Below are 57,671 nucleotides of genomic sequence, written 5' to 3'. Positions count from 1 at the left end.
ATGATCCAGTAGTTGCTGAATCAATCGAAGGATACAATCATTTATTTATGCGTCCTCAAGAAGCAGCATTTATTTCAATCGATAAACCTGAATCAATTGAAACAACTTTGAAAAATGCAGCTGATGGTCGTGACATTCGCTTAATTGTAGTTACTGATGCTGAAGGAATTTTAGGTATTGGTGACTGGGGTGTTGATGGTGTTGATATTGCTATTGGTAAATTAATGGTTTACACAGCTGCAGCAGGTATTAACCCAGCACAAGTTTTACCAGTTTCTATTGATGCAGGTACTAATAACAAAGAATTATTGAATGATCCATTGTACTTAGGTAACAAACATGAACGTGTTTATGGTGAAAAGTACTATGAATTAATTGATAAATTTGTAGCTGCAGTTCAAAAATTATTCCCAGAATCAATGCTACATTTTGAAGACTTTGGTCGTTCTAATGCTGATGTTATTTTAAACAAGTATAAAGATAAGATTTTAACATTCAACGATGATATTCAAGGTACAGGTATTGTTTGTTTAGCAGGTGTCTTAGGTGCTTTAAACATTTCAAAACAAAAATTCACAGATCAAAAATTCTTAACTTTTGGTGCTGGAACAGCTGGAATTGGTATTGCTCGTTTAATGTTTGATGAAATGAAACGTCAAGGTTTGAGTGAAGAAGAAGCTAAGAAACACTTCTATCTTGTTGATAAACAAGGATTGTTATTTGACGATACAGAAGGATTAACTGAAGGTCAAAAAGCATTTGTTCGTTCACGCGATGAATTTGAAAATGCTGATGAATTAACAAACTTAGAAGCTGTTGTAAAAGCAGTTCATCCTACAGTTATGATTGGTACTTCAACTCAACCAGGTGCGTTTACTAAAAGTGTAATCAAAGAAATGGCTGCACATACAGAACGTCCAATCATTTTCCCAATTTCTAACCCAACTAAGTTGATTGAAGCACATGCAGATGACTTGATTAAGTGGACTGAAGGTCGTGCTTTAGTTGCAACAGGTATTCCATCAGATGATGTTGAATATAATGGGGTAACTTATAAGATTGGTCAAGCTAACAACGCTTTGATTTATCCAGGTGTATGTTTTGGTGCAATGGCAGCAAGTTCTAAAGTATTGAATGAAGAAATGATTTCCCAAGCAAGTCATGCTTTAGGCGGAATTGTTGATCCTGATGAACCAGGTGCACCAGTTTTACCACCAATTGATAAGTTACAAGAATTTACAACAACAGTTGCTGAAACTGTAGCTCAATCAGTCATTGATCAGGGATTATCTAAAGAAAATGTGACAGATGCTAAAAAAGCTGTAGCTAATATGAAATGGGAACCACGCTATTAATATTTATTTTAAGAAAGACAAAGAGATAGAGAGAATGAGAATAGATTAGGAGGAGATAGAGTGGCAGCATTTTTAACTTCAGTATCTAGTGTAGTTGTTATCGTTTTGATGATGGCATTAGGATATATTTTACGAAAGAATGGATGGTTTGACGATTCATTTTCAAGTAATATTTCCAAATTAATCACACAAATTGCTTTACCAGCTTCAATTTTTATTTCAGTTCAAGATCATTTGACAAGAGATGGTTTAGGCAATTTATTCCAAGGATTACTATTTCCAGCTTTAGGAGTAGTAATAGGTTATATCATTGCTTGGTTAACAGTTAAGATTTTTAAAATTCGTCCAGGTCGACGAGGCATCTTTATGAACACAGTAGTAAATGCCAATACAATTTTTATTGGTATGCCATTAAACAATGCTTTGTTTGGTTCAAAAGGACTATCTTACTTTTTGATTTACTATATTATTAATACAGTTTCAACCTGGGCATTTGGTGTTTATTTAATTTACAATGATAATCCAGTTGCTAAAAACAAAAATGCAGCTAAAAAGATTAATTGGCGTAAATTATTACCAATGCCATTGGTAGGTTTCATTGTTGCAATTTTATGGTTATTGACTGGTATCAAAGTTCCAGCATTTGCAGCTCAAACATTGACATATGTTGGTGGTTTGGTAACACCACTATCATTAATTTATATTGGTATTGTACTTTGTGATGCGGGATTGAAGAATTTTAAAGTTGAAAGAGATACAATTTTAGGTTTAATAGGAAGATTTATTCTTTCCCCACTTGTATTAATTTTACTTATAAAATTTGTTGCTCCAGCAGCAGGAATTCACATGGTAAGTTTAATGAGAGAAACATTTATCGTGCAAGCTGCAACACCAGCATTGGCAGTCTTACCAATCTTAGCAAATGAAGCACATGGTGATGTAAAATATGCCACTGATATTGTCGTCATGAGTACAGTATTATTTATTGTAGTAGTACCAATCTTAATGACAATTATCCAATATATTTAGTTTTTAAAGCATAAGAGAGAAACTAATCATATTATGACAATTAGACTTTCATAATATGATTAGTTTTATTTTTATAATTTTTATTTTTAATAATGTGATATAATCTAAGCTAATGAATTATCTAAGAAGGGATTTTACATTTTGGAGAGTAAGGATAAGATTTTTAGACAGGTACTAATTGCTTTATTTAGTGCAATTATTATCATTCAAAATTTCATACCATTTTTAGGTTATATTCCAATGGGGCCACTAAATTTAACAATTATCCACATAACAGTAATTGTTACGGCCTTAGTTTTTGGTACTAAATATGGATCGATCATAGGTGGAATATGGGGTGTCATTACTTTTATTAGAGCTTTTGTTTGGCCAACTAGTCCCTTAGCAGCAATTGTTTTTGTTAATCCTTTAATTTCAATATTACCTAGAATTTTAATTGGGACAGTCGCTGGCTGGTTATTCAAGTTCTTAACACTTAGGACTGGGAAAAAATATTTAAGTATGACAGTTGCAGCTGTTGCAGGATCATTAGTTAATACTATCCTGGTCCTAGGTCAAATCTATCTATTTTACCGTGGACATTCGATGGCTTTATATCATATCGACATTCAAGCATTATTACCTTATTTATTAGGGGTAATCGCAACAAATGGAATTCCTGAAGCTATCTTAGCAGGAATATTAGCCCCAATGATTGCAAAGCCTTTAAGAAAGATGATGATTGATCGTATCAAATAATAAATAAACTAGTAATAGAAGGGAAGTTACAGAGTTTGGCGCGAAAAAGAACACAAAACAAGAAAACAGTCAAAAAAAGACGAAAAAAAGCAAAATTTAAGTTCTTATACGTAAATGGCAAACTTCGATTATCGGACTTATTATTAGTAGTTATTTTGTTAAGTTTATTATTTGTACAATTTATAAAATGGTCTGGTGTAAATAACAATACACAAATGACCAAAATTGAAGATGTAAAAAAGGAAGAATTTGTAGAGAAAATTGCTCCAATTGCGCAAGATGAACAGCGAAAATATCATATTTTTGCTAGTATTACTATTGCTCAAGCAGCATTAGAATCAAATTGGGGTCAAAGTGAATTAGCCACACAATATTACAATTTATTTGGGGTAAAGAGTGATACTGGAGGCTTAATGACAACTAAAGAGTATGTAAATGGACAATGGATTGTTGTAAGGGCACGATTTGCTATCTATCAAAGTTGGAGAGAATCTATTGAGCAACATACAGCACTTTTTGTAGATGGAACAAGTTGGGATAGTAGCCATTATCAAGCTGTGTTGTCAGCAGATAATTATGTGGAAGCTGCTCAAGCTTTACAACAAAGAGGATATGCGACAGATCCTAATTATGCTCAAAAGTTGATTTCATTGATAAAAACATATAATTTAGATGAATATGATAATAATTGAGAGTTGAAATCCGAATTATAATGGTTGTTAAAGTTGTTATTGTATGTTATCTTTAAATATATACTTATATATCGTCATAATATGGGTGACAGTTTCTACCCAGGACCTTAAATCTTGGACTATAAGTAATTAAGCATAGTATATTTTAGTATGGGCTTTTTTACTTATGGTAAAAGAGCTTTTATTATTTTATGGAGGAATTAAGAGTTATGAAGCTATTAGAAGAGAGAATCAAGAAAGATGGAGTTATTTTACCAGGAAATGTGTTGAAGGTAAATCGATTTTTAAATCATCAGATTGATCCTGAATTGATGTACAAAATGGGGGAAGAATTTGCAAGATTATTCAAAGATGAGGAAATAACAAAGATCATTACAGTTGAATCATCAGGAATTGCACCTGCTGTAATGACTGGATTAGTTATGAAGTTACCAGTTGTTTTTGCTCGTAAACATAAGAGTTTAACATTGGTAGATAATCTATATACTTCAGATGTTTATTCTTATACAAAGAAAGTTACTAATACAATTTCTGTTGATAAGAAATTTTTAACATCAGATGATAAAGTGTTGATTATTGATGATTTCTTAGCTAATGGCCAAGCCGTTCAAGGAATATTCAATATTTGCGATGCTGCTGGTGCTGAAATTAAAGGTGTAGGAATTGTCATTGAGAAATCTTTCCAAGAAGGTGCAAAGATTATTCATGATAGAGGAGTTAGATTAGAATCTCTAGCTGTTATTAGTTCATTTGATGATAACCAAGTACATTTTGAAGGGGAAGAATAATCATGCAAGAAAAAAATGTAAATCATGGTAGAGCTGCGATTTTAGGTTTACAACATTTATTGGCGATGTATTCAGGAGCAGTTGCCGTACCATTATTAATTGGTACAGCATTAAGATTTAATAGCGAGCAAATGACATATTTGGTCTCAATTGATATTTTTATGTGTGGTTTAGCTACTTTTATTCAATTAGCTCGTAATAAGTATTTTGGAATTGGACTACCAGTTGTTTTAGGATGTGCGATTCAAGCGGTAGAACCTTTGAAGATGATAGGTAAACAATTTACAATTGGAACGATGTATGGTGCAATTATTGTCGCCGGAATTTTTGTGTTTTTGATTTCAGGTTATTTTTCTAAGATTAAGAAATTATTCCCACCAGTTGTAACTGGAACATTGATTACAGTTATCGGTTTAACATTAATTCCAATTGCTCTACAAAATATCGGTGGTGGCGATGCAACTGCTGCTGATTTTGGTAATTGGAAGAATTTAGTTACTGGTTTTGTAACGATTTTGATTATCTTGATTATTCAGATTTGGGGTAAAGGTTTTTTGAGTTCCATAGCTGTATTAATTGGTTTAATTTTAGGAACATTACTAGCAGCTACAATGGGAATGGTATCCTTACAACCAATTGTCGAAGCTGCATGGTTCCACGTGCCACAACCATTTTATTTTGGAGCTCCACACTTTGAATGGTCATCTTCTGTAACAATGATAATCATTTCCTTAGTATCAATGGTTGAATCTACAGGTGTATTCTTCGCTTTAGGTAATTTATTAAACAAAGATATTACTGAAGATGATTTGAAGCATGGTTATCGTGCAGAAGGTTTAGCAGTAGTTTTAGGTGGTATTTTTAATACTTTCCCATACACAACTTTCTCACAAAATGTAGGTTTATTACAATTAACAGGAATTAAGACTAAGCGTCCAATTTATTGGTCAGCAGTTTTATTGATGGTTTTAGGATTACTTCCAAAAATTGGAGCATTAGCAACTATTATCCCAACTCCAGTTTTAGGTGGGGCTATGTTGGTAATGTTTGCAATGATTAGTGTCCAAGGAATTAGAATGTTGATTGACGTTGATTTCAAAGATGAACGTAATATTTTGATTGTAGCAGTGTCAATTGGGTTGGGATTAGGAGTATCTATTTATCCTACAATTTTCCAAAACTTGCCTCGCACAATTCAATTGTTCTTAGGTAATGGTATCGTTGTTGCAAGTATTTGTTCAGTTGGCTTAAATGTTTGTTTCAAAGGTAAAGAAGGATTAGATCAGGAACAAATTACTCAAAAAGATGAACGTCCAATGACGGTTGAAACTAAATAAAAAGAAAAAATTCACGAGATGTAAAAACATATCGTGAATTTTTTTATGGTTTATCATCAATGTTGATTTTACGAATAACTCTGGCTGGATTTCCAACAGCCACTGAATTAGCTGGAATATCTCCTGTAACAACGCTGCCAGCACCGATAATAGAGTTTTTACCAACTGTTACTCCAGCACCAATTACAGCATGTCCTCCAATCCATACGCCATCTTCAATGTTAATGGGAGCAGCTGAAAGATAATGTTGTTTCCTCAATTTGAGATCATTAGGATAAATAGTAGTATAGATGCCAACCTTTGGAGCAATATTGACATTATTTCCAATCTTAACTGGTGCATAATCTACAATAGTTGCATCATGATTTAGAAAAGAGTTATTTCCAAATGAAATATTAGTACCTAGTTCACAATAAAAATTAGATTCAATGTAAGGATTATCTCCTAAATTTTTAAATAAGGATGACAGTAATGAGTAATCATACTTATTTTCGAAATTTATCTTATTATTATATTTACGACAGATATTTTGAGCTTGAGCTTTTAATGCCGTAATTTTATCGGTTTGACTATTAAACAATCTTACAATTCCTTTTCTTCAATATAGTGTATAATTTTATTGTATCAAGAATGTAAAAGAATGGAAGATTTTTAATGAAGAAATTAATTTTAGCAGAAAAGCCAAGTGTCGCTCGTGACATTGGAAGAATTTTAAATGCTAATGAAAAGAAGAAAAACTATCTTGAAGGTAAAAATTATGTTATAACTTGGGCTTTAGGACATTTACTAGGTTTAAAAATGCCAGAAGATTTAAACAAAAAGTGGGAGAAGTGGCAATTAGAGACATTACCAATGCTACCTAAATTCATTGGAACAAAGCCATTGCCAAAGACCAGAAGCCAATTAAAGACAATAGAAAGTTTAGTCAAAAGAAAAGACATAAATGAAATTGTAATAGCTACTGATGCTGGTCGTGAAGGAGAATTGGTAGCGCGTTGGATATTACAGTATGTACATGCAAATAAAAAAGTTACGCGTCTTTGGATTTCTTCACAGACAGATAAAGCTGTTAAGCAGGGATTTAAAGAATTAAAACCAGCAGAAAAATATGATAACTTATATGAATCAGCATTAGCTCGTGCCACAGCAGACTGGTTAGTCGGTTTAAATGTTACACGTGCATTAACTGTTAAATATCAAGACAATTTATCAGCTGGACGTGTTCAAACTCCTACATTAGCTTTAGTGAGAAGACAAGAAGAAAAAATTGAAAAATTCATGCCTCAAAAGTATTATCGGATAGCATTACGCCTTGGTAATCAAACTGCATACATGAAACAAAAAAATATTTATGCGATTAAAGAACGTGATGAAGCTGAAAAGAAAAAGCGTCATCTGGATAATTTTAAGGGTCAAATAAGGAATATTAATTCAAAGGTAAAAAGAGAAGCAGCACCTTTACTGTACGATTTGACGGAATTACAAAGAGAAGCAAATAAGAGATACGGTTATTCAGCTAAGAAGACATTGAGCTTGGTTCAAAGTTTATACGAAATTCATAAAGTGGTATCTTATCCAAGAACTGATAGTAGATACTTGTCTAATGATATTAAGTCTACTTTAATGGAAAGGTTACAAGCGATTAGAAAATATGATAGTAGGGCTGAAGAATCTATAAAAAACAAAGCTAAGGTTATCTTGAAAAAAGTTTTCAATGATAGTAAAGTTACAGATCACCATGCTCTAATTCCGACTGAACAAGTACCAAACTACAGTAAATTTTCTGCTGATGAACAGAAAATATATAACTTAATTGTTTCACGTTTCTTAGGGATTTTTGCACAACCTTATACAGTTGAAGAATTAAGAGTAGTTGTAACTTTTGATAAAGATGAATTTATTTTCGTAGGAAAGAAAGTTCTAGATTATGGTTGGAAGAATAAAGATGCATCTGAAGAAGTTGCTTTAAATCTGAAAAAAGATACTGTAGTAAGTCCAAACTTTACAGTTGAAGAAAAATTAACAACACCACCATCACCGTTAACCGAAGCTGGATTATTAGCGCAAATGGAAAAATTTGGTTTGGGTACTCCAGCAACCAGAGCTGAAATTATTGAGAAATTAGTAAAATCGGAGCTGATGGAAAGAACTGGTCATGCACTAAGAGTAACACCTAAAGGAAAACAATTGTTGAATCTTGTAAATAAAGAACTTGTTAGTCCTAAATTGACTGCTAAATGGGAAAAACAATTGGAAGATATTGCTCATGGAAAAATGAAATCACAAAAATTTATTGGAGATATAAAAAATGATACTAAACGTTTAGTAAGTGAAGTAAAGAATAGTAAAGAAGATTATAAAGACTTTTCATTGACTAAGAAACGTTGTCCAGAATGTAATAGTTTCCTAAAAGTTCGAAAAACAAGAGATGGAGAAATGTATGTATGTTCTAATCCAGAATGCAATTATCGTCGTCGAAAAGATGCTAAAGTTTCCAACCATCGCTGTCCACAATGTCACCACAAGATGTTAATTGTTGAAGGAAAAAACGGTAAATATTTCAGATGTAAGTATGACGGTACTACTGAAAAGATGACAGTTGGTAAGAAAAGTAAAAAGATGACTAAGCATGAGGAAAGAAGATTGCTAAAGAAAATTAACCAAGATGATGAGCCACAAGAGAGTCCTTTAGCATTAGCTTTAAAAGCAGCAATGGGTAAAAACGAATAAAATTGAAAATTTTTGAAAAATAAAAGTATCTATTTCCAACAACAAACGCTAATATGTTAAACTAATAAGCGAAAGTATTTAGAATTGGAAGGTAAGTACGATGGATTGGCAATTATTTTTGAATCCCTACGAACAAACCGTAAATGAATTAAAATTAAAATTAAGAGAAATGAGAAAGCAGTATCGTCAAACTGATAATCATGCACCAATAGAATTTGTAACTGGACGAATTAAATCAGTAGATAGTATTAAAGAAAAAATGGTAAGACGACAGTTAACAGAAGATAGATTAGATGAGATGGAAGACATCGCTGGTGTAAGAATAATGTGTCAGTTCGTTGAAGATATTTATCAAGTTGTATCAGATTTACGTAAACGAAAAGATATGACAATTATTGAAGAACGAGATTACATTACAAATAACAAGTCTAGTGGATATCGTTCTTATCACATCGTAATTAATTATCCTCTACAACAAATTGATGGTGAAAAGATTATCAAGGCTGAAATTCAAATCAGAACTTTGGCGATGAACTTTTGGGCAACAATTGAGCATTCACTTAATTACAAGTATCAAGGAAAATTTCCTGATGAGATAGCAGCTAGACTGCGTAGAGCAGCTGAGGCGGCTTTTCAATTAGATACAGAAATGTCTAGTATTAATGGTGATATTAAAGAAGCTCAACAGATTTTTTCACAAAAAAAAGGTTATACAGATAGTTCGCTGGATGATATAGACAACTAAATTGAGGTGTAAAGTTAAACATGAGAGTCGGAATCTTTTCAAATAATGTTCGTCGTTCTTTAGAAGTAAAAGCTGCCTTGACTAGACGCTTTTTGGAAAGGCATTTTATAATTGATGATGAAAATCCAGAAGTGGTAGTTACGATTGGTGGCGATGGTACACTTTTGTCAGCCTTTCATAAATACATTGATATGTTAGATAAGATAAGATTTGTAGGTGTACATACTGGACATTTGGGATTTTATACAGATTGGCGTGACGATGAAATAGATGACTTAGTTATCAGTCTACAGTCTGATAATGGACAGTCAGTTAGTTATCCTCTCCTAGATGTGTTTGTTACTTATAAGGATTCAAATAAACGAGATGTATTTACTGCTTTAAATGAAGCTACTATTCGTCGTATTAGTAGTACTATGGTAACTGATATTTTTATTGGTGGCGAATTTTTTGAACGTTTTCGTGGCGATGGTTTGTGTGTATCAACTCCAACTGGTTCTACTGCTTATAATAAATCTTTAGGTGGTGCGGTAGTGCATCCAACTTTAGATGTATTACAATTAACTGAAGTAAGTTCGATTAATAATCGTGTCTTTAGAACATTAAGTTCACCAATGATTATTGCCCCTAAAGATTGGATAACAATTGAACCTGAAGGAGCTGCAGATTTTATTTTAACTGTAGATTCCGATAGTTATCATAAATTGAAAATAAAAGAAATCAAATTTAAGATTTCGAAGAAGAAAATTCATTTCGCCAAATATCGCCACACACATTTCTGGCATCGTGTTCAAACTGCGTTCATTGGTGATGAAGATGCAGATTAATTGGATTTATTCAGAAGATGTTAGTTGTAAGTTGAAAACTTTCTTAAAAAAACAAGGAATATCTAGAAGATTATTAGCTAAGGTCAGATATTCTGATGGAAAGATTTTGATAAATGGTAAATCTGGGCGTAAGATAGATAAAATAAAAAAGAACGATAAAATAACTTTAGTTGTCCCAGATGAAGAATTTAGGCGGAGCGTTCCACCATCATTTGTACCAATTAAAATTTTGTATGAAGATGATAATTATCTTTTAGTAGACAAACCGGCTTTTGTAGCGTCAATTCCTTCACCTTTGCATCCTAATGATTCTTTAGTTAATCGAGTTGTAGGTTATTATCAAATTCGAGGATATCGTGGAATTATCCCACATATTGTGACTAGACTAGATAGGGATACGTCAGGGATTGTTATTTTCGCCAAACATCGCTATGCTCATGCTTTACTAGATAGTCAATTAAAAGAGCATAAGATTAGCAAGACATATACAGCAATATTAAGTGGAATTTTGCATAATAATCATTATATAATTGATTTACCTATTGGTAGAGATAGTACAAGTTTAATTAAACGAAAAGTACTATTCTCTGAAAAAGCTAAGCGAAGTAAAACTGAGATTTTCGTAAAAGAGAGAATAAGAGATAATACACTTTGTAAAATAAAGTTGCATACAGGTAGAACCCATCAAATAAGAGTACATTGCTCCTATTTAGGATATCCTTTGGTTAGTGATACTTTATATGGTGGGGCTATTTCTATGCCACTGCAACGTCAAGCTTTGCATTGTAGCGAGGTTGTATTTTGGGATCAATTTAGTTCTCAGTATATAAAAGTAAAGAGCAATATTTCCCAAGATATGATGAATTATTTAAAGTGAAAGGAGGATGATTAGCAATGGTAGAGAAACAAATTGAGAGCGAAGAAGAAGTCAATGCTATTTTAAATTTATTAAATCAACAGAAGGCGCATGATTTTAGAGAGCAATACTTAGACTTACACGTCTATGAGCAAGCACAGATTTTTGCTGAAATGGACTATATTCAACGTTCTAGATTGTATCGCTATCTTACTCCTGAAGAAGTTGGGGAAATTTTTAATGTTAGTGAAGAAGAACCAGTGGTATTAGCAAATTACTTTGAAGAAATGACCCCGCGTTATGCAGCCCAAGTTATTAATTCAATGTATACAGATAATGCGGTTGATATTTTGGCGTATGCTAAGAAGAAAAACTTAGTAAAATATATGAAGTTACTGCCAGAAGAATCGGCAACTGAGATTAGAGAAATGTTACATTATGAAGATAAAACTGCTGGAGCGATCATGTCTACAGAATATGTTGACATTGTGGGTAACCAAACTGTTAGATCGGCGATGCACGTTATCAAGAGTGAAGCTTTAGAAGCAGAAACTATTTATTATGTTTACGTAATTGACGATGAAGAAAAGTTAATCGGAGTTTTAACTCTACGTGATTTATTAACTAATGATGATGATACAATGATTAGCGACATTATGAATACTCCAGTAATGTCAGTTGAAGTTTCTGAAGACCAAGAAGAAGTTGCTCAAACAATCAGAGATTATAATTTCCTAGCAATTCCAGTAACCGACTACGATGATAAGTTAATAGGAATCATTAACGTCGATGATATTATTGACGTTATCGATGAAGAATCGTCTGAAGATTACTCAGGTTTGGCTGGTGTTGATACAGAGCAAGTTACGATAAATCCTTTTGAAAATGCTAAAAAACGTCTACCAAGTTTAACAGTAATGTTGTTGTTGGGATTATTGACAGTTTTATTAGTTTCACATTTCGAATACCTATTAAATCAAGCTACAATTTTAGCAGTATTTATTTCAACTATTACCGGTGCTTCTGGTAATGCGGGTACCCAGAGTTTAGCTGTGGCGATTAAACGTATTGCTAATAATGATGATGATGAGTCTAGGTTAAAAATTATGGTAAATGAAATTTTGACTGGTATCTTGATTGGTGGAGTTACTGGTATTATTATTTGGATTTTGGTTGGGGCATGGAAGGCAAACTTTGTTTTGGGATTTGTAGTTGGAATAGCTATGTTCTTTGCAATTATTATAGCTAATTTAGTGGGTTGTTTAATTCCAATGATAATGGAAAAATTTAATGTTGATCCTTCTGTTGCTTCAGGTGCTCTTATTTCAACTTTAAGTGACGTGACTTCACTATTAATATATTTCCTTTTTGCACAAATGTTTTTACAATTTTTTATTGGACAGTAACAAATGTGGTAGTTTCTGAACAGTTTATGCTGATTAGAAACTACCACATTTTATTATCTAAACATATTTACTACGTAATTTAATACTCGAAAAAATAGATAGATTGAACTACTGACAATAAAATAGTATAAGAGAAGCAAAATCAAAGGTAAGTACCAAAGATTAAGAGAAAGTAAAACTGATACGAAGGCTAACTTTCCTTTTAAATATAGGTGAATCACATAAACGAGGGTAATAATAAAGCCTAGAAAAATACTACTCTTAAATTGCTTCTTATTAATCATAGAAAAAACTCCTAACAAATTAGCTACCTCTATTATAGTATGAATATCAAGGAATTTAAACCAAATATAGATTAAATTAAAAAAGTTAGATAAAAATATCAAAAACTTATTGACACCGCTTACAGATAGAAGTATTATTATGGAGTAAGGTATTTAATAAATTTACCTTCTAATCAATTCTCTTTCTCTCTTATGCCAAGGAGTTGGGATAAAGTCATTCGGCTATATCTCAGCTCCTTTTGCTATGGTTGAAAAATATTATTTGAGTTAAAATAGATATTGCATAATAGTTGGGAAAGGAAAAGTAAAATGGCAAGAAAAAGTAATGAAACATTGACTTTGATTGAAGAAATAACACGTAATGATGGCAGTAAATATTATGAAATTTCAAATATGGTTCAAAATGGACGTGCAGAATTAGCCGCAATTCGTGGAATGATAAAAGAAGTTAGAATTATTCAATTAAATATTCCACATTCTACTAACGTAATTAAATATGAAAATTATGTTAATGAGAATTTTGAAATGCCACCTGAAAACTTTACTGAATTTGAAGAATGGAAGAAAACCCCTGAAATGGAAGAAATAGTTGAAAAAATTTTAAAAGAAAATCATATTGGATAACCTGAAAGGAAGAGATTATGGAATTTAAAAAGGTATGTCCAGAAGAAATAGATGCGATAGTTAGAATTGAACAAAGCGGTTTTACCCCGGAAGAAGCGGGAAGTAAAGCTACTTTTATTGAAAGAATTAAGAATTTTTCCGAGACGTTTTTGGTAGCAGTTGAAGATGATAAAATTAGAGGATTTATTTGTGCAATTAGGACTGACGCTCGTTATGTAGAAGATTGGATGTATGAAGCACAAGCTAAGCCAGATGATAGTGGTAAGTATTTAAATGTTTTATCTGTTGCTGTCGCACCTGAGTATCGTGGAAATCATATTGGCAGTGACTTATTGATAAATTTGGAGAAAATTGCTAAAAAGTTAGGAATAGATGGTATTTCTTTGACTTGCTTAGAAAGTAAAGTGGGATTTTATGAGAAAAATGGTTATTCAAACAAAGGAAAATCATCTTCTGAACATGCTGGGGAAATTTGGTATAACATGGAAAAGGAATTATAATTGAATACGAAGAAAACTAGTAAATAAGCAAGTGATAATAAGTTTTTTTCACAAGATAAAGCTTAATTTAAAAGCATTTGTTAGAATATTTTGTGAAAAATCAAAGCAAAATACTTGCTTATTTTTTATAATAGCATTATTATGTAAGCGTACTCGAAATTAGAAAGAGGTGCTTTTTATGGCATATAAAACAATTAATCCATATACAAATGAAGTAGAAAAAGAATTTCCTAATGCAACTGATGAAGAGTTGGAAGCTGTTTTAGCCAAAGCACACCAATTATATTTAGATTGGCGAAATGATTCTGAAAGCTTAGAAGATAGAAAAGCTATTTTACATAGGGTAGCTGATATTTTACGTGAAAGAAGAACAGAATATGCAACAATTATGTCTCATGATATGGGAAAATTAATTGGTGAAGCAGAAGGAGAAGTAGATCTTTGTGCAGATATTTGTGATTACTATGCAGACAAGGCGAACGAATTCTTAAAGCCCCGTACTTTAGAAACAGATGCTGGAAAGGCATATTATATTAAGCAATCAACTGGAGTTTTGGTAGCTGTTGAACCATGGAATTTCCCATTTTACCAAATTGCACGGGTATTTGCACCAAACTTTATTATCGGTAATCCTATGATTTTAAAGGATGCCTCTAATTGTCCTGCTTCAGCTCAAGCCTTTGCAGATGCTGTTCTAGAAGCAGGAGCTCCAGAGGGAAGTTTGAATAATATGTTTATTAGCTATGATCAGGTAGCAAAAGCAATTGCAGATAAGCGTGTTAGCGGTGTTTGCCTAACTGGTTCTGAACGTGGTGGAATGAGTGTTGCTGCCGAAGCTGGTAAAAACTTAAAGAAAACCACGATGGAATTAGGTGGTAATGATGCATTTATCATTTTAGATGATGCTGATTGGGAGCTAGTTAGAGAAGTAGCACCACAAGCTCGTTTATACAATGCTGGTCAAGTATGTACTTCATCTAAGAGATTTATTGTAATGGCTGATAAGTATGACGAATTTTTAGAAGTACTGAAAGATGCATTTTCAGCTGTTCGCATGGGAGATCCTACTGATAGAACTACAACATTGGCTCCATTAAATTCTAAGAGTGCTAAAGAAAAACTAGAGAAACAGGTTGAACTAGCAGTTGAAAATGGTGCAAAAATTTACTATGGAAATGAAAAAGTTGATTTACCAGGTCAATTCTTTATGCCAACTATCTTAACTGATATTACTCCTGATAATCCTATTTTTAATCAAGAAATGTTTGGACCAGTTGCATCTGTTTATAAAGTAAACTCTGAAGAAGAAGCAATTGCATTAGCAAATAACTCAAGCTATGGTTTAGGAAATACAGTTTTCGGTGAACCAGAACACGCTGCTCGAGTAGCTGCTAAGATTGAAACAGGAATGTCTTGGATTAATTCAGGCTGGGCATCACTTCCAGAATTACCATTTGGTGGAGTTAAGAATTCAGGATATGGTAGAGAATTAAGTGAATTAGGATTCAATGCTTTTGTAAATGAACACTTAGTATTTGAACCAAAGAGATAATCAATAATTATTAATATCGACGAGTTTGTAAGGCTTGTCGATATTTTTTATTAAATAAATATGGCCTTAGGTTTAATTTTAGATTAAGTAAATCTAATTTATTTTTAAAAAATATGAGAAAATGGTTGATTTTAAATAGATATATTAGATATAATTAGATTAACGATAAAATTGGAGGTGCTGCTAATGAGTTATGTTGATGACGTTTATTCAAGAGTAGTAGAACAAAATCCTAGTCAGCCTGAGTTCCATCAAGCTGTTAAAGAAGTATTAGAATCATTAAGACCAGTAATCGAAAGTGATGAAGAAAAGTATCGTAAAGAAGCTTTATTGGAAAGATTGACAACTCCTGACCGTCAAATTCTATTCAGAGTAAGTTGGGTAGATGATAATGGGCAAGTTCAAGTTAATAATGGTTATCGTGTTCAATTTAATAATGCAATTGGGCCTTATAAAGGTGGGCTTCGTTTACATCCATCAGTTTACCTAGGTATTATTAAGTTCTTAGGATTTGAACAAGTATTTAAGAACGCATTAACTTCACTACCAATTGGCGGTGCTAAAGGTGGTTCGGACTTTGATCCTAAAGGTAAGTCTGACAGAGAAGTTATGGCATTCTGTCAAAGTTTCATGACTGAACTTTATAAATATGTTGGAGCTGATGTTGACGTACCAGCTGGTGATATCGGAACAGGTGCTCGCGAAGTTGGTTACTTATTTGGTCAATATAAGCGTCTAAAGTCTACATATGAAGGTGTTCTAACTGGAAAGGGCTTAACTTTTGGTGGTTCTTTAGCTCGTACTGAAGCAACTGGTTACGGATTACTATATCTAGTTGAAGAATTATTAAAAGATCATGGTAAAGACTTAAAAGATAAAGTTGTAACAGTTTCTGGTGCTGGTAACGTAGCTACCTATGCAATTGAGAAAGCACAACAATTAGGAGCTAAAGTTGTAACATGTTCTGACTCTAATGGTTGGGTATATGATCCAGAAGGAATTGATGTTGAACTGTTAAAAGATGTCAAAGAAGTTAAACGTCAACGACTAACAGAATATGCAGCACGAAGAGAAAGTGCTCAATATCATGAAGGCCGTGGGGTATGGTCAGTTAAAGCTGATGTTGCTTTACCATGTGCAACTCAAAATGAGTTAGATTTAGATGACGCTAAGAATTTGGTTGCTAATGGTGTACTTGCTGTTTGTGAAGGTGCAAATATGCCAACCACATTAGACGCAACAAAGTATCTTCAAGAAAACGGGGTACTTTTTGTTCCAGGTAAAGCAAGCAATGCAGGTGGGGTTGCAGTGTCAGCCTTGGAAATGAGTCAAAATTCAGAACGTCTAAGTTGGTCATTTGAAGAAGTAGATGGTAAGCTAAAAGATATCATGGTTAATATTTATCATAATATTGATGAAGCTGCTAAGAAATATGGCTTAGATGGAGACTATGTAGCAGGTGCAAACATTGCTGGATTCTTAAAGGTAGCAGAAGCAATGGAAGCACAAGGTGTAGTTTAGAGAATAACTAATTAATTAATTTAAGAGGCTATTAGGTTTTTCCTAATGGCTTTTTTTAGTATAATTATATCTGAAAGGAAGCGGTAACAATGTTAGGTGGATTTAGTGTTCTATTTGAAGCTCCCTTAGAGAAAGTTAAAATTGTTACAGATGATAGTGGGGGCTTACGACTTAGACCTCAAGAAAATGAAGAAACAAAACAAATAGTTATAATAAAGAAAAATGGAAAAGTTAGAGTTAAGAGATATAGCTATAGATTAGAAATTAATGGTGATCGAAAATTTTTTGATCGGACATTTAAATTTGATGAAGAAATCACTCAAAAGATTTTAGCAAGTATAAGGGATTGTTTCAATAACAGAGAGGGTAACATTATAGGTTTAGATGCTAGACCTTGGACTTTGGATGTAACTGATGAAAATGGTAGAAAGAACCAATTAGTAGGTATAGTCAATGGAGACGAATCAGTTAGCAAGATTTCAAGTTATATTCGAGAAACGTTAGATTTGGATTATTTATGGTTATTTGATGGTAAAGATACTAAGGATGAAATAAAAAAAGTTATTTTAGAAACTAGACATAATTTAAACAATACGATCAAGATAGAAAAGCTAATTATAACTGCTAAAGAAGATAAAATTGAATACAGTCAAAAAGATGACAAAGAAATGAAAATCGTTAAGACGTATGTAATTCCTAATAAGGTGAAGAAACTTTTAGAAAATTATTCTTTTACTAATTCATTCAATAGAATCTTAGGCAATCCTAAAGATGTTATTGAGCCAGAAGAAAAGCGGGATTACCAATTAATAATTGAAAATAGTCAAAATGATCGAAAGACTTATGTGGGAACTTATGATAGATATTCTCTGCCAACAGATTGGGGAGATTTTATTAAAGATATAACAAATATAATTTCACAAGAAGATGAAACAGAGATTTTTAAATCAAGTGTTTATAATAGGAGACTACGTAGAAAAGGCGAATATATTATTTGTGGTGTATTCTTTGAAGGTGGATATAAAGAATATAATTATTTGACCGATGATGAAAGTATTCAAGTTGGTGATGAAGTTGAAATCCCAGTTGGTGTTGATAATCATGTAGTAAAGGCGAAAATATCAAGTGTGGGTTACTATTACAAGGAAGAAGCACCTTATCCGGTTGAAAAGACAAAGAAAATTTTAAGAAAAGTTTGATTGGAAGTATCAAAATAGCGCAGGGGGAATTTGAGAAAAATGAATTTAGCGGCACTTTATCACAGACCAGATAGTGAAATGGCGTATTTAGTAAAAAAAGATGACTTTCAAATTAGATTAAGGACAGGGACAAATGAAGTTGAAGCTGTAATTTTATATTATGGAGATCCATATGACGTTACCATAAATGATAAAAAGAAGCAGATTTGGGAATATCAAGTTCAAAAAATGGCACTACAGGCTTCAACAAGCCTTTATGATTATTGGCAATTAAATGTGAGTGTGCCACTAAAAAGACTACAATATTTCTTTAAAATCAAATTTAAAGATGGCGAAGAATTTTTATATGATGACAGACATATTTGGAGTTATTCCAAGACTCATTTAGAGAATAGTTCTGGTTTTAGGATGCCTTATTTCCATGAAATAGATCGCATAAAAACGCCAGATTGGGTGAAAAAAACGGTTTGGTATCAGATTTTTCCTGAACGTTTTGCTAATGGAGATCATTCAATTGATCCTAAAGGAACATTGCCATGGGGAAGTGAAAAGCCTAGTAGAACAAATTTCTTTGGTGGTGATCTTCAAGGGGTAATCGATCATTTAGATTATCTGGAAGACTTAGGAATTAATGGAATCTATTTTTGTCCGATTTTTGCTGCACATTCTAACCATAAATATGATACGATAGACTATTTTAATATTGATCCTGCTTTTGGCAGTAAGGAAAAATTTAAAGAGTTAGTAGATAAAGCGCACGAACGTGGTATTAAGATAATGTTAGATGCGGTATTCAATCATATGGGGGACTTTTCCATGCAATGGCAAGATGTTATAAAGAATGGAGAAAAATCTCGTTTTGCCGAATGGTTCCACATTAATAAATTTCCAGTATCTTATGATGAAATTAGCCTGGAACAAGCAGAAAATTTAACCTATGAAGTTTTTGCTAAGACACCACATATGCCTAAATTAAATACAGCTAATCCTGAAGTACAAGATTATTTGTTAGAAATTGCTAGATATTGGATTGAACAATTTGACATTGATGCTTGGAGGTTAGATGTTGCTAATGAAATAGATCATCACTTTTGGAAGAAGTTCTATCGAGAAACTCATAAGTTGAAATCAGATTTTTATGTTGTAGGAGAGGTCTGGCATTCAGCTCAATCTTGGTTAGACAAAGCTGAATTTGATGGTGTGATGAATTATCCATTTACTGATGCAATTATTGATGGAATTATTTTGAATAAGATTAATATTACAGATATGATGGATGCACTTATAAATAATTTAATGAAATATCGGGATCAAAATAATCAAGTTATGCTAAATTTATTAGATACACATGATACAGCCAGAATTTTGACGCTAGCAAAGGGTGATAAGGATAAAGTAAGACAAGCTTTAGTCTTTATGTTTATGTTGACAGGAAGTCCATGTATTTATTATGGCACTGAAATTGGTATGACTGGAGGACCAGACCCAGATTGTAGGAGATGCATGATTTGGGATAAAAGTCAGCAAGATTTAAGAATGTTCAATTTTATGAAAGATTTAATTGCTATAAGAAAAAAATATTCAAAAGTATTAAATTATAGTAATATAACATGGAGTTTAGTAGACAAGGGTAATTATAGTGTTGAGTTAATACGAGAATTACCTGGGTGTAAAGTGCAATCAATTTTTAATTTTGGAAAGAATAATATAGATGTAAAAGTGGATGAAAATAAAATTTTAGCAAGTAATATCGAAAAAAATGAAATCGCTCCAGGTGGCTTTATAATAGCTGTTACTGACTAAGTAAACTTTAAAGAGGGGAAATAATTTTTCTCTCTTTTTTTATTGGAATAAAATTAATAAAAAATACATTTAAATGAAAATAAGATTAAAAAAATCAGTTGATTTTGATAAAATTTATGAAAGCTATTTCCTTAAATCAATATACGTTGTATTATAAAAATAGATAATTTTAAATTTATCAATTCAACATAAGGAGGGGTGTCTATGGCTGTAAATACAGAAGAACGCCACGGACAAGAATCGCTAGAAAATCATAAACATATGTTTAATCAAGGTGTGAACTATGAACTTTATAATTTTTTAGGTGTTCATAAAATTAGTACAGATGATGAAAGCGGTTATGTTTTTCGCGTTTGGGCTCCTCATGCTAAACAAGTATGGGTATGTGGAGACTTTAACAACTGGGATAAATCTCACCCAATGACGTTAGATAAAAAATCTGGCATTTGGAGTATCGAGGTAAAAGAATCCCGAGAAAATCAATATTATAAATATTTGGTCAAACAGGCAAACGGTAGAGAAGTTATGAAGACTGATCCGATGGCACAGGTATATGAAAAACGTCCTGAAACGGCAGCTGTTGTCAAAGAATTGGAACCGTTTAAATGGAATGACGGTCTATGGCGTGGCAGACAAAAACGTATGAATCATTTTAATAATCCTATCAATATTTATGAAGTACATGCACCATCATGGAAAGAACATGAAGATGGTAGTTTGTATACGTTTAAGGATTTAACAGCAGAGTTAATACCATATGTAAAGAAGATGGGTTACACTCATATCGAATTTATGCCATTGATGGAGCATCCCCTTCCAGCATCATGGGGTTATCAGTTAACGGGATACTTTGCTTTGTGTTCAAGTTACGGTACACCAGATGAGTTTAAGGATTTTGTTAATGAATGTCATCAAAATAATATTGGTGTTTTAGTTGACTGGGTTCCAGGTCATTTTAGTATTAATGATGATGCTTTAGCATATTATGATGGAACTCCAACTTATGAGTATGAAGATCCAGATAGAGCTAAAAATATAGGTTGGGGTGCCTTAAATTTTGATTTAGGTAAACCAGAAGTGCAATCATTCCTTTTATCAAGTGCTTTTTATTGGCTTAACGAATTTCATTTAGACGGTATGCGAGTAGATGCCGTATCAAACATGATTTACCTAGATTATGATGAAGGTCCATGGAAACCTAATAAATATGGAGATACTCGTAATTTAGAAGGATATGCTTTCTTACAAAAATTTAATAAAGTTGTGAAGTTTGCTCATCCTGAGTCTTTGATTATTGCTGAAGAAAGCTCATCAGGTACACAAATATCAGGAACTATTGAATCTGGAGCAATAGGATTTGATTATAAATGGAATATGGGTTGGATGAATGATGTACTAGAATTTTTCGAAATGGATCCATATTTTAGAAAAGATAATTTGAATTTAGTTACATTTTCATTTATGTACTGGCAAGCAGAAAACTTTGTATTACCTTTATCACATGATGAAGTTGTGCACGGTAAGAAGAGCTTAATGCATAAGATGTGGGGAGATAGGTATCGTCAATTTGCACAATTGAGAACGCTCTATACATTTATGATGATGCATCCAGGTAAGAAATTGCTATTCATGGGTGGCGAATGGGGACAATTCTTAGAATGGAAATTCGATCATGGATTAGAGTGGATAGATTTACAAGATGAAATGAATGCTAAAATGCAACATTTTACTTCAGTTTTGAACCACTTCTATAAGGAAGAAAGACCATTATGGGAGTTAGGTCAACAAGATGCTACATTAGAGGTTATAGATGCGGATAATTATGATGATACTGTTTTGAGTTTTATTCGTCATGGTAAACGTAAAAAAGACTTCTTAATTGTTATTTTAAACTTTACACCAGTTGAAAGAAGAAATTTCAGAATTGGTGTCCCATACGAGGGTACATATACTGAAATCTTAAATACTGAAATGAAGGAATTTGGTGGAACATGGGTTGAACATAATGCTGATAGTGTTAGCGAAGAAGTTAACTTTAAGGATTATGAACAGTCTATTACTACAACGGTTCCAGCTTTAGGTGCAATTATTTTGAAGCCTAAAAATGTTAAAGTAACTCGTCGAAGTTCTAAGAAACACTCACATAAGAAATAGTCAAAAAAGAGAGAGAGAATTTGGTTGTTTTTGTTGTTTGATGTCTAGGGTAAGAACAAAGTGAGGTGAAAGATGAAGTTGCTGTGCTTCATCGTAGTATATGAAAAATGAAATGTTAGGAGTAATCCTCGCAGGAGGTAAAGGTACGCGTTTAGGAAAATTGACACATAATCAAGCTAAACCTGCTGTACCATTTGGTGGACGTTATCGCATTATTGATTTCACTTTAAGTAATTGCGTTAACTCAGGAGTTAAAAATATCGGTGTTATTACCCAGTATCAACCCTTAAATCTAAATGCACACATTGGAAATGGTGCTAGTTGGGGATTAGATGACTTGAATGCGGGAGTAACAATATTACAACCTTATTCTAATAATGAAGGTAGCAAGTGGTTTGAAGGGACTGCCCATGCTATCTATCAAAATATTGGTTATATTGATCAAATGGATCCAGAATATATTTTAATTCTATCTGGTGATCACATTTATAAGATGGATTATGAAGCAATGCTTGATCAACATAAAGAAACGGGCGCTTCATTAACTGTTGCTGTTATTGATGTTCCTTGGAACGAAGCACCACGCTTTGGAATTATGAATACTGACGATAATAATCGTATTATTGATTTTGAAGAAAAACCGGCTGAGCCTAAGAGTAATCATGCTTCTATGGGTATTTATATCTTTAACTGGAAGAGATTACGCGAAGTTTTAGTAAATAGCTTTACTCGTAATCAAGATATGGTGGATTTCGGTAAAAATGTTATTCCATATTATTTGAAGAGTGGTGAAAGTGTATTTGCATATAACTTCAAAGGATACTGGAAAGATGTTGGTACTATCGATTCATTATGGCATGCAAATATGGAGTTCTTGGATGAAAATAACGGATTGAACTTACAAGATAGAACATGGCGCATCTATTCTAGAAATCCTATTGCACCACCACAAATCATTGCTGAAACAGCTGAAATTAAAGATGCAATGATTGTTGATGGCTCTTATATTGCAGGTAAAGTTGATCATAGTATTTTATCTGCTAATGTAAGAATTCAACCAGGTTCTGTTGTGACAGATTCTGTAATCATGCCAGGTGCAAAGATTGGTAAAAATGTAACGATTCATCGTGCAATTATTGGTGAAGGTGCTGTTATCGGCGATGATGTTGTCATTGATGGTACAGATGAAATTGCAGTTATCGGAAATAAAGAAGTAGTTGGGGTGACAAGTCATGAAAAATAATAAAATGTGTGCAATCTTAGGAAATGAACATGAATATACGGAATTACTACCATTGACCAAAAGAAGAGCATTAGCCACTCTTTACTTTGACTGCAAATATCGTATCATGGATTTTGCTTTATCAAGTATTGTAAATGCTAATATTCGTAATATTTTCTTAGTGGTAAATCAAGCTAAATTAAAATCCTATTTTGACCATTTAGGCGGAGGTAGAGAATGGGGATTAGATAGTATTGGTAGTTATCGTTACATTAACTTTTCTCAAGATTTAGTTCGTCAAAAAGTAGAAGGTCAAAAGTATTTTGATGATGTAATTGATTATTTAGAGAAATCACGCTCAACATATACAGTTTTTGTTGGTAACAAGATGTTAAATAGTGTTGATTTAAAGGCTGTTTTGAAGATTCATAAGGCACAAAAAAACGACATGACAGTTGTATTCAAACGTATGCCAAAAGATAAGATTGCTTCTGATGATCAAATTCTAGAAATTGATGATCAAACAAATCGTGTAAAGGGCAATCATAACTTTAGTGAATATCCACATAATTCTGATATTTACAACTTATCAATGAATATCTTCATCATTGAAACTCAAAACTTAATTAACCAACTTCGTAAAGGTCAAAGAATAGGAGCATCTGCTAACTTAGAAGATTTCTTCTTAAGTTTGATTAGTCGTTTAAACTGTGGTACATACGAATACACAGGATACATGTGCAATATCTTTGATGTGAAGAGTTACTATGATGCTAACATGGATATGTTGAATGTCGATCATATGAATTCATTGTTATACAGTAGCCAACACATTATTACTAGAACAAAGAATGAAGTAGCTACTCACTTTACTAAGACTTCCGATGTTAAGAATAGTCAATTTGCAACAGGATGCGTTGTTGAAGGATATGTAAGAAACAGTTTAGTATCACGTAGAACATTTATCTCTGAAAATTCTAAAGTGGAAGACTCAATAATCATGTCTAATGCTCGTATTGGAAAAGATGTAGAAATTAAATATGCAATCTTAGACAAAGATGTTGTAGTTAAATCTGGTGTAAAGATTATCGGAACTCCAGAAAACCCTGTAGTTATTGAAAAGAAGATGAAAGTAACAAGTGATGTTATTCAAGATACACCTAGGGAGGATGTTGAAGACTAATGAAACTTTTATTTGCCGGTAGTGAATGTGCACCTTTCTTTAAAACTGGTGGCTTGGGTGATGTAATGGGAGCATTACCTAAAACAATTGCTAAAACAACTGATAATGATGTGAGAGTAGTACTACCATTTTTTACAGGAATGGCAGAAGAATATAAAAATCAACTCTCATTTGTAACAAGTTTTTATGTGAAAGTTGGTTGGCGCGATCAATATTGTGGTGTTTTAAAATTAGAAATGGATAATGTTACTTACTACTTTATTGATAACTTGTACTATTTTGATAGACCAGGTTTATATGGTTACTATGATGAAGGGGAACGTTTTGCTTTCTTCCAACAAGCGATTATTGAAATGCTAGAAAAAATTGGATTTATTCCAGATATTTTACATGTAAATGATTATCATACAGCATTTATTCCATTTTTATTAAAAGAAAAATATGGTTGGATTAATGCATATCAAAACATTAAAACAGTTTTGACAATTCATAACTTACAATTTCAAGGTGAGTATGGACGTGAAGTATTAGGAGAATTATTTAATTTAGATGCTTCGTACTATGATGATGGAACTGTTCGCTTCGATACTGCTGTTAATTTCATGAAGACTGGAATTTTGTATGCTGATAAAGTAAATACAGTTAGCCCAACTTATGCAAGTGAAATTCAAACTGAAGCCTTCGGACAAGGATTAGATGAAATTTTGAGAATGCATAATTGGAAGTTAAGAGGAATTCTAAACGGTATTGACTACGAAAGAAATAATCCTGCTACAGATAAAAATCTTGTCGCAAATTATTCTGCTAAAAAGTTAAAGGGCAAAGTTAAAGATAAGCTAGCTTTGCAAAAAGAATTTGGTTTACCTCAACGTAAGGATGTTCCTGTAATTGCAATGGTTAGCCGTTTAACAGCACAAAAAGGTTTCCAATTAGTTGTTTCAGAAATGCAGAATTTAGTTCAATTTGATGTTCAAGTAATAGTTTTAGGAACTGGCGATGCTAATTTTGAACATGACTTTAGATACTTTGCAGACACTTATCCGGAAAAAGTTGGAGCTGCTATTACATTTGATGTTGGATTGGCACAAAGAATATATGCAGGTGCAGATATGTTTCTAATGCCATCAGCATTTGAGCCTTGTGGATTATCACAAATGATTTCAATGCGATATGGTACACTACCGATTGTTCATCAAATTGGTGGTCTACAAGATAGTGTTCAACCTTTTAATCCTGTAACTGGTGAAGGTACAGGGTTTGGTTTCCATGATTTTTCAGGTTTCTATATGATGCAAGAAATTCAAGAAGCACTACGTTTGTACTCAGAACCAGCAGCATGGACAAAAGTTGTAAAGCAAGCTATGTCACAAGACTTTAGTTGGGAAACAGCAAGTCAAGAATATCTAAATATGTATAATGAATTAGTTTAATAAGGATGACTAAGGAAAGAGGATTAACATGGATTTTAACAAAGAAGTTTTTAAAGAAAAATTCAAAAATCGTTTAGATGAAAAATATGCTTTAGATGTAAAGGATGCAACACCTCAAGAACTTTATTTAACATTGAGTTCAATTGTACGTTCAAGCTACAGTCGGTATTGGCGTAAAACTTGGAAGAAGTACATGGAAGATGGTAAAAAGCAAATTTACTATTTCTCTATTGAATTTTTACCAGGTCGCTTATTAATGAGTAATTTACTCAATATGGGTTGGTTAGAAACAGTTAGAGAAGCATTGAAAGATTTAGATATCGATTTAGATGAAATTGCGGAAGCGGAAAAAGACATGGCTCTTGGTAATGGTGGGCTAGGTCGTTTAGCCTCTGCTTTTATGGACTCTTTAGCTTCTGATGGTCTTCCAGGAAACGGTAATGGTATCCGTTATCGTTACGGATTATTCAAGCAAAAATTTATTAATGGTTATCAAATTGAATTACCTAATGAATGGCTTGATAGTGGTAATCCTTGGGAAATTCGTCGTGAAAGTAAATCTGTGACAGTTAGATTGGGCGGAAAGGTATATCTTGTTGACAGAGGAAGTTACCTTGAACCAGTTTATGAAGGTGCACAATTAATTAAAGCTGTACCGTATGATACTGCCATTGTGGGCTATAAAAATGGCACTGTTAATACAATGAGATTATGGGATGCTGAAATTCCATCTTCAGAAGAAGCTAAATACAGAACTATTGAACAAAGACGTGAAGTTGAAGATTTAGTATCTGTTCTATATCCAGATGACTCTAAGGAATCTGGACGAATTCTTCGATTGAAACAAGAATATTTCTTTGTATCAGCTGGTATCCAAAGTATTGTTCGTCACTTTAAGAAGTACAATAAATCAATGAATAAGATTGGTGAATATATTGGAATTCATATTAATGATACTCATCCAGCTATGAGTGTAGCTGAATTAATGCGTATTTTAGTGGACGAAGAACATATGAGTTGGGATGATGCTTGGAAACAAACTGTTGCTGTAATGAGTTATACAAACCATACAATCATGGCAGAAGCCCTTGAAAAATGGCCTGTTCATATCATGCAACAAGTTCAACCTCGTATTCTACAAATCATTCAAGAAATTGATCGTCGTTTTGTTGAAGAAAAACAAGGTAAATATGCACGTGATATGATCGAACGTACACGTATTATTAAAGATAATCAAGTGAGAATGGCTAACTTATCTATCATTGGTTCTCATAGTACTAATGGTGTAGCTAAGTTGCATACAGAATTACTTAAAGATGATGTGTTGCATGATTTCTATGTAATGTATCCTGAAAGATTTAACAATAAGACAAACGGAATTACAAACCGTCGTTGGTTACAAATTGCTAACCCAGAATTATCTAAAGTTTTAGACAAAGCAATTGGTACAGAATGGCGTCAAGATCCAACTAAGTTACAAAAGTTATTGAAGTATCAAAATGATAATAAAGTTTTGAACCAGATTGCTAATGCTAAGTTGAAGAACAAAGAAAGATTAGCTAAGTTTATCGAAAAAGAAACAGGAATTAAAGTTTCTACAGATGCTATCTTTGATGTTCAAATTAAACGACTACATGCATACAAACGTCAATTATTGAAATTGATGCATATTGTTAAGTTGTATCTAGACATTAAGCAAGGCAAGGTAGCCTCTGATTTCCAACCAAGAGTATTTATTTTTGGTGCTAAAGCAGCACCTAGTTATTACTATGCAAAAGCCATCATTAAGTGCATTAATGAAGTTGCAAACATGGTAAATAATGATCCTGAAATTGGCGATAAGTTAAAGGTAGTATTCTTGGAAGATTATCGTGTATCTTTAGCAGAAAAGATTATCCCAGCTGCTAATATTAGTGAACAAATTTCTCTTGCATCTAAAGAAGCTTCTGGAACAAGTAACATGAAGTTAATGCTTAATGGTGCTTTGACTGTAGCTACACTTGATGGTGCTAATATTGAAATTAAAGATTATGTTGGGGAAGATAATATCTTTATCTTTGGTTTGACTAAGGATGAAGTATACGATTACTACAATAATGGTAATTACCATTCATATGATTACTACAATAATCATGAAGAAATTCGTCGTGTATTAAATGCTTTTGTAGATGGAACAATTCCAAATTGCCAAGCTGAAGGTCAAGAAATTTTTGATTCACTTACAAAATACAATGATGAATATTTTGTATTAAGAGATTTCGAAAGTTATGTAAATATCCAAGAAATGGTTGATAGAACTTATGGTAATAAGCGTCATTGGAACCAAATGAGTTTGGTTAATATTGCTTACGGTGGTATGTTCTCTTCTGATGATACTATTAAGCGTTATGCTGAAGATATTTGGAACATTAGTCCATTAAAGGATGAAAAACATGGCACATATTCTTTATAATGCCTGGGATTCTTTATATAAAGAACCTTTTGGAGCTGTAAAAATAGGTCACGAAGTTGTATGGCGGATACAAATTTTTCCAGATGAGAATGAAGAAATTCATTATGTTAATTTAATTCTTACCAAGGATGGAGAAGAGGATGTACCTTATGCTTTAGAAAATTTAAATCATGATGGGGTATATCAAGTAAAGCTCCAAATTGGAACAGCTGGATTATATTTCTATCATTTTGAAATTGAAACTAGCTATGGTAGATCATACTTAGAGAAACGCCAAGGTGGAATTGCGCAACAAGTAAGTAGTCAATCAGACTTATTAAGATTTCAGTTAACTTGTTATGATAAAGAAGTTCCAAGTCCTAAATGGTATCGACAAGGGGTAGTTTATCAAATTTTTCCTGATAGATTTGCCAATGGATTACCTAATGGTGAAGTTCAAGGAAGAAAGCTAAATAGCTTTATTTATGGTACTACTGCTGATAAACCTTATTATATTCGTGATAAAAATAATGAGATTGTACGTTGGGATTTTTATGGTGGTAATTTAAAAGGAATCTTGAAGAAGTTACCATACCTAGAGGAATTAGGTGTGACTACAATTTATCTGAACCCAATCTTTTTATCTCGTAGCAATCATCATTATGATACTGCGGATTTCTTAAAGATTGATCCAATGATAGGAAACGAAGATGATCTGAAAGAATTAATCACTGAGATGCATAAGAAAAATATACACTTGATTTTAGATGGAGTTTTCAACCATGTGGGCAAAGAGAGTATCTACTTTAATGCCAGTGGGTCGTATGGGAAAAATGTTGGAGCTGCCCAAAGCAAAGAAAGTCCTTATTATTCGTGGTTTGACTTTATTCATTATCCTGATGATTATAAATCTTGGTGGGGTATTAAAGATTTACCGGTGATAGATAAAGATAATCCTGAATATCAGAAGTTTATTTATGGTGATAGTAATAGAAGTGTACTATCCAAGTGGAATAATTTTGGCATTGATGGTTGGCGTTTAGATGTTGCTGATGAGTTACCAATGAATTTCCTTAGAGGAATTAGAAAAAACTTGGACTCACATCATAAGCAAGTAATGATAGGTGAAGTTTGGGAAGACGCTTCAAATAAGGTAGCATATGATGAACGTCGACAATATACAGTTGGAGATAATTTAACGGGTGTTATGGGATATCCAACAAGAATTTTTGTGATGGATCTGTTAGAGTCTACAAAAAGCTCACAAGATATTAAGAAATATTGTAATGAATATTTACAGTTACAAGAAAATTATCCAAGAGATTTTTGGCTTAATACTTTGAATAATATTGGAACACATGATACCCAAAGAATTAAGACAGTTTTGCATAATGACGATAATAAAGTAATTCAAGCTTTCAGAATACTATTTAATTTACCTGGTGTTCCATGTATTTATTATGGGGATGAAGTAGGTGTTGAAGGTGATACTGATCCAGATAATCGTCGATTCTTCCCGTGGGGACAAGAGAAGAGTAGTAGAATTATACAAGAAGTAAAAAAACTTGTTGATAGAAGAAAGAAAAATATTTTATTACAAGAAGGTCGTTTGGGATTTGTTATTGCAAGAGGTTCACATTGTCCAGCTTTGGCAATAGTTAGATATGATGATCAAGGTAATTCTGTGTATAATTGGTTGAATTTAACTCAATATAAACAGATTATTTCACCAGAGAACTGTGAATACCTTTGTCTACCACAAAATATTCAACAGAAATTCCAACATGAGTTAACTTTGGACTCGTGGGAATATAAAGTTATATAAATAAAAATGTACCAATTTTCAAAAGTTAGTTAAGAACTAACAATGAAGGTTGGTACATTTTTTTATAAAAAAAACAGTCTTTTAAAACTAAGACTGGTGAAATAATTGCTAATTTAATTTTTCTAAAGGATAGACACGATCATCTGCTTCATCATAAACACTAATTGGAAGCTGATTAACAGCATCTATACGGAGATGATATCCATAATTATCTAGGAACAATAATTCGCGATTATCTAGACTAACGATCTTACCGGGAAGACGCTTGCCATCGATAAAGATTTCCAAATTATCCGCAACTTCTAAGCGATGACTTCGTTTACTAATTTCATCAGTAAACATCCAAACTCCAAAATAAAATGCAGGAATAGTAATTTTGTTTTTTCTATGTTTCTTCTTAGCGTGAAAAAAATTTTTTATGCCATCTTTTAAGAACCACTTAGACCTAACGAAGTGCCTACGTTCCATCACCACTATCAACTCCTCCAAACTTAAAAACACACTAAATACCTCTTATTACCGACTATTATATACTATTTTTTTGGTTGTGGAATAGAAAAAATAAATAATAACTAAAATGAAATAATTCATTATTTTTGTTACAAATCAGAAACAATAAAACGTTTACAATAAAACGTTTACGTTGTAATATAACAGTAATTTTTGGTATGATAAATGTAATAAATTATATATGGAGGAATTATTATGCTCAGACTAGGAATTATTGGAACAGGATGGATTGCTGACCAATTTGTTGAAGCTGCTCATGCAACAAAAAGATGGCAATTATCAGCTGTTTATTCAAGAAGGATGAAGAGAGCTAAAGAATTTGGAAGCAAGTATTCTGAGGATATTGTATATTTTGATCGATTATCCGATTTTTTCCAAAGTGATAGTTTTGATGTAGTATATATTGCTTCTCCAAATAGTCTTCATTTTGAACAAGCTAAAGCTGCAATAATGGCTGGAAAACATGCAATTGTAGAAAAACCAATTACATCTAATCCACAAGAAATGTCACAATTAATAAAAGTATTAAGAAGACATCCACAACAATTTTTATTTGAAGCAGCTAGACATTATCATGAAGAAAACTTCAAAGCTGTTCAACAGGCTGTACAAGGAATGGAAGAAATTCAAGGTGCAACTTTGACTTACATGAAGTATTCATCAAGATATGATGCCTTCTTGGAAGGTAAGAATCCTAATGTATTTTCACCAGATTTTGCTGGTGGTGCTTTACAAGATTTAGGGGTTTATATGGTGTATGATGCACTAGCATGGTTTGGAGTACCAGATAGTGTAAATTACTATGCTACAAAGTTAAATAATGGAATTGATGGAAAAGGTATTGCAATTTTTAATTACCCACAATTCGAAGTAACTTTGCAATTTGGTAAAACTGCAAACTCATATTTACCTGGTGAAATCTATGGTAAGAAAGAAACAATTGTTATGGATAATGCTGCAGATTTAAATGAAGTTTACATTGTCAATGGCGAAGGTGAAAAGACAATTATTTCAGAGTTAGCAGATAATAATCCAATGTTAGCAGAAGTTATAGATTTTGCTGATGTATTAGAAAATCCAGATAGTCTTGAAGCTAGAGATATTGCGGATGAATGGTTAGCTATGTCAGTTGAAGTTAATAAAGTAATGTATAAATTACGTTACTATGCGAAAATAGAATTTCCAAGTGATTATGAAGAAGAGTAGAAAGGATTAATTTTAATAATGAATCCAAAATTTGAAGAACAATTCCGTCAAGAAGGATTTACTGAACCTACGTTAATTCAAAAATATGTGTATCCAAAATTAGCTGAAGGAAAGAATGTAGTAGGTTTAGCTCCAACTGGTTCCGGTAAGACTTTAGCGTATTCATTACCATTGCTAGAAAAAATATTACCCAAAGATGGAAGTCAATTATTAATCATGGCTCCTTCTCAAGAATTGGCTGCACAGTTAACAAATACGATAAGACCATGGGCTAAATTATTAGACTTAAGTGTTATTGGTTTGTTAGGTGGTGCTAATGTAAAACGACAAATTGAAAAACTAAAGAAGCATCCAGAAGTAGTTATTGGAACTCCAGGTAGATTGTTAAATTTAATAAATCTAAAGAAACTAAAGCTTCATAAAATTGAATCTATTGTTATTGATGAAGCAGATGAGATGTTAGGTGATGAAGATAGCTTAAATGATGTACGCGAAATAGTTGGTCACTGTCCATCTGAAGCACAAATTAGCTTTTTCTCTGCTACTGAAGCACCTATTCTTTCTGAATTGCATCGTTGGTTTGGTGTTGATGTAGAAAGAATAGATGTTCGAAAAGAAGATGATACACGTGGTGAAGTAACAAACTATATGATAGAAACCCCAACACGTAAACGAACTGAAATGTTAAGAAGATTAGGATATGTTGATGATTTTTATGCTTTAGTTTTCTTTAAACAAACAGCTACTTTACGTGATGTAGCAGAAAAGTTACTTCATATGAAGGTACCAGTAGCTATTTTGTCTAGTGAACAAAGACAAGTAGATAGACAAAAATCATTAAGACAGTTACGTAAAAGAGAAATAAGATTTGTTTTGACAACTGATGTAGCTGCTAGAGGATTAGATTTACCTGATTTACCAGCAGTTGTTAATTATGATTTACCTAAGGATACTAATACTTACATTCATCGCGCAGGAAGAACTGGTCGTATGGGTGCAGATGGTATTGTTGTTAACTTGGGTAATGAACATGATTTGCGTTTATTCAAACAATTAATGTCTGGAACAGATTTTGTGATAGAAAAAGGTATATTATATGCTGGAAAATTAATTCCAGAATCTGAAAAAGCATTGATTGCAGTAGAAGATGAAAGACCTAATAAAAAAGTAATAAAGAAAAAAATTAAAGATAAGAAGCCTACTCGTAAGGAAGAAAAGGCTACAGAAAAGAAGAAGAAAAAGCGTAAGCGTAATTTGAAAAATAAGGGCAAGCGTCATGGACGTAAAAAAGATAAGTAGAGTAGGACGAAGTAAGAGTTAGAGGTGAGCGGATGAAAGCAGTAACGACTTTACATGTTTCAGCTAAATATTTATTTGAAAGAATTGCTGATAAAACGTTGTATGATATTTTTCAAACAACTGGTCAGGAACTTTCTTTGAATGAATTACAGGGGTATTCTTATTTGACTAAGATTGATATGTATAATGAAGCTCAAATTACAATTACTAGTGTCCTCCCTTACTCAAAGTTTCAGTATATTACTGATACAGCTGATAGTCATGTTACAGAAACCTATAAATTTAAGAGTTTAGCTCAAGATAAAGTAGAAGTTACATTTGAGCAAATAGAAGTTACATCTAATTTTTTGAAAGCTGTAGCTAATAAAATAACTAATATATCTTTGGGCTGGTTAAAGAAACATAACTTTAAAAAGGTTTTAAAACATCTAGAAACTGGATATTAGTAATATAAATATTTTTAATTTAATGATTATTGACTAAACCAAGTTTAATTTATTATACTATATGGTGTTGTCAATAATTAACAATGCACTCGTAGCTCAGCTGGATAGAGCAACCGCCTCCTAAGCGGTAGGTCATCGGTTCAAATCCGATTGAGTGCATTTTATCGAAGTTATATACCGAGATAGCAATTTAAACAGTCGGGGGAGCCAGTAGGTTTTCCCGGCTTTTTAAGTATTTAAAAACGATTGGAGATTGAAATGAAAGTAAAAAGAAAAATCTTTTGGGGAGCTTTAATAACTCTAGGGATAGTTTATGGTGATATTGGGACATCACCTTTGTATGTAATGAAAGCTCTAATTATGGATGCTGGAGGATTAAATGGTCTAACCGAAGATTACATAATTGGATGTCTATCACTGGTTTTTTGGACTTTAATGTTAATGACAACAATAAAGTATGTTTTAATAGCGTTGAGGGCAGATAATCACGGTGAAGGTGGAATTTTTGCCTTATATGCATTGGTACGTAATAAGAAAAAATGGCTGATATTACCGGCGTTACTAGGTGGTGCGGCTTTATTAGCAGATGGAACTTTAACACCTGCTGTTACTGTAACGAGTGCTATTGAAGGTTTAAAGGGTATTTCGATTGGTTCTCAGCCGTGGATAAATACACAGTTAGAAGTTAATCTAGTAACATTTGTAATTCTATTAGTACTATTTTTGATTCAACGATTTGGTACAAGTTTTATTGGTAAAGCTTTTGGACCATTGATGTTGTTATGGTTCTCATTTCTAGCAATTTTTGGAATTGTTAACTTAATTCATGAGCCACTGGTATTGAGGGCTTTGTCACCTCATTATGGATTAATGTTGTTGTTTTCTCCTGCTAATAAAGTAGGAATATTTATTTTAGGAAGTGTCTTCCTGGCAACAACCGGGGCAGAAGCTTTATATTCTGACATGGGTCATGTTGGTAAGAGAAGTATATATTTAACTTGGCCATTTGTTTGTGGGGCATTAGTATTAAATTATTTTGGACAGGGAGCATATTTGATTAAAAATCTTGGTAATTTTAAAACTACTGGTGATATTTTTAATCCGTTTTATGAGATGCTACCTTCCAGTGTCTATTTATTTGGCGTACTAATTTCAACGATTGCTGCAATCATAGCCTCTCAAGCTTTAATTACTGGATCATTCACATTAGTTGAAGAAGCGGTCGGATTGAAATTACTACCTAAAATGAAAGTAGAACATCCTTCTTTATCCAGAGGTCAAATTTATATTCGTACGATAAATTGGTCATTATGTATTTGTACTCTGTTAGTTTTGGTATACTTTAGAACTTCTGAAAAAATGGAAGCAGCTTATGGTTTAGCAATTACAATTACAATGCTTATGACAACTATTTTGTTATCACAATATCTTAAGGATAAAGTAAATGTAGTGTTTAATGGGATTTTCTTAGCTGTTTTCTTGTCAGTTGAATTGATATTCTTAATCTCTAGTTTAACTAAGTTTACACATGGTGGTTACGTAACTCTATTAATCACGCTTCTGATACTATTAATTATGGTAATTTGGTATTTTGGTAATAAATTACGTGATTATCTAAGTGATGAAGAAGAATGGGTATCGTTAAGTGATTATAAAGATGTATTACAGGAACTATCAAATGATGATAGGATTCCACTTTATATCAGTAATTTAGTAATGTTGACTAAAGTAGATAAAAGAACTTATAAAGTTAAAAGAGAGACTCTGTATTCAATTTTAGATAAGTCTCCTAAGAAAGCCAAAGTATATTGGTTTGTAACAGTTAATACTACTAGTGATCCATATACAAATTATTATACAGTTGATATGATGGGAACAAGAAACATTGTTAATCTACAACTTTATTTAGGATTTAAAATGGATCATCGCGTAAACCTTTATTTGAGACAAGTAGTTGAAGACTTAATCGAAAATGATATTATCGATGAACAACCTCAAAAGTATACAACTATGCCTGGAAGAAAGATAGGGGATTTCCGCTTTATTATCATTCAAGAACTACTATCTCCAAATACAAGAGTAAGAGGATGGCAACATTTACTTATTTCTGCCAGAATCTTTATTCAAAACCATAGTACTAACCCAATTCAATGGTTTGGACTTGAATTTAGTGAGGTTAAGGTTGAAAAGGTACCATTACTATTAAAGAAACGAAGAATACCAGCAATGGAACAAAGAATGATTTTGAATCCTAAAGATGTAAAACGTAGTACAAAAGAATAATATAAAAAAGATAGGTTGACAGTTAAATGTTACCTATCTTTTTTATATATGTCTTTAATACAATTTATAGTAGAAAACATAATGTTAAATATTGTATAGTAGATATGAGAATAAATTTAAGAGAAATACGAGGGATTGTATGACTACAATTAGAGATGTCGCAAAATTAGCTGGTGTTTCTCCATCAACAGCTTCAAGAGCGATGCATGACAGTAATTTAATTAGTGATAAGACAAAGGAAAAAGTAAGAAAAGCAATGGAGGAGTTGAATTTTTCTCCTAATTACGCTGCACAAAGTTTGGCCAATAGGTTTTCAAAAACAATTGGTGTTATTTTACCAATAAGAGAAGAATCTGTTGGTAATAATCCATTTTTTATTCAAATACTTCAAGGAATTTCGACTATTTGTAACGCACATGATTATATAGTTTCGTTAGCGACAGGTCAAAAAGAAGAAGAATTAATCCAAAATATCGATAATTTAATAAATAGGGGTAATGTTAAGAACTTTATTTTTCTTTATTCGAAAGAAAATGATGTAATTCTAGAATATGTTAAGAAACAAAAAGATGTGTTTTATGTGATTGTGGGTAAACCATATGACAATATTGAAAGTACATCATATGTGGATAACGATAATATTCAAGCTAGTAGCGATGCGACTAATTATCTAATCAATAAGGGACATCAAAATATATGCTATGTATATACTAATCTAGACGAAATGGTACAAGATGATAGATATGTAGGATATAGGCTAGCGATTAAAGAAAAATTATTTAATTCATATAAATTAAACTTTTCAAGTGATAATTGGGAAGAAAATAAGGAAAAGTTACTAACTTTTATCAAAGCAAATCCACAAGTAAATGGGATTGTTGCATGTGATGATATAACAGGATTAACTGTTCAACAAATATTGATAGAATCTGGGATAGATTTAGAAAAGTATGAAATTGTAACATTTAATAATTCTATCTATACTCAAATTGCTAAACCTATGATAACTGCAGTAGAAATTTTTCCAAGATTTTTAGGATCAGAAGCAGCTGTCTTAGCAATAAATAATGGGCAAAAAACATTAGATGTGGGGACTAAACACATAATTGTTCCACATAAAATTATAGAGCATTAAAAAGTCACGAAAAAAATTGTGATTTTTTAAAAATTTTTTATCGCAAACGGTTGCAAAAGAAAACGTTATCTGCTATTATATTTATTGTCGAAATGAAAGAATGCGATTTCATTTTTTGATAATTTTATTACATTTATCTAGGAGTGTGATCTTATATGAGCGAAAAGGCGCAAAGTTCACAAGCAACAAAAGGTTTGCCTGACGTTAGTAAGAGTTTAATTTGGATGATAAACTTTGGATTCTTAGGAGTTCAAACAGCATTTACGTTACAAAGTTCGCAAATGTCGCGAATTTTCCAAACACTAGGTGCGGATCCTAATAGTCTTGGTTGGTTCTTTATTTTACCACCTTTAGCTGGCTTATTAGTGCAACCGGTTGTAGGGTATTATTCAGACCGTACATGGGCACCAAAATTAGGTGGTCGTAGATTGCCATATTTACTATTAGGTACATTAATTGCCGTTATTGTAATGATTTTATTGCCTAATTCTGGTAGTTTTGGTTTTGGATATGGTTCATTAGCAGCTTTGCTATTTGGTGCTATAACTGTTGCGTTCTTAGACGTTTCATCTAACATGGCTATGCAACCATTTAAAATGATGGTTGGTGATATGGTAAATGATGATCAAAAGAGTTATGCATATGGTATTCAAAGTTTCTTATCCAACACAGGGGCTGTAATCGCAGCTGTTCTTCCTTTCTTATTTGCATATATGGGATTAAAGAATACAGCTGCTAAAGGGGTTGTTCCTCAAACTGTTGTGGTAGCATTTTATGTAGGCGCTGCATTACTTATCATTACAAGTTTGTTTACCATCTTTAAAGTAAAAGAATATGATCCTGAAACATATGCTTTATATCATGGTATTTCTACAGAAGCAAATGAAGAAAAAGTTAGTTGGATTCAATTATTGAAGACAGCACCTAAAGCATTCTGGACAGTTACTTTAGTTCAATTCTTCTGCTGGTTTGCATTCCAATACTTGTGGACATATTCAGCTGGTGCAATTGCTGAAAATGTATGGCATACAACAAACGCAACATCTCAAGGATATCAAGCAGCTGGTAACTGGTATGGAGTTTTGGCAGCGGTTCAATCTATCGCAGCTGTTGTATGGTCATATGTATTAGCTAAAGTTCCTAATAAATATCACAAAGCAGGTTACTTCTCAAGTTTATTACTAGGTGCATTAGGATTCTTATCAATTTTCTTTGTTTCTAATCAATATGTTTTGATTGTTTCTTATATTCTTGTAGGTATTGCATGGGCAGGTATTAATACATATCCATTGACAATTGTTACAAATGCATTATCAGGAAATCACATGGGAACATACTTAGGTTTATTTAATGGTTCAATTTGTTTACCACAAATCGTTGCATCTTTACTAAGTTTTGGTCTATTCCCTCTACTAGGCGGACATCAAGCAAATATGTTCTTAGCAGCCGGAATTGTTTTAGCATTAGGTGCATTTTCAGTATTACTAATTAAAGAAACACATGAGGCATAATTTATGATAGAAGAAGAACATTTTGGATATATTGGAAATAAAGAAATTTCAAAATATATTCTAAAAAATAAGCAACAAACACGAGTTGGAATTTTAAATTTGGCAGGAATAATTCAAGAATTCTCAATAGTAGTAAATTCTAAGCGGAAAAATTTGGTTGTTAATTTTGACACACCTAATGAGTATGTAGAAAATAACTTTCAAATTTGTAAGCAAATAGGAAGAGTTGCTGGAAGAATAAAAGGTGCAAGTTTTGAACTTGATAATATGCAATATACAGTAGAAGCTAATGAAGGTTCTAATGCATTGCATGGAGGCTCACATGGTTTAAGCACCCAAATCTTGGATGCCAAAATTACAGGAAACACTTTAATCTTATTTACGAGATTAAAACATGAAGTAGATGGTTATCCAGGAGATATAGACTTGGAAATAAGTTATAGTTTGGATGATGATAATTGCTTGAGTGTGGGATATAAGGCTAAAGCAATTGGAAGTACAGTTTTTGATCCAACGGTGCATGTCTATTGGAGATTACCACAAGGGTTGAAGAATTCCAAGTTGATAATTCCTACTGGTCAACATGTAGAAACAGATGTGGAAAATATTCCAACTGGTAATTTTGATACGAATGAGAAGTATAATTTACAAAAAGAAAAATATTTATCAAATGTAATAGAAGAACTAAGATCTGATGAAATTGCAGGTTTAGACGATATCTATAAAGTTGATGCTAGTGACGATAAAGTGGTTGCTAGACTTACCAATATGGAAGATAATATTAATATAGATATTTTTAGTAATAGAAATGGACTGATTGTTTTTACAGCTGATCCTATAGATGTAGCTAATCATGACAAGGGTATTTACAATGCAGTGGCAACTGAAGCTCAAACAGTTTCTGATTCGTTGCATCATCCAGATTTTGGTGATATAAGGTTGTATGATGGTCAGGAAAAAAATTACGAAATAAAATATAAAGTAAGTATAGTTTGAAAGGAAGTCTAATTATGAAGAGAATATTTGAAGTTGATCCATGGAAAGTTATTTCTCATGAACTAAAGCCTGAAGATAAACGATTACAAGAAAGTATGACAAGTATTGGTAACGAATATATGGGTATGCGTGGGATGTTTGAAGAAAAATATTCTGGCGATACACATAAAGGTATCTATTTAGGTGGAGTTTGGTTCCCTGATAAGACAGTTGTTGGTTGGTGGAAAAATGGTTACCCACATTATTTTGGTAAAGTTATAAACGCTGTGGACTTTGTATCTGTTGATATTAAAGTAAATGGTGAATCCATTGACTTAGCTAAAGATAGTTATTCTGATTATGAAGTTAGTCTTGATATGAAGAAAGGTATTTTAACTCGTAGCTATGTAGTTGATAAAGATGGAGCTAAGGTAAAGGTAACATCTACTCGTTTTGTAAGTATTGCATTTAAAGAACTATATGCTAATAAATTAACTTTTGAAAATCTGGGCTCAGAACCTGTAACTTTAGAAGTTGATTCTGTAATTGATGCAGATGTATACAATGAAGATGCGAATTATGATGAACAATTCTGGAATGTTTTGAGTAAACAAGTATCTGCTAAAGATGGAAGATTAGTTGCACAAACAATTCTAAACAATTTTGGTACACCTCAATTTACTACTGAGATGGCAATGCATCATGTTACTGACATGGAAGCTAAAGGCTTAGGTAAAGAAGAAGACAAGCAAGTTGTTAATACTTTTGCTAAAGAATTGGCAGCTAATGAAAAAGTAGCATTTGAAAAACGTGTAATTGTTACAACATCTCGTGACTATGCAGATGAGAAAGATTTAGATGAAGCAACAAGTAAATTATTAGATTCACAAGCAGAAAAGACATTTAGTGAATTATTAACTGCCCATGAAGAAGCATGGGATAAGAGATGGGAAAAAGCTGACGTTAAGATTGAAGGCAGTGACGAGGCACAACAAGGTATTCGTTTCAACTTATTCCAACTATTCTCAACATACTATGGCGATGATGCTCGACTAAATATTGGACCAAAAGGCTTTACTGGTGAAAAGTATGGTGGTGCAACTTACTGGGATACAGAAGCATTTGCTGTTCCACTTTACTTAGCATTGGCTGATAAAGAAGTTACTCATAATCTTCTTGAATACCGTCATAATCAATTACCAGGTGCATACCATAACGCACAAGAACAAGGTCTAAAAGGTGCTTTATATCCAATGGTAACGTTTAATGGTATTGAATGCCATAATGAATGGGAAATTACTTTTGAAGAAATTCATCGTAATGGTACAATTGCATATGCTATTTACAACTATACACGTTATACTGGCGATGAAGAATATGTGACACATGATGGATTTGATGTTTTGACAGGTATTGCACGTTTCTGGGCAGATAGGGTGCATTACTCACAACGTAAGGGATTATACATGATTCATGGTGTAACAGGTCCTAATGAATATGAAAACAATGTAAATAATAACTGGTATACAAACATGCTTGCTAAATGGTGCTTGAATTACACTAATGAAATTGCAGATAAGGTTTCTGATGAAAAATTAGCTGAATTAGGACTTACTGAAGAAGAACGTAACAAGTGGCATGAAATTGCAGATAATATGTATCTACCAGAAGACAAGGAATTAGGAATCTTTGTACAACATGATACATTCTTAGATAAAGATTTAACACCAGTAGCTGATATTCCTGCTGATCAATTACCATTAAACCAAAATTGGTCATGGGATAAGATTTTAAGATCACCATATATCAAGCAAGGTGATGTAATGCAAGGAATTTGGTACTTTATCGATAAATTCCCAGAAGATGTTAAGAAACGCAACTTTGAATTCTACGAACCATTAACAGTACATGAATCTAGTTTATCTCCTTCTGTACACGCAATTATTGCTGCTGATTTGCACAAAGAAGATAAAGCTGTAGAAATGTATTCTAGAACTGCACGTCTTGATTTAGATAACTACAATAATGATACTAATGATGGATTGCATATCACATCAATGACTGGTTCTTGGTTAGCTATTGTTCAAGGATTTGCTGGTATGAGAGTAATTGATGATGAACTTCAATTCTCACCATTTGTACCAAAAGATTGGGAAGGTTATAACTTCCGTATTAACTTCCGTGACAGATTACTTGAAGTTACTGTAAATAAAGAAGGTTCATCTATTAAATTGCTAAAAGGCGATGATTTAACAATCAAGTTAAATGGTGAATCCTTGACATTAACAACAGAAAAGTAGGTGAATAGTTTGAAGGGTGTAGTATTTGATTTAGATGGTGTAATTACTGATACAGCTAAATTTCACTTTAAAGCTTGGAGTCAACTTGCAAAAGAAAAATTTGATTTAACTCTACCAGCTGAATTTGAAAGTAAGTTGAAGGGAATTAGTAGAATTGAATCTTTAGAAAGAATTTTGGAATTTGGCAATTTGAGTGATAAGTATACAAGTGATCAAGTAGCTGAAATGGCAAATGAAAAAAATACTTATTACGTAGCAGCAATTGATAGTCAATTAACTGAAAATGATATCTTACCAGGAGTAAAAAGATTACTTGATGAGTTGAAAGAACATGGCATGAAACTAGCAATAGCTTCTGCTTCTAAGAATGCTCCACATATTTTAGAAAAGCTAGGAATCATTGATGAGTTTGATGCAATTGCTGATCCAGCTAAGGTAGCTAAAGGCAAGCCAGCTCCAGATATCTTTATTGCAGGTGCTGAAGCAATTAATTTAGATCCTAAAGATTGTGTAGGCGTAGAAGATGCAGTGGCTGGAGTAGCTGCTATCAAGTCTGCAGGAATGGTTGCAGTTGCAGTTGGTGATAAGGATGAATTAAGCCAAGCTGATGAAGTTGTACCAAGTACACAAGATTTTAGTTATGAATTGTTTAATCAAGTGTGGAATAAAGTGAATAAGTAAATAAGAGAATAAGATGTGATTGAGAGAAGAAGATATTAACTGATTTTGGTTAATATCTTTTTTTTGCGTATAAAAATGAGGATCAGAGAAAGAACTCTAATCCTCATTTCTTTTAAATATTTGGATTCTTACGACCTATCATAGTAATTACAATTAAGGCAATAATTGATTCAATTGCAATATATAATCCGCGCAAAGCTAAATGAGTACCACCAAGCCAGAGATTAAAAATAATAGATACAATGACGATGCCTAAAATAGCAATCCACTGACCTTTATTAAAGGCGATGCCATATTTTTCTTCGCGTCGGCGAATAGAAGGTAAGATAGCACCTAAACCAATTAAAACTACGATTGCAACAATATTAATAATTAATTCATACCACCATGTATGACTGAATTGCTTAACATCTTGAGGTGTAATTCCCAAAATAGTAGCAATAGCAGTTACAGCAAGTAACAAGAAACCAACAATATAAGCCAGTTTGTCATTTTTTATGTAAACATATTCTGATGGATATTTAGCTGAATTTTTACGAACACGCATGAAGGCATAGAAAATCCAGCAGGTAACGCCAGGAGAAATAATACCGTTTAAATTCAAAAGCCAATTAAATACATCATTCATTTCTGGTAAGAATACCCCTAATAGCATGATGAAAGCTGATAATGAGCTAGTTAAAATATAGCCATTAATAGGTAAGCCATCGCTATTAGTTTTACGTAAGAATTTAGGCATGAATTTATCACCAGTGTCTGAGATTAACATACGCGTCATAGCATCTAATAGAACTGCTAGTAAAGCACACATATAAAGAACAGAAGTCCAAGCGTAGATGTACATGAATAATTTACCTACACCAAGTTGTTGTCCTAAAGCTTGAAAAGCATAGTAAGAACCGTTCATCTTTAAATCATTTGGTAAGTGATAAGCATTAAAATAGATACCTAATGCAAATGAACCAAAAATAGTTAAGAAAGCTGTCATGATTGATAAAGCGATCATTGCCTTAGGAAAATCACGTTTAGGTTGTTTCATCTTAGTAACATAAGGAGCAATGAGTTCGCAACCATTAACTGCATAGATTAACATACCAACAGTTGACCAGTATTTAAGATCAAATTTAGGGATAATTGTTTTCCAAGTCATAGGCTGAGTTGCCATATGACCGCCATTCTTAGCTAAACCAAAAAAAGCTAAAACAACAAACAAAATTGTCATAATGAACATCATACCGCCACCGATTGTTGAAAGGAGTTCCATTGAATTTTTCAAGTGACGTTGAATAAAAATAAATACGATGAAAATTAAAAAAGTCCAAAATGTAAATTCGGCATTAGACATTGTATCTTGAAATTTATTTGATCCAGTAAATGCCCAGCCAAAACCAACTACAACAGAATTTGCAGAATCAACTACGTAAGGTACGGAAGCAGCCCAATAAGTCCAAGCAGTGAAGTAACCGAGAAATTCTCCGTTAGTTCCACGAATCCATGAACTAAGACCACCACCTTCTTTATTAAAAATACCACCAAGTTGTCCAACGATTAAAGAATAAGGAATAACATATAAAAATAGCATCAAAACCCAGGAAGTAATAACAGTCATTCCTTGGTTTTGGAAATTATACATAATATCATCAAAACCGATAACAGTAACGAAAGCCATTAAAGTTAAGATAGGCCAAGAAATATAATTTTTACTATGTAAATTATCCATAAAATTTCCTCCTTTTTATAAAATAATAAGAACGCACGAATAAAAGAATATATTAAGATATACATTTATGCAAGATAAAAAATAAAAAAAGCAATTTATTAAGATTCGAATATAGGACCAATTTTTTAATTTATAAAAAATAGTCGTTTTCAAAATTAGAAATTACAGAAATTAGAAAATTGGTCCTATGTGGAAAATAAGAAAATACTAGTAAGGGGTGATAAATTATGTAGGGTAAAGTTATATGTTTAAACAATACAAATAACGCTTGAGAAAAATTTTTCCCAAGCGCATTTTAGCAGTATTGTTTTTATGCCCAGTCACCGTTTCTAAAAATAGGAATAATAGTACCATCTTCTTTGATACCATCAATATCCATATCAGCTGAGCCCATCATGAAGTCGACATGAGTTTGACTAATATTGATGCCGTGTTCCTTTAATTCTTCGTCTGACATTTTAGTACCGCCTTGAATTGAGAAAGGATAAGCAGCACCTAAAGCCATGTGGTTGCTTGCATTTTCATCAAATAAAGTATTAAAGAAAGTAATACCGGATTGTGAAATTGGCGATGGATCTGGAACTAATGAAACTTCTCCTAATGAAGTAGCACCATCGTCAGTTTTGATAAGTTCTTCTAAGATATTTTGTCCTTTATCAGCTGTGACTTTAGTAACTTTGCCATTTTCAAATTCAAAGTGCATATTTTCAATAATATTACCAGCATAGCTCAAAGGTTTAGTTGAACCGACATAACCGTCAATGTGACGAGCATCAGGTGCTGTGAAGACTTCTTCAGTTGGCATATTTGCCATAAACTCAATTCCAGCAGCGTTATAACTGCCAGCACCTTCCCAAATATGATTCTTTGGAAGTCCAACAGTAATATCAGTAATTGGCGATGTGTAATGAAGAGCTTTAAATTGCTCTTTATTTAACCAATCAGCTTTAGTACGTAAAGCTTCATCATGTTTCTTCCAAGCAACAATAGGATCTTCTTGATCGATGCGTGTAGTTTTAAAAATTTCTTCCCACAATTTGTCAACTGCTGCATCACCCTTTAAATCAGGGAAAACTTTTTCAGCCCATTTAACACCAGCTGCACCAACAACAGTCCAGCTTAAATCGTTATTTTGAGTGGCTTTTCGTACAACATTTAAAGCTTTACCATTAGCTTTTTGGAATGTAGATACACGATTATGATCTAATCCGTTAAAAGAATCAGGATCTTCAGAGATAACAGAAATACGTGCAGCTTTATTATCAGCAATATATTCAGCTTCTTTTACAAGATAGTCAGGAATATTTTCAAGACGTTCTTGATTGGCAAATTCTAAAAATTGACGAGAAGTAAATGTATCTGACCACTTAACCATAACTTCACTTGCCCCAGCAGCATATGCTTCTTTAACAATTAAGTGAGCTAATTCTTGTTGTTCAACGTTAATGTATAATACAACTGGTTGGTTTAGTTGGACATTTACACCAATTTTAACAATTAATTCAGCATATTTTTGTAGTTTTTCTTTAAAATTTGGAATTGTCATAACGGACCTCCATTCAAAGTAGATTTGTAAATTTAATATATCATAAATACCATAAAAACTGACAATAAAAGCACTGGATTTGTTATACTTTTAATGAAAACATATTTTGAAGAGGGACGGATGTTAATGAAAAAAATAAAAGTAATGACGGTTTTTGGAACAAGGCCAGAAGCAATAAAAATGGCACCGTTAGTATTGGAATTACAAAAACAAAGTCAGCGTTTTGAAGCAATTACAACAGTATCTGCACAACATCGCGAAATGTTAGACCAAGTTTTAGATATTTTTCATATCAAGCCTGACTATGATTTAAATATTATGCATGCCAGACAAACTTTAACTGATATAACTTCTAATGTACTAATCAATCTAGATAAAATCTTAAAAGAGGCTAAGCCGGATATTGTATTAGTTCATGGGGATACAACAACTACATTTGCTGCAAGTGTAGCAGCATTTTATAATCAAATACCTATTGGACATGTGGAAGCTGGACTTAGAACATGGGAAAAATATTCCCCATATCCTGAAGAAATGAATCGCCAAATGACAGATGCGATGACAGACTTGTATTTTGCTCCTACAACTCAAAGTAAAGCTAATTTGCTTAAAGAAAACCATAAAGAAGATAATATCTATATTACAGGAAATACAGCTATAGATGCACTTAAACAAACAGTAGATAAAGGGTATCACCATGATATTCTAGATAAGGTTTCTCCTGATAATAAATTAATTTTACTAACAATGCATCGTCGCGAAAATCAGGGAGAACCTATGAGACGTGTGTTTAAAGTAATTCGTGAAGTAGTTGAATCAAGAGAAGATGTAGAAGTTATTTATCCAGTTCATTTAAGTCCGGCAGTTCAAGAAGCAGCAAAAGAAATTTTAGGAAATACAGAAAGAATACACTTGATTTCACCACTTGATGTTGTTGACTTTCATAATTTAGCAGCTAGAAGTTACTTTATTATGACAGATTCTGGTGGTGTTCAAGAAGAAGCACCTTCATTAGGTAAACCGGTATTAGTATTGAGAGATACAACTGAACGTCCAGAGGGTGTAGAAGCAGGTACTTTAAAATTAGTCGGTACAGAGTCTGAAAAAGTAAAGGAAGAAATGGAAAAGTTGCTAGATAATGATGCTGAATATCAAAGAATGGCACAAGCAAAGAATCCATATGGCGATGGAAAGGCATCGGAACGAATTTTAGATGCAATTGCGTATTATTTTGGTGTGACAGATAAAAAGCCAATAGAGTTTGAATAATAGTAATAGGACTAGTTGTTTTCTGACGACTAGTTTTATTTTTTTACAATTTGTGAAAAAGATATCAATCTGTACTATTAAAATACTTTTGTGAAAAAATACACTTGAAATTAATCAACAATTGCATTATAGTAGTTACTGTAAGGTACTACTATAAGGAGGTGAAGATCAAATGCTTGATATATCAACAATTATGAGAAAATATGGGTTCAATGAATCAGAAATAAAAGTTTATCTCACCTTAATTAATCATGAACAGATGACAGGGTATGAAGTTAGCAAATTATCTGGTGTGGCTCGTTCAAAAGTTTACAATGTCTTAGAAAATTTAATACAAAAGAATATGGTTTTAGTAAATCAAACAGAAAATAAGATGTACCGTGCAATTCCTACAGATGAATTTTTAGCAAGACTTGAGCATATTTTTAAGAATGACTTAAAAAATCTGAAGCAAGGCTTTAAAGAGATTAAAGAACCTAAACGAGATGCTGGACACCTTTGGAAGATTAATGATTACACAAGTATGATTGAAAAAATAAAATATGTTATCAGTAACGCAAAAGAAAGTATATATATTCAAATATGGACTTCTGATATTGATGATGAGCTGATTAATTTAATAAAATTGGCAGAAAAACGACTTACTAAAGTAGTTATTATTTTGTTCAAAGATAGTGAAGATAATTTTGATTTTAAAAATATGTATTACCATGGTTTTGAAAAGGATAAGTTATCAGATTTCGGTTCTCGTTGGATTAATGTTGTTGCAGATAACAAGCAAGTAGTGTACGGCACTATTAATCATTATACAACAAATGTAATTTGGACAGAAAATACAGCTATGATAAGTTTAGCTTCAGAATATGTAAAACATGATGCGTATACTTTGAAGATTTTTAGAGATTTACCGGAAGATCTAAAGAAAGAGTATGGTGTGGATTTTGAAGGAGTAAGGGAAATTTATTGAGAGGATAGTGAAAGAAAATGGTTAGGTATATATTATTAACAATGGTTGTAATTGTAAACGGATACTTTGCAACTGTATTTATCCGTGATTTATTGAAACATAAGCAGGAATTTAAGGAAGAACCAGCTGATTCCAAATGGTTAGCATTGTCATCATTTATTATATTCTTTTTATCAACATTTGGAATTTCTGATTTTGCAATTGGTACTGTTCTATATCAAAAAGCTAAATGGGTAAGCATGAAAAAATTGCCAGGAACTTTGAATACAGAATGCGTAATACCTGTAGCAGTTATGGCTTTGAGCTATATTACTGGAATATCAGTTGGTATCAAAACTTTATTGGTTTGTATCATTTGCCAAGTTATCGGTGCATATTTAGGACCACGTTTTGTAGTTAAATTGCCAGAAAAAACCATTAAAGTTTTTGTAGGGATTGGTTTAATTATCGCTTCACTTTTGATCGTTGCTGGTCAGTTAAAATTAATTCCTTCAAATGGGACTGCAACAGAATTATATGGTTGGAAACTGATTTTAGCAGGATTTTTACTTTTTGTATATGGTGCGTTGAATAACATTGGGATTGGATCATATGCGTTGACAATGGTGACAGTATATTTACTAGGATTAAATCCAATTGCAGCTTTTCCTATTATGATGGGGGCATGTACATTCTCTGTTCCGGTTGGTTCAGTTCAATTTATTAAATTGGATGACTATAGTAGAAAAATAACTCTATTCACTGCAACTTTTGGGGTGTTAGGTGTATTAGTAGCTGTATTCTTGGTAAAGCAACTAAATACATATCTTTTAAATTGGTTAGTAGTAATTGTCTTGCTATATAGTGCCTATACTATGTTATCAAAGCAAAAAGAAGAAGCTTAGGGAGGAAATATAAATGTTAATTTTAAAAAAAGATGATATAAAAAAGTGTTTTACAATGAGAGATGCGATTGAAGCAGATAAAGAAGCTTTAGAGATATATTCTGAAGGAAAAGCTAAGGTGCCATTAAGAACCAATATTGATATAGATGAAAAAAATGGACAAAATCTTTATATGCCAGCTTATGTTGGAGGAAACCAAGCTGCTGCTGGATTAAAAATCGTTTCTGTTTATCCTGATAATATTTCTAAGGGTTTACCAAGTGTGCCAGCGACAGTAATAACTTTAGATGCTGATACTGGAGAATTAGGTGCGGTAATTGAAGGTACTTATTTGACACAGTTAAGAACGGGGGCTGTTCAAGGTGCAGCCACAGAGTTATTAGCTAGAAAAGATGCTAAAGTTGGAGCTTTGATAGGGACTGGTGGACAAGCAGCAACACAACTAGAAGCAATGATAGAAGTTAGAGATTTAGAAGAAATTAGAATTTTTGATATAGATTTTAGCAGGGCTAAAAAGTTTGCTGAATTAATGGCAGATAAATTCAATAAAAATATTTATCCATGTCAAACTGCTAAAGAATGTGTTGAAAATGCCGATATTATTACAACAGTTACTACTTCAAAACGTGCAACTTTCAATGATGAATGGATTAAACCAGGAGCACATATTAATGGGATTGGAGCATATACGCCAGAAATGTGTGAAATACCATGTGAAACAATAAAAAGAGCTAAAACCATTGTTTTTGATACCCTTGATGGAGTTTGGCAAGAAGCTGGTGATTTTATTCAACCATTAAATAAAGGTGAAATTAGTAAAGATATGATTACTGGTGAGTTAGGACAATTAGTGGCAGGAAAAATAAAAGGTAGAACTAGTGATGATGAAATAACTATTTTTAAAACAGTTGGAACAGCTGTTTTAGATGTTTATATTGCAGATAAGATTGTAAAAAAAGCACAAGCTAATGGATATGGACACGAGTTTGAATTAAATTAAAGAGTTAGCAATTAAAAAAGGAAGCAAAGATCAAAAAAATCTTTGCTTCCTTTTAACATTATTTTTTCTTAAATTTAGTATATATCAAACTAATTACTAAAAGAATTAATCCAACGATTGAGGTAATCATCCCTAGTTTCAAACCTGGAATATTATAGACTAATTTAACTTTATGTGTGCCTTGAGGGAGTTTTAATCCTACAAAAGCTTGGTTAGTTCTAATAACAGGAGCTTTTTTTCCATCTACTGTGGCAGTCCAACCGGTAGAATAAGGAATTGAAGAAGTTAATATTCCAGTGCGATTAGTAGTTATTTTTCCTTCAAGACCGTGCTTATTGAATTTTAAGTTTTGAAGTGCATGTTTTTGAATTTTAGCTACTTCTTTATCGTAACTAGTATTTAATGGTTCAGCATAAACCTTTAATTTAAAACTATAAGTTCCCATTTTTGAAGGAGTAAGTTTTAAAGTTTCCGGTAAATTCTTGAAATATCCCATATTCATGGTTCCACTGTTTACGATTTTAAAGAATGAAGTTTTGCTTTGACGAGGTTGAGCAATTGTTTCAGTTCCAAGATTAGAGCTGATATTTAAAGCATAACTCATATCAGGTGATCCCTTCAAAACATGATATCTAAAGTATTTATAGTAGGCCAATTTTTCATTAGCAGCTAGGAGACCATTAGTTAGATCATCTGTTTGATTTTTTTCTTCCAGTGCAATTTGTTTCTTGAAAGAAAATGGAGTGTACTTGATATCATTTATTTCAACATGTAATTCTACATTTTGAGGAAGATTATTCTTTTCCTTCAATTTATCTAATTGTAAAACAAGTTTGTAAGTTTCATTAGCATCAAGTTTTTCTAAGTTATTAGTATCAATAACATTTCCACGACTAGAAACCAATACATAAGGAATGTCAATTACATCAGTATTGGAAATTTTAGCTTTTTTCAATCCTTTGGCATTATTACTAGATGTAAAGACTGCCTTACTTAATAAGCGTTCCTTTTGAGAGACACTGAGTTTATCGTAATTCTTAGGAGTGATAGCAGTATCTTGCCAATAAAGCAAAGGAAAATTATTTTTAGTAGCATATCTACGTGTTTGTTGGTTTTTACTAGAATTTTGGTTTACATCATAGATTAAACGAGTAGTTTTATCGAGATGATAACCATATGGAATTTTAGTATCATTTTCTTGATTCAACTGAGTAAATAAATATTTAACTCCTAAAAAGTTTAAGATCACTGAGCGGTCATCAAACTGTTGCAGAGGCACATTAGTTTCATATTGGACATTTTGCATATTTAAAGCAAACTGACCTATATATTTGTTTTGTAAGGAATAATATGAACTAAGTCCATGCAATTTTTCGTTAAGAGTGTTATACATTTTAAAGTCTTCACCTAAGTAATAGTTATTACTAATAGTAGAAACTTTAAAAGTATTATCATTATCAATATCTGAATCTAAACCAGCATAACGTTGATTTTGCAATTTATCATAAGCACCAGCTGGTAACATTTCATTAGCAAAACCTCCATTATAAGGTGTTTCAAAATAAATAGCATTTAAAATAACATTTAACAATACTAAAATATTTGTCCATCGATAAGCGTGTTTATAATCAATGAAACGTAACCAAAAAATCAAACCTAAAAATACAAATAAGAAGATGATAGGAATAAATAATTTTTCACTATTTTGGAAATAATAATTAATACCTACAATACTGATATAAATAGCAGTAGTAATTGTAATGTACTTTAACATTTTTGGAGATAGTTTCTTAACATGTTCTAGTAAAATACATACAGATAATGAAACTGGTAAGCAAAGCATTAGAGTCCAACGATTTGAAGGAGACATTAAACCATTGAATGCTGCACCAAAAGCGGGGAATAAAAGCATAATCCCACTAAGGATGAAGATAGCAGTCATAACTGGATATTTTCGATACTTAGCAAGGACATAAATTACTCCGAAAAAGGCGATGCTAGAAAAACCTAAAGCACTCCAAAAGTAAAAATCACGGTTTCCACCATTAATTAGCTGCGATGGTAAGGCTAAGTAATAGTAAAGTGGATAAAATTTTAACCCATTGGCGAAAGTACTTCCAGCTCGAGTAGAGTTTTGTACTGCAAGTAATTCAGGGATTAAAAGTACAGAGCTCAGTAACAAACTTAAAATAGTAGAACCTGCGAGCTTCCGAAATACTAAGAAGTAATTTAAAGTCTTACGATAAGTGAAAAAGACTCGAATTACTAAATAAATCATAGCTCCAATACCTAAAATAAAGGCAAAATAAAAGTTATTGATTAACATCCAAGTGAATGCAAATGTCAGCAGCCAAGCGGATTTTTCTTGCAAAACTTTTTCTAAACCTAAGATAATTAGTGGAAAAATTATGAATGCAGTTGTGAAAAAAGGTTGTGCAACGTTGGCGTATAAAAGATACGCATTAAAAATATAAACCATCGCTCCTGGAATAATAACTGACTTTTTCAAGTCGAAATGATTAGCAAAATATGTAAAAGCTAATCCAGCAAAATATAATCGTAAAATAATCATTAACTGATAAGCAAAAATTATTTTATTTGCAGGAAATAGTAGGGTTAGGTAAGCAAAGATATCTCCAACTGTATAATAAGAATAAATTTGAAAAGTATCAGCACCTAATCCGTATTTCCAAGACCAAGTCGTTATACCAGAAAAGGGATGGTGTAAAAATTCAATTAAAGCTTTGCGATAATTAATTAATAGAGGTAAATGTTGTTGAGAACCATCTATTTGCCAAATTAATGAATGGCCTGAAAAATAATAGGAGCCATAAACAAAAAAAGCGACTATCGCAAATGAAATTGAATACCAAATAAATAGTTTTTTGAAATCTTTTTTTTCAAATGAGAAATTCACGAAAGAAAACCTCCTAATATGCTCACAACATATTTTACCGTAATTAGTAAAAAGTGTGAATGATTAGGAGGTTTTTAAAAGAATATTTAATTAATCTCGTTTTTTAAAAATGAAAAATTTACTAAAAAAGTAATTCAGAACTACGATTACTACTTGGTCAATAAGTTTAGTCAAACTACTATTAGCATGCAGTAAAGAAATACCAACAAACATAATACTCGCATCAATGAAATAGGAAAGAATTCTATAGAAGAAAAAAGACCACATTTCAATGAAAAAAGCTTTAACAGTTGTATATTTTGAGCCAAAAACCCAAACTTTATTGGTGAAAAATGCAAATAAAACAGATAAGAACCAAGCAATAAAATTAGCCACTTGGTAGTTCCAATGCAAACCAGAGTCAAAAATGAAAAATACAACAAAGTTAATTAATGTTGTTAATCCTCCAAAAAATAAGTAGGCAATTACGCTTTGATATTTTTTGAAAAGCTTGAAAATCATTAATTTTCCTCCAATTTAGCAGCAAATTCACCGGCAAAGTTTTCTAAGATTTCAATATCTTCATCTGAATCAGGTGCAAGATTAATTTTTACATTTTCAGCACCCTTAGTAGCACCAGCCTTAGCTAATTGTGTTCCAAAATCGTCAACAGCTGTACAGAAGTATTCACCATAGAATGTATCGCCTGAACCTGCAACACCATAAACTTTACCTGATAGATCAACATCTGCCAAATCTTCATAGAAGTCCATTCCTTCATCAGGTAATGCCCCTTCGTCATATGTGTAAGGACATACAATAACACCATCGAACTCTTCTAGGTCAAAAGCATCAACTTGTGAAATTTCTTCAACGTCAACTGTAATTCCTTTGTTTTCTAATGCTTCTGCGATAATATCAGCAACATCTTCATTATTTCCTGTAATTGTTGCAAATACAACTTTTACACTAGCCATTTAAAAGCCCTTCTTTCGTAAAATTACAATAATTATTTCATTTCCATATTATAACAGATATTTCAGAATAGGTTGTTAAAATTTCCAATCATCACAAATTAAGCGATAAGTGCTATAATAGATTAGTCGGAAATGATTTATTGGAGGAAGAATATAATGATTACTTTAAAATCACCACGTGAAATTAAAGAAATGCAAAAATCAGGTCAAATTTTAGCTGGAATGCATATTGGCTTGAGAGATATTATCAAACCCGGAATTTCTAGTTGGGAAATTGAAAAATTTGCTAGAAAATATTTTAAAGAACACGATGCGATTGCAGAACAAATTGGTTTTGAAGGTTATAAGTATGCCACATGTGTAAGTGTTAATGATGAAATTTGCCATGGTTTTCCACGAAAGAACTTAATATTAAAGGATGGAGATTTGGTTAAGGTAGATACAGTTGTTAACTATCACGGAGCTATGAGTGACTCTTGCTGGAGTTATGTTGTAGGTAAGTCTACTCCTGAAATTGACAGACTAATGGAAGTTACAAAGAATGCTTTGTATTTAGGGATTGAACAAGCACAAGTTGGAAATAGAATTGGTGACATTGGTGCTGCTATCCAACATTATGTCGAAGATGAAAATGGATATGGCGATGTACGTGAATTTATAGGACATGGTATTGGACCCACAATGCATGAAAGTCCTAATGTCCCTCATTATGGCGAAGCTGGACAAGGTGTCCGCTTAAAAGAAGGTATGACAATTACAATCGAACCAATGGTAAATATTGGTGGTTGGGAAGCAGAAATGGATGATCCTAACGGTTGGACAGCACGTACAGCAGATGGTAGTTTATCTTGCCAATATGAACATACTATTGCAATCACTAAGGATGGTCCTAAGATTTTGACTTCTCAAGATCCTGAAAGAGATAAAAAATATCTATTGGACGATTAGTATAAAAAAGTAAGTACTTATTGTTTTTTAGCAATTAAGTACTTATTTTTTTATGAAAGCCCTTATTTTAATCTTGTAAATCTCGCTATTATTGGTATAATCAGTAAGGAGAGTATATAAACATTTATTGTTGATATACTAACTTAAATTTAAGGAGTCTACGAAAGATATGAAAGTAAGAAAAGCTGTTATTCCTGCTGCAGGTTTGGGGACACGTTTTTTACCTGCTACAAAGGCATTAGCTAAAGAAATGTTTCCTATTATTGATAAACCAACAATTCAATATATTGTTGAAGAAGCTAAAAAATCTGGCATTGAAGATATTTTAGTTGTTACCGGAAAGGGTAAGCGTCCAATTGAAGATCATTTTGATTCAGTACCAGAATTGGAACAAAATCTAACAGAAAAAGGAAAGACAGAATTACTTCGATTAGTACAGCAAACAACAGATATTAATTTGTACTTTATTCGCCAATCACATCCACGTGGCTTGGGTGATGCTGTATTAATGGCAAAAGATTTTGTAGGTAACGAACCATTCGTTGTTATGTTAGGTGATGACCTTATGGAAGATAAGGTTCCTTTGACTAGACAATTAATTGATCGTTATGAAAAAACACATGCTTCAACATTAGCTGTAATGAAAGTACCTCATGAAGAAGTAAATAAGTATGGTGTAATTGATCCAGCTGCAGAAACTCAACCAGGTTTGTTTGATGTTAAGCAATTTGTTGAAAAACCAGATGTTGACAAGGCCCCAAGTGATTTAGCAATCATTGGTCGTTACTTATTAACACCTGAAATTTTCGATATGCTTGAAACACAAAAGCCAGGTGCTGGTAATGAAATCCAATTAACTGATGCTATTGACCGTTTAAACAAGATTCAAAGAGTATTTGCACATGAATTTAAGGGTCAACGTTATGATGTAGGTTATAAGTTTGGATATTTGAAGACATCTATTCAATTCGGTTTACGTCATCCTGAAGTAAGAGATGAATTGAAAGAATATATCAAAGAACTTTCTAAGAAGATTAAATAATACTATTTATTATTTTTATAGGAGTCTGAAAAGATTTTGTTTCTTTTCAGGCTTTTTAATTTTATAATAGGTTAGGTATGTTAATTAATCTAATTAATTTTTTAGAGGTGAAAATTTTGAAAAAGATACATAAGAAAAAAAGAAGATGGATAGCTTATTCCATTATCTCAGTAATTCTTATCGCTATTTTGTTAGTGATGGTAACTCCTGTAAAGGGAATAATTGTTAAGCGAGCAATGCCAACTGCAGCGATGCAGAAAGCAGAATATGAAAGTAACAAAAAAGTTGCGCGTGAAAAATATGGAGTAAAAGTTACTAAAAAAGAATCTGAACCAAAGAAAAATAATGAAGAAGCAAGTTTTGAAACAGATACAATGAGTAGTAGTAGTTCTAAAAAATCTAAGTATATTACTTATACAGTTAAAGCAGGCGATAATTTGACAATGCTTGCGGAAGAATACAATACAACGATTGAAGAAATTATGCAGGTTAATGGATTGACTCAAAGAACTGTTTCAACAGGAACTACACTAAAAATACCAAAGAATAGTGTACGTTAAAAATATTGAAAGTAATGATGAATTTGAAAGAAAAATTACATAAATTTCGTGATTTATTTCTCTTAATTGTTGAACGTGCGAGTGAAGCGAATATAAATAGTACATCTATAACAATTGCTTACTATGCATTATTAGCGATCTTACCTACAATCATTTTGTTAGGAAATATTCTTTCGATAATTAATTTAAAAGAAGCAGATGTTTTAAGTGGATTACAAGTAATAGTTCCAAGTAATGTTTTTACGACTTTAAAACCAATTATTGAGACCATGCTAAAGAAAGGTTCAGGTGGAATTGCCTCTGTTAGTGGTATTTTAGCACTGTGGGCGGTTAGTCGAGGAATAAATGCTTTAAAAAATGGTTTAAATATGGCATATGGAGTAGGTAAGGGAACTGGAACAGGTGCAGTATTAGGAAGAATATTCTCTATTTTTATTACAGTAGTTTTAGGATTGTTAATAGTTGCGCTATTTTTAGTATTTAGTTTTGGACAGATAGCTTTGGATTATATTACACCTTTGTTGAATCTTTCTACTAATTGGATAGATTTATTTATGCGTTGGAAATGGCCAACAGCTGCAATTGGTATTTTTGTAATTATAATACTGATCTACATACTAATCCCCAACGCTAAATTACATTTTATTTTAGTATTACCGGGAGCTATTTTAGCAACAATAGGTTGGCTGGGATTATCGCAAGGCTTTTCTATTTATGTTAGATACTTTACGCGGACTTTGTTAAGTTATGAAGCCCTAGGTACATTTATAGTTCTGTTATTATGGTTAAATTATACCGGTTGGGTAATAATGCTAGGTTCGGTAGTAAATGCAGGTTTAGAATATTATTTCTTTGGCGAAGTAAAGACTAAGAGTAGTACAATAAGAAAAATTTTTCAGTAAAAGTAGCTATTAATTGATGAAATATTCAATTTTAATAGCTATTTTTAGTATCCTAAAAAAATTCAAAAAAATTTTCTGATGATTAAACCGAAGTATTTGAGTGGAAAGTAGAGTTTGTTTGTGGTTTTGAGATTAAAATGGTGATAGTGAATCAAAATGAAACTGTTTTTAAATTATAAAATACGAACTTTGTGATTTTGGATACCCGAAATACCTTGAAATAAAGGGGTTGACGAATAGTATTGAAGTCGGTATAGTAGATTATGCTGTTAGGGCAGATGAGTTGTTCTAACCAAGTATATGATCTTTGAAAACTAAACAAAGTTTCGATGAAACAAATGTGCAGGGCTTCTATAAAGAAGCAAAAACATTTGCGAAGTCAA

Annotated in this window: 47 protein-coding genes, 1 tRNA gene and 1 riboswitch (1 of these 49 running past the window's edge); of the genes, 41 read left to right on the top strand and 7 right to left on the bottom strand. The window is 32.4% G+C overall.

Going from position 1 to position 57,671, the window contains the following annotated elements; genetic code table 11:
* The 6 genes from OZJ21_RS08460 to OZJ21_RS08435 all read left to right on the top strand — a co-directional run.
* A protein-coding gene (locus tag OZJ21_RS08460; RefSeq protein ID WP_268857666.1) for a malolactic enzyme crosses the window boundary here: on the top strand, nt 1–1,355 show its 3' portion. The gene continues 271 nt to the left of window position 1, outside the view; 1,355 of the gene's 1,626 nt are visible here — the last part of the coding sequence; its start codon lies beyond the left edge, outside the window; it ends in the stop codon at nt 1,353–1,355.
* Between the two features lie 60 nt (nt 1,356–1,415).
* Nucleotides 1,416–2,384: an AEC family transporter gene (locus OZJ21_RS08455; protein ID WP_268857665.1), complete on the top strand. Its 969-nt coding sequence runs from the start codon at nt 1,416–1,418 to the stop codon at nt 2,382–2,384.
* 141 nt (nt 2,385–2,525) lie between these two features.
* Nucleotides 2,526–3,122 carry an ECF transporter S component gene (locus tag OZJ21_RS08450; protein WP_003705198.1) on the top strand — a complete coding sequence of 199 codons (597 nt, stop codon included), beginning with the start codon at nt 2,526–2,528 and terminating at the stop codon, nt 3,120–3,122.
* A 35-nt stretch (nt 3,123–3,157) separates the two neighbouring features.
* Nucleotides 3,158–3,814 (top strand): glycoside hydrolase family 73 protein, encoded by a 657-nt coding sequence (locus OZJ21_RS08445; RefSeq protein ID WP_034982853.1) that lies wholly within the window; start codon nt 3,158–3,160, stop codon nt 3,812–3,814.
* A 44-nt stretch (nt 3,815–3,858) separates the two neighbouring features.
* Nucleotides 3,859–3,956: riboswitch (purine riboswitch) on the top strand.
* A 67-nt stretch (nt 3,957–4,023) separates the two neighbouring features.
* Nucleotides 4,024–4,602 (top strand): xanthine phosphoribosyltransferase, encoded by a 579-nt coding sequence (locus OZJ21_RS08440; RefSeq protein WP_087310473.1) that lies wholly within the window; start codon nt 4,024–4,026, stop codon nt 4,600–4,602.
* A gap of 2 nt (nt 4,603–4,604) precedes the next feature.
* Complete coding sequence (locus OZJ21_RS08435; RefSeq protein ID WP_081534905.1) at nt 4,605–5,939, top strand: nucleobase:cation symporter-2 family protein; 1,335 nt, start codon at nt 4,605–4,607, stop codon at nt 5,937–5,939.
* A gap of 43 nt (nt 5,940–5,982) precedes the next feature.
* On the opposite strand, the gene OZJ21_RS08430 is transcribed toward OZJ21_RS08435, so the two are convergent.
* Nucleotides 5,983–6,519, bottom strand: a complete 537-nt coding sequence (locus OZJ21_RS08430; RefSeq protein ID WP_268857664.1) for a sugar O-acetyltransferase — start codon at nt 6,517–6,519, stop codon at nt 5,983–5,985.
* Nucleotides 6,520–6,593: 74 nt separating this feature from the next.
* Here OZJ21_RS08430 and OZJ21_RS08425 point away from each other — a divergent pair, with 74 nt between their 5' ends.
* The 17 genes from OZJ21_RS08425 to OZJ21_RS08345 all read left to right on the top strand — a co-directional run bounded on the left by OZJ21_RS08425 (nt 6,594) and on the right by OZJ21_RS08345 (nt 30,231).
* Entirely contained in the window at nt 6,594–8,669 is a 2,076-nt protein-coding gene (locus OZJ21_RS08425; protein WP_268857663.1) for a DNA topoisomerase III, read from the top strand.
* A gap of 100 nt (nt 8,670–8,769) precedes the next feature.
* Entirely contained in the window at nt 8,770–9,414 is a 645-nt protein-coding gene (locus tag OZJ21_RS08420) for a GTP pyrophosphokinase (RefSeq protein WP_003703093.1), read from the top strand.
* A 20-nt stretch (nt 9,415–9,434) separates the two neighbouring features.
* Nucleotides 9,435–10,241: an NAD kinase gene (locus OZJ21_RS08415; protein ID WP_011476267.1), complete on the top strand. Its 807-nt coding sequence runs from the start codon at nt 9,435–9,437 to the stop codon at nt 10,239–10,241.
* A complete protein-coding gene (locus OZJ21_RS08410; protein ID WP_069469083.1) occupies nt 10,231–11,118 on the top strand; it encodes an RluA family pseudouridine synthase in 888 nt (295 codons plus the stop codon). Before OZJ21_RS08415 ends, OZJ21_RS08410 begins: the two co-directional genes overlap by 11 nt.
* A 17-nt stretch (nt 11,119–11,135) precedes the next feature.
* Nucleotides 11,136–12,503, top strand: coding sequence for a magnesium transporter (gene mgtE / locus OZJ21_RS08405; RefSeq protein ID WP_268857662.1), 1,368 nt, complete (start codon nt 11,136–11,138; stop codon nt 12,501–12,503).
* A 593-nt stretch (nt 12,504–13,096) separates the two neighbouring features.
* Nucleotides 13,097–13,411 carry a hypothetical protein gene (locus tag OZJ21_RS08400; protein ID WP_003703026.1) on the top strand — a complete coding sequence of 105 codons (315 nt, stop codon included), beginning with the start codon at nt 13,097–13,099 and terminating at the stop codon, nt 13,409–13,411.
* A gap of 17 nt (nt 13,412–13,428) precedes the next feature.
* Entirely contained in the window at nt 13,429–13,911 is a 483-nt protein-coding gene (locus tag OZJ21_RS08395; RefSeq protein WP_069469084.1) for a GNAT family N-acetyltransferase, read from the top strand.
* A gap of 178 nt (nt 13,912–14,089) precedes the next feature.
* Nucleotides 14,090–15,463 (top strand): NAD-dependent succinate-semialdehyde dehydrogenase, encoded by a 1,374-nt coding sequence (locus tag OZJ21_RS08390; protein WP_081534895.1) that lies wholly within the window; start codon nt 14,090–14,092, stop codon nt 15,461–15,463.
* A 186-nt stretch (nt 15,464–15,649) separates the two neighbouring features.
* Entirely contained in the window at nt 15,650–16,984 is a 1,335-nt protein-coding gene (gene gdhA / locus OZJ21_RS08385) for an NADP-specific glutamate dehydrogenase (RefSeq protein WP_004564287.1), read from the top strand.
* Nucleotides 16,985–17,073: 89 nt separating this feature from the next.
* Nucleotides 17,074–18,183 carry a hypothetical protein gene (locus OZJ21_RS08380; protein WP_268857661.1) on the top strand — a complete coding sequence of 370 codons (1,110 nt, stop codon included), beginning with the start codon at nt 17,074–17,076 and terminating at the stop codon, nt 18,181–18,183.
* 39 nt (nt 18,184–18,222) lie between these two features.
* The gene (locus tag OZJ21_RS08375) at nt 18,223–19,986 is read left to right on the top strand and encodes a glycoside hydrolase family 13 protein (protein WP_268857660.1); all 1,764 of its coding nucleotides are present in this window, start codon (nt 18,223–18,225) and stop codon (nt 19,984–19,986) included.
* Between the two features lie 204 nt (nt 19,987–20,190).
* Nucleotides 20,191–22,140: a 1,4-alpha-glucan branching protein GlgB gene (gene glgB / locus OZJ21_RS08370; RefSeq protein WP_004564290.1), complete on the top strand. Its 1,950-nt coding sequence runs from the start codon at nt 20,191–20,193 to the stop codon at nt 22,138–22,140.
* Nucleotides 22,141–22,240: 100 nt separating this feature from the next.
* Complete coding sequence (locus OZJ21_RS08365; RefSeq protein WP_003705177.1) at nt 22,241–23,383, top strand: glucose-1-phosphate adenylyltransferase; 1,143 nt, start codon at nt 22,241–22,243, stop codon at nt 23,381–23,383.
* Entirely contained in the window at nt 23,373–24,545 is a 1,173-nt protein-coding gene (gene glgD, locus OZJ21_RS08360) for a glucose-1-phosphate adenylyltransferase subunit GlgD (protein ID WP_011476258.1), read from the top strand. The genes OZJ21_RS08365 and glgD overlap by 11 nt, the downstream gene beginning before the upstream one ends.
* A complete protein-coding gene (gene glgA, locus OZJ21_RS08355; RefSeq protein WP_044005092.1) occupies nt 24,545–25,975 on the top strand; it encodes a glycogen synthase GlgA in 1,431 nt (476 codons plus the stop codon). The genes glgD and glgA overlap by 1 nt, the downstream gene beginning before the upstream one ends.
* Before the next feature lie 28 nt (nt 25,976–26,003).
* Nucleotides 26,004–28,427 carry a glycogen/starch/alpha-glucan phosphorylase gene (locus OZJ21_RS08350; protein ID WP_081509752.1) on the top strand — a complete coding sequence of 808 codons (2,424 nt, stop codon included), beginning with the start codon at nt 26,004–26,006 and terminating at the stop codon, nt 28,425–28,427.
* Nucleotides 28,408–30,231: a glycoside hydrolase family 13 protein gene (locus OZJ21_RS08345; RefSeq protein WP_099460299.1), complete on the top strand. Its 1,824-nt coding sequence runs from the start codon at nt 28,408–28,410 to the stop codon at nt 30,229–30,231. Before OZJ21_RS08350 ends, OZJ21_RS08345 begins: the two co-directional genes overlap by 20 nt.
* A 108-nt stretch (nt 30,232–30,339) precedes the next feature.
* On the opposite strand, the gene OZJ21_RS08340 is transcribed toward OZJ21_RS08345, so the two are convergent.
* The gene (locus tag OZJ21_RS08340; RefSeq protein WP_004563810.1) at nt 30,340–30,705 is read right to left on the bottom strand and encodes a DUF4828 domain-containing protein; all 366 of its coding nucleotides are present in this window, start codon (nt 30,703–30,705) and stop codon (nt 30,340–30,342) included.
* Between the two features lie 231 nt (nt 30,706–30,936).
* Here OZJ21_RS08340 and OZJ21_RS08335 point away from each other — a divergent pair, with 231 nt between their 5' ends.
* From OZJ21_RS08335 to pgmB, 10 genes are all read left to right on the top strand, one after another.
* A complete protein-coding gene (locus OZJ21_RS08335; RefSeq protein ID WP_003703057.1) occupies nt 30,937–31,947 on the top strand; it encodes a Gfo/Idh/MocA family protein in 1,011 nt (336 codons plus the stop codon).
* A gap of 18 nt (nt 31,948–31,965) precedes the next feature.
* The gene (locus OZJ21_RS08330; protein WP_268857659.1) at nt 31,966–33,246 is read left to right on the top strand and encodes a DEAD/DEAH box helicase; all 1,281 of its coding nucleotides are present in this window, start codon (nt 31,966–31,968) and stop codon (nt 33,244–33,246) included.
* Between the two features lie 32 nt (nt 33,247–33,278).
* Complete coding sequence (locus tag OZJ21_RS08325; RefSeq protein WP_003710591.1) at nt 33,279–33,692, top strand: DUF3284 domain-containing protein; 414 nt, start codon at nt 33,279–33,281, stop codon at nt 33,690–33,692.
* Between the two features lie 85 nt (nt 33,693–33,777).
* Nucleotides 33,778–33,851: transfer RNA gene (locus OZJ21_RS08320), tRNA-Arg, on the top strand.
* Between the two features lie 99 nt (nt 33,852–33,950).
* Complete coding sequence (locus OZJ21_RS08315) at nt 33,951–35,975, top strand: KUP/HAK/KT family potassium transporter (RefSeq protein WP_081540933.1); 2,025 nt, start codon at nt 33,951–33,953, stop codon at nt 35,973–35,975.
* A gap of 139 nt (nt 35,976–36,114) precedes the next feature.
* Nucleotides 36,115–37,110 (top strand): LacI family DNA-binding transcriptional regulator, encoded by a 996-nt coding sequence (locus OZJ21_RS08310; RefSeq protein WP_099460297.1) that lies wholly within the window; start codon nt 36,115–36,117, stop codon nt 37,108–37,110.
* 155 nt (nt 37,111–37,265) lie between these two features.
* Nucleotides 37,266–38,621, top strand: a complete 1,356-nt coding sequence (locus OZJ21_RS08305) for an SLC45 family MFS transporter (RefSeq protein ID WP_099460296.1) — start codon at nt 37,266–37,268, stop codon at nt 38,619–38,621.
* Nucleotides 38,622–38,624: 3 nt separating this feature from the next.
* The gene (locus tag OZJ21_RS08300; RefSeq protein WP_004563814.1) at nt 38,625–39,617 is read left to right on the top strand and encodes an aldose epimerase family protein; all 993 of its coding nucleotides are present in this window, start codon (nt 38,625–38,627) and stop codon (nt 39,615–39,617) included.
* A 14-nt stretch (nt 39,618–39,631) separates the two neighbouring features.
* A complete protein-coding gene (locus OZJ21_RS08295) occupies nt 39,632–41,896 on the top strand; it encodes a glycoside hydrolase family 65 protein (RefSeq protein ID WP_268857658.1) in 2,265 nt (754 codons plus the stop codon).
* Nucleotides 41,897–41,905: 9 nt separating this feature from the next.
* Complete coding sequence (gene pgmB, locus OZJ21_RS08290) at nt 41,906–42,577, top strand: beta-phosphoglucomutase (RefSeq protein ID WP_003705156.1); 672 nt, start codon at nt 41,906–41,908, stop codon at nt 42,575–42,577.
* Between the two features lie 112 nt (nt 42,578–42,689).
* Here pgmB and OZJ21_RS08285 read toward each other — a convergent pair whose 3' ends face one another.
* Together OZJ21_RS08285 and OZJ21_RS08280 are read right to left on the bottom strand one after the other, a co-directional pair.
* Complete coding sequence (locus OZJ21_RS08285; RefSeq protein WP_268857657.1) at nt 42,690–44,297, bottom strand: APC family permease; 1,608 nt, start codon at nt 44,295–44,297, stop codon at nt 42,690–42,692.
* A gap of 310 nt (nt 44,298–44,607) precedes the next feature.
* On the bottom strand, nt 44,608–45,843 hold the full coding sequence (locus tag OZJ21_RS08280) for an aminopeptidase (protein WP_268857656.1): 1,236 nt from the start codon (nt 45,841–45,843) through the stop codon (nt 44,608–44,610).
* 126 nt (nt 45,844–45,969) lie between these two features.
* Between OZJ21_RS08280 and wecB the strand changes: the two genes are divergently transcribed.
* The 4 genes from wecB to OZJ21_RS08260 all read left to right on the top strand — a co-directional run bounded on the left by wecB (nt 45,970) and on the right by OZJ21_RS08260 (nt 49,963).
* Nucleotides 45,970–47,112, top strand: a complete 1,143-nt coding sequence (gene wecB, locus OZJ21_RS08275; protein WP_172435619.1) for a non-hydrolyzing UDP-N-acetylglucosamine 2-epimerase — start codon at nt 45,970–45,972, stop codon at nt 47,110–47,112.
* Between the two features lie 172 nt (nt 47,113–47,284).
* Nucleotides 47,285–48,079 carry a TrmB family transcriptional regulator gene (locus OZJ21_RS08270; RefSeq protein WP_099460292.1) on the top strand — a complete coding sequence of 265 codons (795 nt, stop codon included), beginning with the start codon at nt 47,285–47,287 and terminating at the stop codon, nt 48,077–48,079.
* A gap of 17 nt (nt 48,080–48,096) precedes the next feature.
* Nucleotides 48,097–48,963, top strand: a complete 867-nt coding sequence (locus OZJ21_RS08265) for a sulfite exporter TauE/SafE family protein (protein ID WP_003703062.1) — start codon at nt 48,097–48,099, stop codon at nt 48,961–48,963.
* Between the two features lie 13 nt (nt 48,964–48,976).
* A complete protein-coding gene (locus OZJ21_RS08260; RefSeq protein WP_004564308.1) occupies nt 48,977–49,963 on the top strand; it encodes an ornithine cyclodeaminase family protein in 987 nt (328 codons plus the stop codon).
* A 58-nt stretch (nt 49,964–50,021) separates the two neighbouring features.
* Here the strand turns inward: OZJ21_RS08260 and OZJ21_RS08255 are convergent, their stop codons facing one another.
* The 3 genes from OZJ21_RS08255 to OZJ21_RS08245 form a co-directional block, all read right to left on the bottom strand.
* Entirely contained in the window at nt 50,022–52,880 is a 2,859-nt protein-coding gene (locus OZJ21_RS08255; protein ID WP_004564309.1) for a YfhO family protein, read from the bottom strand.
* 90 nt (nt 52,881–52,970) lie between these two features.
* On the bottom strand, nt 52,971–53,381 hold the full coding sequence (locus OZJ21_RS08250; protein WP_003705139.1) for a GtrA family protein: 411 nt from the start codon (nt 53,379–53,381) through the stop codon (nt 52,971–52,973).
* Nucleotides 53,381–53,836, bottom strand: a complete 456-nt coding sequence (locus OZJ21_RS08245; protein WP_004564311.1) for a flavodoxin — start codon at nt 53,834–53,836, stop codon at nt 53,381–53,383. The genes OZJ21_RS08250 and OZJ21_RS08245 overlap by 1 nt, the downstream gene beginning before the upstream one ends.
* 156 nt (nt 53,837–53,992) lie before the next feature.
* Between OZJ21_RS08245 and map the strand changes: the two genes are divergently transcribed.
* The 4 genes from map (at nt 53,993) to OZJ21_RS08225 (ending at nt 57,288) form a co-directional block, all read left to right on the top strand.
* Entirely contained in the window at nt 53,993–54,784 is a 792-nt protein-coding gene (gene map, locus OZJ21_RS08240) for a type I methionyl aminopeptidase (RefSeq protein WP_003705135.1), read from the top strand.
* Between the two features lie 169 nt (nt 54,785–54,953).
* Nucleotides 54,954–55,826, top strand: a complete 873-nt coding sequence (gene galU, locus OZJ21_RS08235) for a UTP--glucose-1-phosphate uridylyltransferase GalU (RefSeq protein ID WP_003702763.1) — start codon at nt 54,954–54,956, stop codon at nt 55,824–55,826.
* 107 nt (nt 55,827–55,933) lie between these two features.
* Nucleotides 55,934–56,386 carry a LysM peptidoglycan-binding domain-containing protein gene (locus OZJ21_RS08230; protein ID WP_224757496.1) on the top strand — a complete coding sequence of 151 codons (453 nt, stop codon included), beginning with the start codon at nt 55,934–55,936 and terminating at the stop codon, nt 56,384–56,386.
* Nucleotides 56,387–56,403: 17 nt separating this feature from the next.
* Entirely contained in the window at nt 56,404–57,288 is an 885-nt protein-coding gene (locus tag OZJ21_RS08225; RefSeq protein WP_069469104.1) for a YihY/virulence factor BrkB family protein, read from the top strand.
* Nucleotides 57,289–57,671: the final 383 nt, after the last annotated feature.

Source organism: Ligilactobacillus sp. UO.C109 (assembly GCF_026847815.1).
GTDB lineage: Bacteria > Bacillota > Bacilli > Lactobacillales > Lactobacillaceae > Ligilactobacillus > Ligilactobacillus salivarius.
The sequence above is the reverse complement of the archived record's forward strand: the minus strand, read 5'-3'. Positions and strand labels throughout refer to the sequence as shown.

Coding starts and splice junctions, on each gene's coding strand:
- OZJ21_RS08440 (WP_087310473.1), top strand. CDS start 4,024: ATGAAGCTATTAGAAGAGAGAATCAAGAAAGATGGAGTTATTTTACCA.
- OZJ21_RS08435 (WP_081534905.1), top strand. CDS start 4,605: ATGCAAGAAAAAAATGTAAATCATGGTAGAGCTGCGATTTTAGGTTTA.
- OZJ21_RS08425 (WP_268857663.1), top strand. CDS start 6,594: ATGAAGAAATTAATTTTAGCAGAAAAGCCAAGTGTCGCTCGTGACATT.
- OZJ21_RS08420 (WP_003703093.1), top strand. CDS start 8,770: ATGGATTGGCAATTATTTTTGAATCCCTACGAACAAACCGTAAATGAA.
- OZJ21_RS08415 (WP_011476267.1), top strand. CDS start 9,435: ATGAGAGTCGGAATCTTTTCAAATAATGTTCGTCGTTCTTTAGAAGTA.
- OZJ21_RS08410 (WP_069469083.1), top strand. CDS start 10,231: ATGCAGATTAATTGGATTTATTCAGAAGATGTTAGTTGTAAGTTGAAA.
- mgtE (WP_268857662.1), top strand. CDS start 11,136: ATGGTAGAGAAACAAATTGAGAGCGAAGAAGAAGTCAATGCTATTTTA.
- OZJ21_RS08400 (WP_003703026.1), top strand. CDS start 13,097: ATGGCAAGAAAAAGTAATGAAACATTGACTTTGATTGAAGAAATAACA.
- OZJ21_RS08395 (WP_069469084.1), top strand. CDS start 13,429: ATGGAATTTAAAAAGGTATGTCCAGAAGAAATAGATGCGATAGTTAGA.
- OZJ21_RS08390 (WP_081534895.1), top strand. CDS start 14,090: ATGGCATATAAAACAATTAATCCATATACAAATGAAGTAGAAAAAGAA.
- gdhA (WP_004564287.1), top strand. CDS start 15,650: ATGAGTTATGTTGATGACGTTTATTCAAGAGTAGTAGAACAAAATCCT.
- OZJ21_RS08380 (WP_268857661.1), top strand. CDS start 17,074: ATGTTAGGTGGATTTAGTGTTCTATTTGAAGCTCCCTTAGAGAAAGTT.
- OZJ21_RS08375 (WP_268857660.1), top strand. CDS start 18,223: ATGAATTTAGCGGCACTTTATCACAGACCAGATAGTGAAATGGCGTAT.
- glgB (WP_004564290.1), top strand. CDS start 20,191: ATGGCTGTAAATACAGAAGAACGCCACGGACAAGAATCGCTAGAAAAT.
- OZJ21_RS08365 (WP_003705177.1), top strand. CDS start 22,241: ATGAAAAATGAAATGTTAGGAGTAATCCTCGCAGGAGGTAAAGGTACG.
- glgD (WP_011476258.1), top strand. CDS start 23,373: ATGAAAAATAATAAAATGTGTGCAATCTTAGGAAATGAACATGAATAT.
- glgA (WP_044005092.1), top strand. CDS start 24,545: ATGAAACTTTTATTTGCCGGTAGTGAATGTGCACCTTTCTTTAAAACT.
- OZJ21_RS08350 (WP_081509752.1), top strand. CDS start 26,004: ATGGATTTTAACAAAGAAGTTTTTAAAGAAAAATTCAAAAATCGTTTA.
- OZJ21_RS08345 (WP_099460299.1), top strand. CDS start 28,408: ATGGCACATATTCTTTATAATGCCTGGGATTCTTTATATAAAGAACCT.
- OZJ21_RS08335 (WP_003703057.1), top strand. CDS start 30,937: ATGCTCAGACTAGGAATTATTGGAACAGGATGGATTGCTGACCAATTT.
- OZJ21_RS08330 (WP_268857659.1), top strand. CDS start 31,966: ATGAATCCAAAATTTGAAGAACAATTCCGTCAAGAAGGATTTACTGAA.
- OZJ21_RS08325 (WP_003710591.1), top strand. CDS start 33,279: ATGAAAGCAGTAACGACTTTACATGTTTCAGCTAAATATTTATTTGAA.
- OZJ21_RS08315 (WP_081540933.1), top strand. CDS start 33,951: ATGAAAGTAAAAAGAAAAATCTTTTGGGGAGCTTTAATAACTCTAGGG.
- OZJ21_RS08310 (WP_099460297.1), top strand. CDS start 36,115: ATGACTACAATTAGAGATGTCGCAAAATTAGCTGGTGTTTCTCCATCA.
- OZJ21_RS08305 (WP_099460296.1), top strand. CDS start 37,266: ATGAGCGAAAAGGCGCAAAGTTCACAAGCAACAAAAGGTTTGCCTGAC.
- OZJ21_RS08300 (WP_004563814.1), top strand. CDS start 38,625: ATGATAGAAGAAGAACATTTTGGATATATTGGAAATAAAGAAATTTCA.
- OZJ21_RS08295 (WP_268857658.1), top strand. CDS start 39,632: ATGAAGAGAATATTTGAAGTTGATCCATGGAAAGTTATTTCTCATGAA.
- OZJ21_RS08285 (WP_268857657.1), bottom strand. CDS start 44,297: ATGGATAATTTACATAGTAAAAATTATATTTCTTGGCCTATCTTAACT.
- OZJ21_RS08280 (WP_268857656.1), bottom strand. CDS start 45,843: ATGACAATTCCAAATTTTAAAGAAAAACTACAAAAATATGCTGAATTA.
- wecB (WP_172435619.1), top strand. CDS start 45,970: ATGAAAAAAATAAAAGTAATGACGGTTTTTGGAACAAGGCCAGAAGCA.
- OZJ21_RS08270 (WP_099460292.1), top strand. CDS start 47,285: ATGCTTGATATATCAACAATTATGAGAAAATATGGGTTCAATGAATCA.
- OZJ21_RS08265 (WP_003703062.1), top strand. CDS start 48,097: ATGGTTAGGTATATATTATTAACAATGGTTGTAATTGTAAACGGATAC.
- OZJ21_RS08260 (WP_004564308.1), top strand. CDS start 48,977: ATGTTAATTTTAAAAAAAGATGATATAAAAAAGTGTTTTACAATGAGA.
- OZJ21_RS08250 (WP_003705139.1), bottom strand. CDS start 53,381: ATGATTTTCAAGCTTTTCAAAAAATATCAAAGCGTAATTGCCTACTTA.
- OZJ21_RS08245 (WP_004564311.1), bottom strand. CDS start 53,836: ATGGCTAGTGTAAAAGTTGTATTTGCAACAATTACAGGAAATAATGAA.
- map (WP_003705135.1), top strand. CDS start 53,993: ATGATTACTTTAAAATCACCACGTGAAATTAAAGAAATGCAAAAATCA.
- galU (WP_003702763.1), top strand. CDS start 54,954: ATGAAAGTAAGAAAAGCTGTTATTCCTGCTGCAGGTTTGGGGACACGT.
- OZJ21_RS08225 (WP_069469104.1), top strand. CDS start 56,404: ATGAATTTGAAAGAAAAATTACATAAATTTCGTGATTTATTTCTCTTA.